This is a genomic window from Frankia sp. Cppng1_Ct_nod (assembly GCF_920656135.1).
Lineage (GTDB): Bacteria > Actinomycetota > Actinomycetes > Frankiales > Frankiaceae > Protofrankia > Protofrankia meridionalis.
On the sequence record NZ_CAKKTK010000005.1, the window covers coordinates 57,672 to 108,734 of the forward strand.

46 protein-coding genes (1 of these 46 cut by a window edge) are annotated in these 51,063 nt (G+C 67.8%); 24 read left to right on the plus strand and 22 right to left on the minus strand.

Annotation, left to right across the window (positions count from 1 at the left end):
- From NBW77_RS03030 to NBW77_RS03045, 4 genes are all read left to right on the plus strand, one after another.
- Nucleotides 1-184, plus strand: partial view of a Glu/Leu/Phe/Val family dehydrogenase gene (locus NBW77_RS03030; protein WP_242605474.1) — the 3' end only. It extends 887 nt beyond the left edge of the window; the window shows 184 of its 1,071 coding nt (coding positions 888-1,071); its start codon lies beyond the left edge, outside the window; the stop codon is at nucleotides 182-184.
- Nucleotides 185-372: 188 nt separating this feature from the next.
- On the plus strand, nucleotides 373-573 hold the full coding sequence (locus NBW77_RS03035) for a DUF3073 domain-containing protein (protein WP_131744707.1): 201 nt from the start codon (nucleotides 373-375) through the stop codon (nucleotides 571-573).
- Between the two features lie 716 nt (nucleotides 574-1,289).
- A complete protein-coding gene (locus tag NBW77_RS03040) occupies nucleotides 1,290-3,821 on the plus strand; it encodes a putative bifunctional diguanylate cyclase/phosphodiesterase (protein WP_165485725.1) in 2,532 nt (843 codons plus the stop codon).
- A gap of 144 nt (nucleotides 3,822-3,965) precedes the next feature.
- Nucleotides 3,966-4,745 carry a VOC family protein gene (locus NBW77_RS03045; RefSeq protein ID WP_131744705.1) on the plus strand — a complete coding sequence of 260 codons (780 nt, stop codon included), beginning with the start codon at nucleotides 3,966-3,968 and terminating at the stop codon, nucleotides 4,743-4,745.
- 106 nt (nucleotides 4,746-4,851) lie between these two features.
- Here the strand turns inward: NBW77_RS03045 and purM are convergent, their stop codons facing one another.
- The 3 genes from purM to NBW77_RS03060 all read right to left on the minus strand — a co-directional run bounded on the left by purM (nucleotide 4,852) and on the right by NBW77_RS03060 (nucleotide 8,911).
- A complete protein-coding gene (purM, locus tag NBW77_RS03050) occupies nucleotides 4,852-6,057 on the minus strand; it encodes a phosphoribosylformylglycinamidine cyclo-ligase (protein WP_131744704.1) in 1,206 nt (401 codons plus the stop codon).
- Entirely contained in the window at nucleotides 6,054-7,856 is a 1,803-nt protein-coding gene (purF, locus tag NBW77_RS03055; RefSeq protein ID WP_131744703.1) for an amidophosphoribosyltransferase, read from the minus strand. The genes purM and purF overlap by 4 nt, the downstream gene beginning before the upstream one ends.
- A 278-nt stretch (nucleotides 7,857-8,134) precedes the next feature.
- On the minus strand, nucleotides 8,135-8,911 hold the full coding sequence (locus tag NBW77_RS03060) for a sterol carrier family protein (RefSeq protein WP_242605473.1): 777 nt from the start codon (nucleotides 8,909-8,911) through the stop codon (nucleotides 8,135-8,137).
- A 73-nt stretch (nucleotides 8,912-8,984) separates the two neighbouring features.
- Between NBW77_RS03060 and NBW77_RS03065 the strand changes: the two genes are divergently transcribed.
- Both NBW77_RS03065 and NBW77_RS03070 read left to right on the plus strand, forming a co-directional pair.
- Nucleotides 8,985-12,758, plus strand: coding sequence for a sacsin N-terminal ATP-binding-like domain-containing protein (locus NBW77_RS03065; protein WP_131744701.1), 3,774 nt, complete (start codon nucleotides 8,985-8,987; stop codon nucleotides 12,756-12,758).
- 95 nt (nucleotides 12,759-12,853) lie between these two features.
- Nucleotides 12,854-13,141 (plus strand): DUF2530 domain-containing protein, encoded by a 288-nt coding sequence (locus NBW77_RS03070; protein WP_349816948.1) that lies wholly within the window; start codon nucleotides 12,854-12,856, stop codon nucleotides 13,139-13,141.
- Here NBW77_RS03070 and NBW77_RS03075 read toward each other — a convergent pair.
- Both NBW77_RS03075 and NBW77_RS03080 read right to left on the minus strand, forming a co-directional pair.
- Nucleotides 13,136-14,914 carry an ABC transporter substrate-binding protein gene (locus tag NBW77_RS03075; RefSeq protein WP_131744699.1) on the minus strand — a complete coding sequence of 593 codons (1,779 nt, stop codon included), beginning with the start codon at nucleotides 14,912-14,914 and terminating at the stop codon, nucleotides 13,136-13,138. The two genes, NBW77_RS03070 and NBW77_RS03075, sit on opposite strands and share 6 nt — an antisense overlap.
- Before the next feature lie 225 nt (nucleotides 14,915-15,139).
- Nucleotides 15,140-16,090 (minus strand): hypothetical protein, encoded by a 951-nt coding sequence (locus tag NBW77_RS03080; RefSeq protein ID WP_131744698.1) that lies wholly within the window; start codon nucleotides 16,088-16,090, stop codon nucleotides 15,140-15,142.
- Between the two features lie 80 nt (nucleotides 16,091-16,170).
- On the opposite strand from NBW77_RS03080, the gene NBW77_RS03085 reads away from it, so the two are divergent.
- On the plus strand, nucleotides 16,171-16,548 hold the full coding sequence (locus NBW77_RS03085; protein ID WP_131744697.1) for a hypothetical protein: 378 nt from the start codon (nucleotides 16,171-16,173) through the stop codon (nucleotides 16,546-16,548).
- 47 nt (nucleotides 16,549-16,595) lie between these two features.
- On the opposite strand, the gene NBW77_RS03090 is transcribed toward NBW77_RS03085, so the two are convergent.
- The 6 genes from NBW77_RS03090 to NBW77_RS03115 all read right to left on the minus strand — a co-directional run bounded on the left by NBW77_RS03090 (nucleotide 16,596) and on the right by NBW77_RS03115 (nucleotide 22,598).
- Nucleotides 16,596-17,477, minus strand: a complete 882-nt coding sequence (locus NBW77_RS03090) for a class II aldolase/adducin family protein (RefSeq protein ID WP_131744696.1) — start codon at nucleotides 17,475-17,477, stop codon at nucleotides 16,596-16,598.
- A 50-nt stretch (nucleotides 17,478-17,527) separates the two neighbouring features.
- The gene (locus NBW77_RS03095; protein ID WP_131744695.1) at nucleotides 17,528-18,754 is read right to left on the minus strand and encodes an acyl-CoA dehydrogenase family protein; all 1,227 of its coding nucleotides are present in this window, start codon (nucleotides 18,752-18,754) and stop codon (nucleotides 17,528-17,530) included.
- Nucleotides 18,755-18,888: 134 nt separating this feature from the next.
- Complete coding sequence (locus NBW77_RS03100; RefSeq protein ID WP_207386739.1) at nucleotides 18,889-19,875, minus strand: ABC transporter substrate-binding protein; 987 nt, start codon at nucleotides 19,873-19,875, stop codon at nucleotides 18,889-18,891.
- 181 nt (nucleotides 19,876-20,056) lie between these two features.
- Nucleotides 20,057-20,722 (minus strand): flavin reductase family protein, encoded by a 666-nt coding sequence (locus NBW77_RS03105; protein ID WP_131744693.1) that lies wholly within the window; start codon nucleotides 20,720-20,722, stop codon nucleotides 20,057-20,059.
- Nucleotides 20,719-21,306 (minus strand): NADPH-dependent FMN reductase, encoded by a 588-nt coding sequence (locus tag NBW77_RS03110; RefSeq protein WP_131744692.1) that lies wholly within the window; start codon nucleotides 21,304-21,306, stop codon nucleotides 20,719-20,721. Before NBW77_RS03110 ends, NBW77_RS03105 begins: the two co-directional genes overlap by 4 nt.
- Before the next feature lie 281 nt (nucleotides 21,307-21,587).
- Nucleotides 21,588-22,598, minus strand: coding sequence for an ABC transporter substrate-binding protein (locus NBW77_RS03115; protein WP_131744691.1), 1,011 nt, complete (start codon nucleotides 22,596-22,598; stop codon nucleotides 21,588-21,590).
- 636 nt (nucleotides 22,599-23,234) lie between these two features.
- Here NBW77_RS03115 and NBW77_RS03120 point away from each other — a divergent pair.
- The 6 genes from NBW77_RS03120 (at nucleotide 23,235) to NBW77_RS03145 (ending at nucleotide 28,241) form a co-directional block, all read left to right on the plus strand.
- Nucleotides 23,235-24,149, plus strand: coding sequence for an ABC transporter permease subunit (locus tag NBW77_RS03120; protein WP_242605472.1), 915 nt, complete (start codon nucleotides 23,235-23,237; stop codon nucleotides 24,147-24,149).
- Entirely contained in the window at nucleotides 24,122-24,970 is an 849-nt protein-coding gene (locus NBW77_RS03125; RefSeq protein WP_131744689.1) for an ABC transporter ATP-binding protein, read from the plus strand. Before NBW77_RS03120 ends, NBW77_RS03125 begins: the two co-directional genes overlap by 28 nt.
- Nucleotides 24,967-25,482: a cupin domain-containing protein gene (locus NBW77_RS03130; protein WP_131744688.1), complete on the plus strand. Its 516-nt coding sequence runs from the start codon at nucleotides 24,967-24,969 to the stop codon at nucleotides 25,480-25,482. Before NBW77_RS03125 ends, NBW77_RS03130 begins: the two co-directional genes overlap by 4 nt.
- 90 nt (nucleotides 25,483-25,572) lie before the next feature.
- Nucleotides 25,573-26,745, plus strand: coding sequence for an LLM class flavin-dependent oxidoreductase (locus NBW77_RS03135; RefSeq protein WP_131744687.1), 1,173 nt, complete (start codon nucleotides 25,573-25,575; stop codon nucleotides 26,743-26,745).
- 286 nt (nucleotides 26,746-27,031) lie between these two features.
- A complete protein-coding gene (locus NBW77_RS03140; RefSeq protein ID WP_131744686.1) occupies nucleotides 27,032-27,628 on the plus strand; it encodes a winged helix-turn-helix domain-containing protein in 597 nt (198 codons plus the stop codon).
- A 187-nt stretch (nucleotides 27,629-27,815) separates the two neighbouring features.
- Complete coding sequence (locus NBW77_RS03145; protein WP_131744685.1) at nucleotides 27,816-28,241, plus strand: MarR family winged helix-turn-helix transcriptional regulator; 426 nt, start codon at nucleotides 27,816-27,818, stop codon at nucleotides 28,239-28,241.
- 56 nt (nucleotides 28,242-28,297) lie between these two features.
- Here the strand turns inward: NBW77_RS03145 and NBW77_RS03150 are convergent, their stop codons facing one another.
- Complete coding sequence (locus tag NBW77_RS03150; protein WP_131744684.1) at nucleotides 28,298-29,311, minus strand: Gfo/Idh/MocA family oxidoreductase; 1,014 nt, start codon at nucleotides 29,309-29,311, stop codon at nucleotides 28,298-28,300.
- 120 nt (nucleotides 29,312-29,431) lie between these two features.
- On the opposite strand from NBW77_RS03150, the gene thpR reads away from it, so the two are divergent.
- Nucleotides 29,432-30,037, plus strand: coding sequence for an RNA 2',3'-cyclic phosphodiesterase (gene thpR / locus NBW77_RS03155; protein WP_250279246.1), 606 nt, complete (start codon nucleotides 29,432-29,434; stop codon nucleotides 30,035-30,037).
- A 518-nt stretch (nucleotides 30,038-30,555) separates the two neighbouring features.
- The gene (locus NBW77_RS03160) at nucleotides 30,556-31,923 is read left to right on the plus strand and encodes a citrate synthase (RefSeq protein WP_131744683.1); all 1,368 of its coding nucleotides are present in this window, start codon (nucleotides 30,556-30,558) and stop codon (nucleotides 31,921-31,923) included.
- Between the two features lie 121 nt (nucleotides 31,924-32,044).
- Here the strand turns inward: NBW77_RS03160 and serC are convergent, their stop codons facing one another.
- Nucleotides 32,045-33,163, minus strand: coding sequence for a phosphoserine transaminase (serC, locus tag NBW77_RS03165; protein ID WP_131744682.1), 1,119 nt, complete (start codon nucleotides 33,161-33,163; stop codon nucleotides 32,045-32,047).
- The gene (locus NBW77_RS03170; RefSeq protein ID WP_250279247.1) at nucleotides 33,156-34,250 is read right to left on the minus strand and encodes a citrate synthase 2; all 1,095 of its coding nucleotides are present in this window, start codon (nucleotides 34,248-34,250) and stop codon (nucleotides 33,156-33,158) included. The genes serC and NBW77_RS03170 overlap by 8 nt, the downstream gene beginning before the upstream one ends.
- Before the next feature lie 338 nt (nucleotides 34,251-34,588).
- Between NBW77_RS03170 and pdxH the strand changes: the two genes are divergently transcribed.
- The 4 genes from pdxH to NBW77_RS03190 all read left to right on the plus strand — a co-directional run bounded on the left by pdxH (nucleotide 34,589) and on the right by NBW77_RS03190 (nucleotide 38,573).
- On the plus strand, nucleotides 34,589-35,320 hold the full coding sequence (pdxH, locus tag NBW77_RS03175) for a pyridoxamine 5'-phosphate oxidase (protein WP_242605471.1): 732 nt from the start codon (nucleotides 34,589-34,591) through the stop codon (nucleotides 35,318-35,320).
- On the plus strand, nucleotides 35,317-36,660 hold the full coding sequence (locus NBW77_RS03180) for an MFS transporter (RefSeq protein WP_131744680.1): 1,344 nt from the start codon (nucleotides 35,317-35,319) through the stop codon (nucleotides 36,658-36,660). Before pdxH ends, NBW77_RS03180 begins: the two co-directional genes overlap by 4 nt.
- A gap of 246 nt (nucleotides 36,661-36,906) precedes the next feature.
- A complete protein-coding gene (locus tag NBW77_RS03185) occupies nucleotides 36,907-37,677 on the plus strand; it encodes a hypothetical protein (RefSeq protein ID WP_131744679.1) in 771 nt (256 codons plus the stop codon).
- Nucleotides 37,674-38,573, plus strand: coding sequence for a L,D-transpeptidase (locus NBW77_RS03190; RefSeq protein WP_131744678.1), 900 nt, complete (start codon nucleotides 37,674-37,676; stop codon nucleotides 38,571-38,573). Before NBW77_RS03185 ends, NBW77_RS03190 begins: the two co-directional genes overlap by 4 nt.
- 12 nt (nucleotides 38,574-38,585) lie before the next feature.
- Here the strand turns inward: NBW77_RS03190 and NBW77_RS03195 are convergent, their stop codons facing one another.
- Nucleotides 38,586-39,293 (minus strand): UdgX family uracil-DNA binding protein, encoded by a 708-nt coding sequence (locus NBW77_RS03195; RefSeq protein WP_131744677.1) that lies wholly within the window; start codon nucleotides 39,291-39,293, stop codon nucleotides 38,586-38,588.
- 205 nt (nucleotides 39,294-39,498) lie between these two features.
- On the opposite strand from NBW77_RS03195, the gene NBW77_RS03200 reads away from it, so the two are divergent.
- The 4 genes from NBW77_RS03200 (at nucleotide 39,499) to NBW77_RS03215 (ending at nucleotide 43,322) form a co-directional block, all read left to right on the plus strand.
- Nucleotides 39,499-40,212, plus strand: a complete 714-nt coding sequence (locus tag NBW77_RS03200; protein ID WP_131744676.1) for a hypothetical protein — start codon at nucleotides 39,499-39,501, stop codon at nucleotides 40,210-40,212.
- A gap of 98 nt (nucleotides 40,213-40,310) precedes the next feature.
- Nucleotides 40,311-41,258, plus strand: coding sequence for a mechanosensitive ion channel family protein (locus NBW77_RS03205; RefSeq protein ID WP_284346878.1), 948 nt, complete (start codon nucleotides 40,311-40,313; stop codon nucleotides 41,256-41,258).
- A 100-nt stretch (nucleotides 41,259-41,358) separates the two neighbouring features.
- On the plus strand, nucleotides 41,359-42,129 hold the full coding sequence (locus NBW77_RS03210) for a hypothetical protein (RefSeq protein WP_242605470.1): 771 nt from the start codon (nucleotides 41,359-41,361) through the stop codon (nucleotides 42,127-42,129).
- A gap of 32 nt (nucleotides 42,130-42,161) precedes the next feature.
- Nucleotides 42,162-43,322 (plus strand): CE1 family esterase, encoded by a 1,161-nt coding sequence (locus NBW77_RS03215; RefSeq protein WP_131744674.1) that lies wholly within the window; start codon nucleotides 42,162-42,164, stop codon nucleotides 43,320-43,322.
- Between the two features lie 63 nt (nucleotides 43,323-43,385).
- On the opposite strand, the gene NBW77_RS03220 is transcribed toward NBW77_RS03215, so the two are convergent.
- The 6 genes from NBW77_RS03220 to NBW77_RS03245 form a co-directional block, all read right to left on the minus strand.
- A complete protein-coding gene (locus tag NBW77_RS03220) occupies nucleotides 43,386-45,020 on the minus strand; it encodes a hypothetical protein (protein WP_250279248.1) in 1,635 nt (544 codons plus the stop codon).
- 442 nt (nucleotides 45,021-45,462) lie between these two features.
- Nucleotides 45,463-45,900, minus strand: a complete 438-nt coding sequence (locus NBW77_RS03225; protein WP_131744672.1) for a DUF3180 domain-containing protein — start codon at nucleotides 45,898-45,900, stop codon at nucleotides 45,463-45,465.
- Nucleotides 45,897-46,400, minus strand: coding sequence for a 2-amino-4-hydroxy-6-hydroxymethyldihydropteridine diphosphokinase (gene folK, locus NBW77_RS03230; protein ID WP_242605469.1), 504 nt, complete (start codon nucleotides 46,398-46,400; stop codon nucleotides 45,897-45,899). The genes NBW77_RS03225 and folK overlap by 4 nt, the downstream gene beginning before the upstream one ends.
- A 38-nt stretch (nucleotides 46,401-46,438) precedes the next feature.
- Nucleotides 46,439-46,828 (minus strand): dihydroneopterin aldolase, encoded by a 390-nt coding sequence (gene folB / locus NBW77_RS03235; RefSeq protein ID WP_131744671.1) that lies wholly within the window; start codon nucleotides 46,826-46,828, stop codon nucleotides 46,439-46,441.
- On the minus strand, nucleotides 46,825-47,823 hold the full coding sequence (gene folP / locus NBW77_RS03240; RefSeq protein WP_131744670.1) for a dihydropteroate synthase: 999 nt from the start codon (nucleotides 47,821-47,823) through the stop codon (nucleotides 46,825-46,827). Before folP ends, folB begins: the two co-directional genes overlap by 4 nt.
- A 351-nt stretch (nucleotides 47,824-48,174) precedes the next feature.
- Complete coding sequence (locus NBW77_RS03245) at nucleotides 48,175-49,005, minus strand: GNAT family N-acetyltransferase (RefSeq protein ID WP_349816949.1); 831 nt, start codon at nucleotides 49,003-49,005, stop codon at nucleotides 48,175-48,177.
- Nucleotides 49,006-49,715: 710 nt separating this feature from the next.
- Here NBW77_RS03245 and NBW77_RS03250 point away from each other — a divergent pair.
- Nucleotides 49,716-49,883, plus strand: a complete 168-nt coding sequence (locus tag NBW77_RS03250; protein WP_165485722.1) for a hypothetical protein — start codon at nucleotides 49,716-49,718, stop codon at nucleotides 49,881-49,883.
- Nucleotides 49,884-50,006: 123 nt separating this feature from the next.
- Here the strand turns inward: NBW77_RS03250 and NBW77_RS03255 are convergent, their stop codons facing one another.
- Entirely contained in the window at nucleotides 50,007-50,351 is a 345-nt protein-coding gene (locus tag NBW77_RS03255) for a hypothetical protein (protein ID WP_131744725.1), read from the minus strand.
- Nucleotides 50,352-51,063 lie beyond the last annotated feature (712 nt).

Genomic DNA, 51,063 nt, shown 5'->3' on the forward strand with positions numbered 1-51,063 from the left:
TGATGAGATCGAGGGCTACTCGCACGAACGGGCTCAGGCCAAGGCCAGCCGCATCTTTGCCACGACACTGGACGTTCTCGCCCTCGCGGAGCAGACCGGGGTGACCTCCGTCGTCGCCGCGACCCGGCTTGCCGAGCGCCGGATGACCGAGATCGGGCAGCTACGGAAAATCCTCATCCCATGACTATGGGAGACCGATTTCGGATTTCGATCTGTGATTCAGATCACGCATCGCTCACCACGATCGCCCTGCGGCCCGATAACTGTCGGGTTGGCGTGCCGAGGAGCCCGCGATCCCTGTAGTCTCTGGAGGCACGAGATAACGAGAGCACCGGGGCGGGTCCCCGTCGTCATGTTCGAGGGGGTCGAGCCATGGGGCGCGGCCGAGCGAAGGCCAAGCAGACGAAAGTCGCCCGCGAGCTCAAGTACAACTCGCCCAACATGGACCTTGATCGGCTGAAAGCCGATCTGGGTGCCGGTAGTGCGCGAGAAGACACCGCGGACGATTCGTACTCAGATGATCCCTACGAGTACGACTACGCCGACGAGGACGACGACACCGGTCGGCGGTAGCAGTAATGGCAGTGGCAACAAGGGCAGCAAACCCGCCAGAACGCAGACATGGTTGCAGGTCTGCGGGCTCCACACCATCGCCAGGGACTGTCTCCTGGAGGTTGGCGAGCGCTACCGGGGTTCCTACCGCGTCGCGAAGCGACGTGGTAGGCCCTGATCCAGGCGGCGAGCCGGCAAGGTGGAGGAGGTCCGGATAGCAGTGTTCCATCCGGACCGACGACAACACAGCCGGACGTCGTCTGGGCGTGGTAGGTCCCCGTAAAGATCCGGGGGACACGCCGTGGCGTGGCGTGATGTTCGACGTCGTCGACTACTTCCCTCGCGCCGTTGTCGACTGTGGACCCTGATGCCGAACGTGATCCACCGATTGCGCCGACCCTCATGTGGCCTATGGCACGATGCGTGTCGCTCGCGCCAACCCTCCCGGTCGGTACGGACTCGACCGATACACGTGGCAGACTGGCGGAGTCGCATCGCTGTCGGACCTCGTCCGGCCGACACCTGATGCCGACCGTTCTGTCCAAGTAGGTCTCGACCAGAGCGTGTGAGCCTACGAGAAGGCTACTGACGGGCATCGGTGTGTTGCCCGCAAGGTCGAGACGGGGGCCGGCCACATGTCCACGAAGCCGCCGTCCGCCCCCCGGGAACCATTCGACGGTGCTACCCAAGGTAGCGGCAGGTTCCGCTGTTCTCGCACGCCCTCGGCGCTTCGCCGCATGGTTTCCCTCACATCCGTCGCGACCGTGACCATGATTGTGATCGTGACGGCGGGCCTTGCGGCACACAGCGATCGGCCCGTCTTGGAGGCCTTCGCCCTGGCCTTACCGGTGCTGGCACTCGGCCAGCTACCCATGGTGGTCCGCCGTGCCGGCGGAACCAAGGAGTGCCTGGACCTCGGGGAGGCCTCCCTGATCATTGCGCTCGCCCTGGTACCGGGCCCGTGGGTCGTACTGCTCAGCCTTCCTGCAGCCCTCGCCCCGCGCCTCGCCGTTGGACGCAGGCCACGCCGGGCGCTGTTGCGGACAGCTGTGGTCACCACGAGCACGGGGATCGGCGTCCTGGCCGCATCCGCGATCGCGGGGGGCCGTGACCCACTGGTGATGTTCCCGGACGTACGAGCGTTCGCCGCGGCGGCCGTCGCGGCCGCCGCCTACGCGGTGTCGACCCGGATTCCGCCCAGATACTGGTTTTTCCGCGCCGGCGGAGGTCCGGAAGATCTCGAGACTCCGCGGTTCCCGTCAGCGGTCGCCAACACCGCGCTCGGCCTGGCAGTGGTCGTCGTCGGGTACACCAGCCCGCTCGCCCTGCCTGTGCTTCCGCTCGCCGCGGCTGGCCTGGGCATCCTCTACCGGCTCAAACTGCGGTCGTTGGAGGAACACAGCCACTGGAACGAGATCAACGCCATGTCACACGAGCTCATCCACGGGGACGAACTCGCGATCATCGAGATCGCCGGACGCGGCGCGGCAACGCTCTTCGAAACGGACTACCCCACCCTGACCGTGTGGCCTCCCCCGCAGGCATCCATGGATACCCGGCCAGCCATGGACACCCGGCCGCCATTGGATACCTTGACCGCGTTGGACACCGCGACGGCAACCGACATCCCAGCGACAACCGACGCCCCGACGGCGGGCAATCGGCGCCCGAGGCAGGAACCGACAGCACCGGGCCGCCGCCCCCGCCGACTGTCGCGTCGAGTCCGGGAGGTCACCACCCCGCTCCTCGCGGGTGAGCAGCAGATCGGCGTCCTCACGTTGACCTTCGACCGAGCTGTGGTCTGGCATGAGCATGAGGACCAGGTGCTGGCCGCTTTCACCCATGCGGTCTCCCGCGCCCTTGTGCACGCCCGGTTGGATGCTCGCACCCGCAGGCAGGCACAGGAACAGGCCCATGACGCCGGACACGACTGGCTGACCGGACTCGGCAACCGCCGGCTGTTGATGACCAGGGCCGCCGCCGAGCTCGAACGGCAGGCACTCGCAGGTGGATGCACCGGCCTTCTCATGATCGACCTTGACCGCTTCAAGATTATAAATGACACCCTCGGACACAGCGCCGGTGACCGTGTGCTCCAGGCCATCGCCGAACGGCTACGCCGCAGTGTCCGAGACGATGACGTGGTCGCGCGGTTCGGCGGTGACGAGTTCGCCGTTCTCGTCACCGGTATCGACAATCCCGGTCAGGCTGAAACGGTCGCCGCCGAACTGGCCGACGTGCTCTGCCGCGACGTCGTCCTGGACGGTATGCCGCTCGCGGTCGAGGCCTCCGTCGGCCTCGCCTGCTACCCGGACGACGGCATCACCGGCGAAGAACTGCTGCAACACGCCGACATCGCCATGTACCAGGCAAAACATTCCCACCCCCGGTGGCGGCGGTTCGATGGCGACGACGACTCCTCGCTCGAACGTCTCGCACTCATCGCGGAACTACGGTCCGCAATCAACGGGAACGAGCTGGTACTCAACTACCAGCCCCAGGTCGAGCTCCGGACAGGTCGGATCAGCGGCGTCGAGGCGCTCGTCCGTTGGAACCACCCGCGGCGGGGGATGCTCACCCCCGAGACGTTCGTGCCCGCGGTCGAACAGTCCGGGCTGGTGCAGGACTTCACCAGGGTGATCCTGGAGCAGGCGCTGGTAGCCTGTGCCGGCTGGCGGGCCAGCGGTTTCGACCTCACACTGTCGGTGAACCTCTCGGCCCGCAACCTCCTCAACACCGAACTTCCAGGAGAAGTCGCCAAGCTGCTGGTGAAGCACAACGTCCCGGCGTCCGCGCTCACCCTGGAGATCACCGAGACCGCGATGATGGCGGACAAGCGGATGGCCCACGGGCTGCTGGCCCGGCTCCGGGAGATCGGCGTCCGAATCGCGGTCGATGACTTCGGCACCGGATTCTCGTCCCTGACCCTGCTACAGGAGCGTGTGCTCGACGAGGTCAAGGTGGATCAGAGCTTCGTCCGCAAGCTGCTGGTCGAACAGAGCGACGCGGCGATCGTCGCAGCCACGATCCACCTCGCGCACACCCACAACCTGCGGGTGGTGGCCGAGGGTGTGGAGACCGTCGAGCTGATGGAGGCGCTGGCCGCATTGCACTGCGACTTCGCGCAGGGCCTGCACATCGGCGCGGCGATGCCGCTGACGGAGCTGACCAGCCGACTGCGGGACACCGCGTCCGCCCCGCAGCTGGCCGTCGGCACGAACGCTCGAATCCTGCCGCTTCGCCGTCGCCGCCCCACCAGCCCCGCCTGAGCCCGCTCGACGACACACGGGATCGGCACACGGGATCGGCACACGGGATCGGCACGCCCCGACGCACGACGGTGACCGCACAGACGGAAATTGTCGGTCGGTACGCCTACTCTTCCGGTGTCCGTCCGATCGCAGGAGGAAACCATGGTGGAAATAACAAGCTATGCCCCGGGAACACCCAGTTGGGTCGACCTCGGCAGCCCGGATCTTGACGCATCCACCGAGTTCTACGGCGCGCTGTTCGGCTGGGAGGCGCACAAGGCACCACAACCGGAAGCCGGCGGTTACACCATGTTCCAGTTCAACGGCAAGTGGGTTGCCGGGGTCGGGCCACTTTTCAACACCGATCAGCCTCCGGCATGGTCGACCTACATCTCGGTTGCGGACGCCGACGCGACCGTGGCCGCCGCGACAGCGGCCGGCGCGACCGTGCTCATGGCTCCGATGGACGTACTGGACGTCGGCAGGATGGCCGTCCTGCTCGACCCGGTGGGAGCGGCGATCTCGGTATGGCAGCCCAGGGCCCACGCCGGAGCGCAGCTTGTCAACGAGCCCGGGGCCTTCTGCTGGAACGAACTCGCCACCCGCTCGATCGAACCGGCCAAGAACTTCTACAGCAACGTCTTCGGATGGGGTGCCGAAACCAATTCGATCAACGACGTCGAATACACCGAGTGGAAGCTGGACGGCAAGTCCATCGGCGGCATGATCAAAATGAACGAGCAGTGGCCCGCCGGGGTCCCGTCCCACTGGATGGTCTACTTCGCGGTGACCGACACGGATGCGGCCGCGGCCAAGGCCGAGGATCTCGGTGGAAAGATCTCGGTACCGCCGACGACAATCCAGGTGGGCCGATTCGCCGTGCTCAACGACCCTCAGGGCGCAGCATTCTCGGTGATCGCAATGAGCGAACCGTCGACCTGACCGAATGTACCTGACTACACGCGCCCAGTTGGACACGTGAAGTCGAGAACGGATCCTGATGGGTGATCCTCCCGGAACATCCCGGGGAGATCACCCACCGGGAGGGTCACCCGACAGAAGGATGATCACCTGCCAGTCGGGCCCGTACCTCCCCTGCGGCACTGTCCACTGCGCCGTCATCGCGGCCATCGGTGCCATCAGTGCTATCAGTGCCATCAGTGCTGGCAGCATCATCGGTGACGCTGTCACCGACGACATCACCGAGGATCCAGGCGGGTACCCCGCGGACGGCGAGAAGGTCGAGGGCGGCCGATGCGTCACGCTCGGCAAGCACCGCGACCATCCCCACTCCGAGGTTGAACGTCCGTTCCATTTCGACTCTGGGGATACCACCACGCCCGGCTATCAGTCCGAACAGTGGCGGTGGGGTCCAGGTGGAGCGGTCCAGGCGAGCAGTCATGCCGGTGGGAATCACTCGGGCCAGGTTGGCCGCGAGCCCACCGCCGGTAACGTGCGCGAAGGCGTGGACGTCCACAGCGGCGGCGAGCGCCAGGCAGTCGCGGGCGTAGATCCGTGTCGGGACAAGCAGCGCCTCGCCAAGAGTCATCCCCAGACCGTCCTCGTGGCGGGCCAGCGCGGCACACCCCGCCGGCGACACACCACCTGGTCCGTCGGGGTCGACCGGGCCGAACAGCGCATGACGTACCAGGGAGTAGCCGTTGGAGTGCAGGCCGGACGAGGCCATCGCAACCACCACATCACCGCCCCGCACCCGTTGCGGGCCCAGGAGCGCATCCGCCTCCACAACACCGACACCGGTCGCGGCAAGATCGTAGTCGTCCGCGCCCATCAGACCGGGATGCTCGGCGGTCTCACCGCCGACAAGTGCGGCACCAGCCTGCTCACAACCGTCCGCGATTCCGGCGACTATCGCAGCGACACGCTCCGGGATGACCGCGCCACAGGCGATGTAGTCAAGCAGGAACAGCGGCTCCGCACCGCAGACCACCAGGTCGTCCACGACCATCGCGACCAGATCGACGCCGACCGTGTCATGCCGGCCGACAGCCCGCGCAAGAGCAATCTTCGTACCGACGCCGTCGGTCGACGAGGCCAGCAGCGGGCGCCGGTAACGGGTGACGTCGAGGGCGAACAGCCCGGCAAAACCCCCGAGCGTTCCGACCACCTCGGGGCGGGTGGCCCGAGCGACATGCCCACGCATGAGCGCGACCGCCCGCTCCCCGGCATCGATGTCGACGCCCGCGTCCAGGTAGGAGGTCGAACCGTTCGGGCCGGTCGACGAAACGCTCATCGTTGCCGCACCGCCGGGATGACGCTGCCGACCGGCACCGACGAGGAGTCCGCTCCCCCCGGGTCGGACCCGACTTCGGCCCGCGTCGACAGGTCCGAACCGTCACAGTCACCAGAAAGATCGGTACGGTCACCGGAAAGGAAATCGTCCGCGGACGGGGCGGCGCCGTTCAGACCCATCGTGATCTCGTCCGCAAAAGTTTCCTCGGGCAGGACACCCGCGGGAACGACAGCCTGAGCACCAGCGGCCGGTTCGCCGTCCTGAGGATCTTCCAGCAGGTACTTGCCGAGATGATCCACGTGCGGCAACGGAACCGGGTAGACACCGTCGAAACAGGCCCGGCAGAGCTTCCCGGCCGGTTGACGGGAAGCCTCGACCAGTCCGTCCAGTGACACGTAAGCCAGGGAATCAGCCCCCAGCGACTCGCGGATCTCCTCAATGGAGGCACTGTTCGCAATCAGTTCGGCGCGGGTGGCGAAGTCGATGCCGTAGAAGCACGGCCAACGCACCGGCGGCGAGGAGATCCGTACGTGCACCTCGGTAGCGCCGGCCTCACGCAGCATCCGCACCAGTGCCCGTTGGGTGTTGCCGCGCACGATCGAATCGTCCACGACCACAAGCCGGCGACCGTCGATGACGTCACGCAGCGGGTTCAACTTCAGGCGGATGCCGCGCTGGCGGATGGTCTGTGACGGCTGGATGAACGTCCGTCCCACGTAGGAGTTCTTCACCAGCCCCTCGCCATAGGGAATGTGGCTGGCCTCGGCGAATCCGACCGCAGCCGGAACGCCGGACTGCGGCACCCCGATCACGAGATCGGCGTCCGCCGGCGCTTCCCGGGCGAGGGTCCGGCCGACCTCGACGCGGGTCGCGTGCACGGAACGGCCGGCGATCGTGGTGTCCGGACGGGCCAGGTAGACGTACTCGAACAGGCATCCATGCGGTGTCGCCGGCGCATACCGACGTGACCTGGGGCCACCCGCGTCGATGATGACCAGTTCACCGGGTTCGACCTCGCGGACGAAACCGGCGCCGACGATGTCGAGAGCAGCGGTCTCGCTCGCCACGACCCAGCCCGAATCCGGTCCGTCCCCGCCGAGCCGGCCCAGGACCAGCGGATGCACGCCATGCGTGTCACGGGCGGCGTAGAGGATCGAGGTGTCACAGAACACCAGCGAGAACGCGCCGTCCAGCCGAGGCAGCACGTCCATGGCCGCTTCTTCCAGCGTCGGGCCGGAATGCGCGGCCAGCATGGCCGTGATCAGATCCGAGTCGGTTGTCGCCCGGATCCGGCCCTGCCCGGTGTCGACGAGGTCGGCGGCCAGCTTGACGGTGTTCGTGAGGTTCCCGTTGTGGCCGAGCGCCACCGCGCCCCCACCCCGCGACGACCGGTAGGACGGCTGGGCGTTTTCCCAGGTCGACGACCCTGTCGTCGAGTAACGGGTATGCCCGACGGCAACGTGACCGGACAGGCTTGCCAACGTCACCTCGTCGAAGACCTGGGCGACAAGCCCCAGCTCCTTGAAGACGAGGACGGTCCGGCCGTCGGCAACCGCGATACCCGCGGCCTCCTGGCCTCGGTGCTGCAACGCATACAGTCCGTAGTAGGTAAGGTTCGCGACATCCTCGTCCGGCGCCCACACGCCGAACACCCCGCAGGCGTCCCTCGGACCCGGATCATCCTCGTACTCGGACGTCCAGTCCTCGGCGCTCGGGCACCGAACGTCCGTACGCCGCGCGATGACACGGGGGACGTCCGCAGTTTCGGGGGTTGCCGCCGGACGGACAGGGGGGGACATCGAACAGTCGCCGACGTCGGGCAACACAGCTCCTTGGGACGTCGTTTGTACTGGTCCGGCGTCCACGCTAGCAGCGCGAGCCCTCCCGACACCCGTCGATCTCCAACTCATCCGGGACGTCACGGCCATGTCCGATTCGGGTAGTGCCTCGAGCACATGCAGCACACGTACAACATCTTCGAACACGAAGGTCGCCAGCGCCGCCGCGAACCACGGACAGATACCCAAAGATCGGATAAAACGTTCCGAAACCGAACGAAGCGGCCTAGAACGACGGCTTAGAACAGCGGTAGGTAGGGACGCAGATCGGCGCGGGCGCCGCTGGCCCGCACTCGACCGTCCGTCACCGCATCCGCCCAGCCCACCCGGCCAACCGTGACCTCGACAAATGTCACCGGGTCGATTTCGACCACGTTCGGCGGGGTACCACGGGTGTGGCGCGGACCCTCGACGACCTGTACCGCGGTGAACGGCGGTATCCGCACCTCGACCGAACGCCCCGGGGCACGTGCGACGAGCAGACCGGTGAACGTCCTGACGGCCAGTCGCAACGCGTCCCGGACGGGCTCGCCCCCCAGGTCGATGCCGTGGACGACGCCCTCCGCCACCTGAGCGCCCAGGAACTCCCCGAGCCGCATCACACCGGCCGGAGTCACTACCTGGCGCCGCGGGTCGGCGCCGTCGAGTCCAGATGCCGCAGCCACAACACAACCACGTAGCCGCGTCCGGGCCGTCTCCGCGGTCATCTCCGCGGTCATCTCGGCCCCCACGCCCGCACCCACACCCACACCGAGGACCCCGGACAGGTAGTCGGCCAACGTGACGGCGACGGCAGGCGGGGACGGGGGAGGGTCCGGGTGAGCGATCGCATCGGACAACGCCGACACGGATCTGACGATCTGGCCGACCAGGTCCGCGACGGTCCGGCCGGGCAGCCTGCTCGGCTGCGCGAACGCCTCGTCGGTGAGCGCGTCCACCCCGTCCGCGACCCGTTCCCACTGGCCGACCACCGCCGACACCAGCTTCGGATCATCATGACGAGCTGTCGACACCACCGGAATTTATCCGCTTCGGACGGCACGGCATCTGCTCTCCCTTCGAACGGCGCTCGAAGAGGAGGATGGGACGATGGACACGCAGCCGTACGGGAACGTGATTGTGGCCGCCGGGACCGGCGACACGCCGGCTGACCCCGAAGGCCTCCAGCGACGCAATGACGATCATGAGCGCGCCACCTTCGACCAGCTGGACGATCCGTTCGGGACGGCCGCAATCCGACGCCGGGTCCTCGACGCATGGGCCGCATCCCCGGCACGTTTCCGCGAGGACGCGAACGCCGAGGAGGACGCGGCCCGCGGCGCCTACCGTGACCGGCTCGTAGTCGAACTGCTCCAGAACGCGGTGGACGCGGCCCGTGTCGCAGCCGTCCCCTGCCGGGTCCTGATGACCCTGACCAGCGGCTACGACCCTGCTGGTAACTGGCGCGAAGGCATTCTGGAGATCGCCAACACCGGGGCACGGCTGTCCGCGGCCGGAGTCGAGTCGCTGTCCACCCTGCGCGCCTCGGCCAAGCGTGACACCGCTGCTCTCGGTCGCTTCGGGGTCGGTTTCGCCGCGGTCCTGGCTGTCAGCGACACCCCGTCGATCGTGTCACGGGGCAACCCGGACATCCCCGATACTTCGGTTGTTTCAGGCATCCCGGGCGGTCGGGACGCTGGTCACGGAGTCCGCTGGTCGCAGCGGGAAACCATCGACGCGATCAGAGCGCTCGACGTGCCGGCCGTCGACGCCGAACTGGCCCGCCGAGACGACGCCGTCCCCGTGCTGCGCCTGCCGTACTCGTTGGTGGACGCGGCGCCGCCACCTGACGGTTACGACACCGTGGTCCGGCTACCGCTGCGCGACGCGGACGCCGCATCCCTGGCCCGCAACCTCCTCGAGGGTCTCGACCCGACTCTGCCACTCGTCATGCCCGGCCTTGCTGAGATCACCGTTGTGGTCGACGACTCGCGGAACACACTGACCTGTGCATGGACGAGCCCCGGGCCCGATATCGAGATCGCCCTCCTGGACGGCAGACGCTGGCTGGGCCGGGTGCGGCGCGGAGTGATCCCACCGGAGCTGCTTGCCGACCGGCCGGTGGAGGAGCGTGCCCGCACCGGGTACGAGGCACGGGCCATGGTCTGCGAGGGTGGCTGGCCGGACGGCGTCCCCACGCTCGTCCGCGCACCGCAGCCGACCGACGAGGCGCTGTCGTTGCCGGTGCTGGTCAGCGTGGGCCTGCCACTCGAGCCATCCCGCCGACACACCGTCGCGGGTCCGTTGCGCGACTGGCTGGTGGACCGGCTCGCCGACGTGGTTGTCGACCTTGCTGTCGACCTCGGCACGGGCGGGCTGCCTGCGTCGGATGTCCCGCCGGCTCGCCGCGGTGACGCCATGCAGGTCACTGACGGCATTGCGGGGACCGAAGCACCGCAGACGGCCGATCCCGCGCGTCCGGAGACGGCCGTTCCCGATCTGTTCGACCTGATCGCTTCAGGACGGAAACCGGCGGGAATGCAGCGTCCACCTGTGCTTTCCCCACTGGCGGCGCTCGAGCTCGTCCCAACCGGGCTACCGTCCGGCGATGTCGACGCGAGGCTCCGGGACGCTTTGCGCAGGCTTCTTCCGGATGCGCCGATGCTGCCCGGAGGGCACCGAGGGTCCGACTGCGTCGTCTGCGACCTCGGCCCGGCCACCGATCCGGTCACCGTGCTGCTCGCGGCTCCGGCCAACAGCGCCGAACCCGGCGGAGGTGTTCCCGACAACGGCGGGACGGTGCTTGCGGACGGTGACGCCCTGCCCGTTGACGATGACCTTGATGGCCGCGCCGACGAGCAGGGTGGAGCCGTAGACGGTCTGCTGCCCACCGCCTACGCCGCCCGGCGCTGGCGTCCGGCGCTGGACACACTCGGAGTCCGGCGCCTCGACACCGCCGGGGTTGTCGAGATCCTCTCCGAGCTGCGCCGGCCACCGGTCTGGTGGGCACAGGTGTACGCGGCGCTCGCGGGCGCTCCCGACCGGGACGCACTCGGTGCGCTGCCCGTCCCGCTGGCCGCGTCCCCCATGGACTCGGACGCTCACACGAACATAGCCACGCCCACGTCCACGTCCACGTCCACGCCCACGTCCACGTCCACGTCCACGGATACGGACGGCCGGGGCGGGAACCTCGGGGTCCGGGTGGTCACCGGCCCACGCGGGGTGCTACTCCCCACCCCCGATCTGGACGTGGTCGCGCTGGTGACCTCCGGCCTGCCATTGCGGGTCGTGCACCCGGACGCGTGTACGGGTGCGGCCCGCGATACTTTGCGCACCCTCGGCGCGGTCGAAGGAACCCCCGCGGGCGTGCTGCGCGACGGGTCGGTTTCCGATGCCATCAGCGACATCGATCCGGACGTCGGCCCCGACGCCGTGCGCATGCTGGCCACGGCCGTCCTCGCGTTGGTGCGGGACGCCGACTTCGGTGGCGCGAACGCTGTCGGTGAGCTGCCGTGGCTCGCCGACCTGCTGCTTCCCGACACCGACGGTGATTTCAGCCCCGCCGGTGAGCTTCTGATCGCCGACGGCCCGCTTGATCAGGTGCTTGCGGCGGACGCACCGTTTCGGGTTCTCGCGGACGACGTCGCGCAGGCATGGCCGACGCGGGTGCTGGAAGCGGTCGGGGTGCTGCGAACCTTTGCCGTGCTGCGCGCCGCCGACGTCCGGCTCGACCCGGACGAACCCGTACTACTCGACCTGGACGACAGCGACACCTGGGTGGAGGAGCTGACCGCACGCCTCTCGGCCGAACCCAGTGGCGCTCCCGTCGGCGCCGGGCCTGGCGTGCCGCCTGTCGTGGAGACCTTCACCGCCGTCCGCGACCTGGAACTCGTCGATCCGCCACGGTGGCCCGAGGCGCTCGCGGAACTGGCCCGACCGCCGTTGCGGAACATCATCCTGCACTCCGGCCAGGTCAGGCAGGCCGGCCGGTCAGCCGGCTCCGACGACGATGTGGACACGTCATACACACGCTGGTGGCTGTCGCGGCACGCGCTGCTACCAGTCGCGGAATCGGCGACGCTCCTACCGCCGCCGGAGCTGGCCCTGCCCGGCGCGGACCCGCTGCTCGACGGGCTGTTCGCGCCGGCGGCCCCGCTGTCCGGGGTGGACGTCGACCTGCTGCGCCGGCTCGGTTGCAGGCTCACGCTCTCCGACGTCCTGGGCGACCCGGACGCGGTGCTCGACCTGCTCGACCGGCTCGGCGACACCGACCGTGAGGTGCCATGGCCGGCTGCGCGTGTCCTCTACATGGCCGCGGTGGATGCCGTCGCCGCGCTCCCTCGCGACCCCGGTGACCCCGGTGACCGGGCGACCAGCATCGACCCGCCGCTGACCGTGCGCACGCCGGACGGGGTGGTGCGGACGGCGGACGCCGTGATCCTGGATGCGCCGGACCTGTCGCCGCTGCTCGGTAAGGGCCGAAGCGCGCTGCGCATGCCGCTGGACCGGGCCGCCGAGGCCTCCCTCGTGCTAGGGGTGCCGTTCGCGTCGTCCCTGGGCGACTGCGATGTCATTCCAGCGGCGGCGGAAGATGGTGATATGCCCGAGGAACGCACCGCGCCGGACGGTACGCCGTACCTGTCCCATGCACGCCTGCTCGTGGCGGATGTCGACGGCGAGCCCACGCCCGTCCCGTGGCGGGTGGTCGGTGGCATCGGCGGGGAGATCCACGTCGACGCGGGCGCCGGGACGAACGCGCTGGCCCGGGCCCTGGCCTGGCACGCCGGCACCTGGGACCGCAGGCACGCCATCGCCGAGGCCCTACGCGACCCTGCCGGTGAAGATCAGCGTCAGGCCGAATCCGACCTCGACGACTCCTGAACCGACAGACAGAAACCGACAGGCGGGAACCGACAGGCGGGAACCGACAGGCGGGAACCGACAGGCGGGAACCGATGGGAGAGGAGCGGTCATCAGTGGGCACGACACCGCCGGCCGCACGCCGGGAGCTAGATCCGCTGCCCTATGACGGCGTCATGTCGGTAACCATCGGCACGATCCTGTGGCTGGTCGCCCTGGTCGTCATGCTGCCCTTCTGGGGTGATCTCCGCGATGACGGCCACCTGTGGTGGATCGCGACCGCGGCCGTCGGCGGGGTGCTGGGTCTGATCGGTATCTGGACGACCGCCCGCCGCCGCAACCGGCTGCGGCGGCGGGCGTCCCCCTTACGACAACCGGAGGTTCCGGGTCGGGCAGGGTCATGACCTCGGACAGTTCGACACGTCGGCGGGTCGGCTGAACAAACCGAACCGGTCCACTGAGGTGCGGGCGGTGAAGGTTCCGTTACGGAGATCCAGCTTGCGGATGACGACCGGCCTGTTCTTCGCGTCACCGTACCGGTCGAAATCGAGGTAACCGCTGGCCCCGGGGACGGCGCCGGGTCCGCAAACGCTTCCCAGGGCATCCTTGAGTTCCGCTCTCAGCGTCTGGGCTCCCTGGTCGGCGGACAGGCCTACCGATAACGGGTTGATGAGGGCGTCGTTGAATTTGTAGATGAGAAGCAGTGAGGCGTCGAACGCCAGCATGACATGGCCGGAGATCAGTGAATGCCGAATTCGGTCAAGCTGTTGTTTCCACATATCCGGGATCGGCGTCTTCGCATACTCCGCTGGATATACCGCCGGAATCTCGTCGGGTCGGAAGGGGCCGAAATCGGCGAAGTAGAACGGATGATCACCGGTGCCGCTCGAGTCGATCTCCTCGGTTTCGGTCTCAAGCTCCACCGCATCGTCCCCGGCGATGATCGGCATTGCGGGATTCCCCCTTCCGCAACTCGATCCGTCGAGTGCTCGAAGCAGAATGTTGACACTGGTGGTTCGACCCGTGTAGAAAAGAAGGTTTGGGAGTTCTCGCGGATCTTTGCACTGGTCGTCCAGGGCCTGCACCAGGAGTTCCCTTTCGGTGGTGCCGCTGGAGTCCGTCGGTCTCGTAGTAGCGTCTCCGGACCCGGGAAAAGGGACGATGACCGGTGGCTTCACAACATCCGGCAGACCCTGCAGCGATTCCTTTATATCCTGGGCCAGGTTGTCACTATATTTGTCCTGCCGATCTTTCGCGGGTGCGGATTTCACGATCAACGGACGCAGCGGTACATCGCCGGAAACCTCCGGGATTCTTTTGTTTTTCAGGGCGTCGACAATCGCCTGCGCCTCCGCCCGGTTCGTCGGTCCGATCCGGAAATACCAGGGGTAGGTGCGCCCCCCCGACCCGTCCGGCGCGGTCAAGGCGTCGTCGGAGGCGGTCGAGGAGACGATCGGGATCCGGGTATTCTGGTTCAGGAAGTCCACCGCGCGCTCCGCCGGAGCCACGCTCTGGAAGAAACCGAGCACCCCCACCAGTCGATGATCCTGCTGAGCCGCGAGATCGACGTGCCGGGCGACCGTGTATGCCTCGTTCGACTGCCAACCGACGTTCGCGACCAACAGCCGGATACCCGTCCGTACTTTGACCTCTGTCTTACCGTTCGTCGCCGCGGCGTTCCACGCCTCCTGCGCGAGCGTCGCGCCGCGCAGTTCGTTCACCCCGCCCTGTCCCAGGGTCTGCGGCGCAATATCCAGACCGGTGGAACCGATACCGGTCAGCGGCGTGGCGACAATGACCGTGAACACGGGAAGCCCCGACGCGACGACCGCCGCATTCTGTGTGGCGATGTCATCGAAGAGGCTGTTCAGGCCTGCGTCGGCGGTGCCGAACCGGTACCCGCCATCGCTGAATCCGATGCACTGGGTCCCGACCTGCCCGACCCAGGTCTCGGCCGGCAGCAACTTCGTGACCGGCTTTACCCGCACGCATCCCGGCGCGGAGACCGGACTCCTGACCAGCCATCCCAGAGCGATACAACCAACAATCGAGATCGCTATTATGATCGTGGCCCACGATCGATGATCATCGACAAAGGACGCCAGAAGGCTCCGGCCGTTCCCACCACCGCCCGGCGCGTCCGTCCCCGCCGGCAGGCTGTCCACGTCCGCTGCCATTCCTCTGCGCTCCCTACTCCGCCGCCCGCGTTCCCGGCCAGGGCACCCGCACCCCTACGGCCCGCGCATCCTCGGGGATTATCACGTGTCGCCCAGGCGGCCGATGCGCCGGTGACGTTTTCCCGACCACCGGGCAGGCGAAAACGGCGGAATACTCCCACTCGTTCGCAACCCCGAGTCGGCAGTATCACTACAGACCAACTGGTGACTGCGGACCGACAAACGTCACGGCCGCTCAGGTCGCGGGCTTTCCCCCGGAAACGAGGTACTCACGCCCACGTACTGCCCGAGCATTGCCGGAGAGAGGCCCGCCTTGTGCAGCACCCCGACGCCGATGACACCGGCAAGGGTACTCAGCACGGGAGCCGCCGGGCCGATCGTCGTGGAGAACGCCGTCAGGACAACCACTCCCGCCACGGCCACCATCGCCATCGCGATGATCGCCAACCATCGTAGCCGCGATCGCGCCGTCACCAATGCGATCTCGGCCTCCGGTAATTCGTACCATCGTCCGTCGACAAGCAGCTCCAAGGCCAGGTTCAACTGGGCTGCCAGGTCCGTGAAGGTGGAATCCAACGGTCTGACCGTCCAGCGCTGAAGTTCCCGCAGGCCGTCGGCCTTCGCCCGGCTCAACCGGAAAACCTCCGCGCGTATGACCGGGGCAAGTCTGCGTGATGCGAGAGGGATGCGCTCCACGACCACTGCCGCACGCTCCAGGTCCACCGCGATCTCCCAGCGGAAGTCCGTGTCGTTCCGGAACCGTTCGACTGGTAGGCGTCCCCGCTCGGCGTCGTTGGCGGGCCGTGGGTCCGGCATCTTCAGCTTCTCGAGGATCTCGAAGATCTGGATCGCCACGCGGGATTCGTACATGCCACGCGCCGGCCAGCGCCCGGTCATCGAAAGCAGCAGATAGGCAACGACGATCCCAGCCTGGACGACCGCGAGCATCCGGGGGCGCGCCGCGAACGGCAATGCCGGGTCCGCACTCAACAACGCCACGCCCACGAGCAAGGCGACGCTGACCAGCCCGAGAACAATATCGCGTTGGCTACCCGGACGGAACCGGCGGCTGTCGAGATCAACCATGTCTCTGGCAAGTTCGGATGCCTTGTCGGCATCCAGCGTCGTATACCTTTCGATCCGCGCCTGGTACCGCCCCGCCCCGTCCAACGGCATCCGCCGCCCCTTCCAACGACCCCTGGGCACTGCCGGGTGTGTCGACCTTGCCACAGAATGCCGTCGGAACGTCCGGGAGAATGCCTGGGGAACGGCCGAGCCGGGCCGGTGGGTTGGGCGCGCGCGTCGGCACCTCGCCACACCGTTGGTCGCCGACCGGCTTCGAACCGGCGTCACGTCGCACCGTCGCGCCCTGCGACACCCACACCGCGGTCAAGGACCCGGTGCTGGCCTGGGCGGACGACCGCTGGCATCTGTGGGCGTCCTGCCACTTCCTGGACGACCGGTTCCACCCGGTTGGCGACGCCCCCGCCGCGATGTCCCCCTTCCCGCCGGGTGGCCTGCGCTACCTGAGCGTCGTCGAACTCGCCGACAGTGGATGGCGGCTGTTCTACGAGGCGACCCGTCCCGACGGCGCGCACGAGCTGCGCACCGAACTCCACCATCCGACAGACTGACCAGGACGGCCTGCGCACAAAACGGGGAAAGCAAGGCGAAAAAGGCGTCAGTCGAGCAGGTCGGGCTGCTCCTCGACGATGATCTGATAGAGCGCCTCGAAGGACCAGCGGGCGCCCAGCTCGCTGGAGACCTGGCCGGCGGTGAGACGGGCCGTCTCGTCGTCGAGAACCCGTAGCTTCCCGGCGGCGGAGGCGATGAGCTGGGCCTTGGCCGCGCGTTCCGCGGCGATGAACCAGTAGGCGGCCGACTCCACCGAAGTACCGACCGACAGCAACCCGTGGTTGGCGAGGATCGCGAGCTTGCGCTCACCGAGTGCTTCGGCGATGCGGCGCCCCTCGTCCGTGCCGAGTACCACGCCGTTGTAGTCCTCGAAGATCACGTGATCCTCGAAGAAGGCGCACGCGTCCTGGCTGATCGGGTACAGCGGCTCGCCGATCGCCGACAGCGCCTTGCCGTACAGGGCGTGCGTGTGCGCGGCGGCGACGACGTCCGGACGGGCCGCGTGAATCTGGGAGTGGATGGCGAACGCGGCCGTGTTCAGCGGCCCGGTCCCCTCGACGATCTCTCCGGCATCGTTGACGAGCAGCAGGTTGGATACGGTGATCCGCCGGAAGTCGATGCCGAAGCGGTTCACCCAGAAGTGTCCGGGCAGCTCCGGGTCACGCGCGGTGATGTGACCGGGAAGCCCCTCACCCAGACCCAGCTGGCCGAAGATGCGGTACGCGCCGGCCAGGTGCTGCTTGCGGTACAGCCGCTCCTCGGCAGTCGTCCGCAACGGTTCGGGCCGCGGCCAGGCCCCGCCCACCGACGGCGCGACGATGTTCTTCGACGAGTCCCACGAATCCGGCTGTGGGCCGCCCTCCCCGGCGGTGACGCTCTTCTCCGTACTGATGTTGCCGGTACTGATGTTGGCGGTACTGATACTCATCGTTCGGTCCTTTCCCCCTGAGGAGGCGATAACCAGCGGACCAGCAGGAACTAACGGACCAGCAGGGCTCGGCCGGCCGCTGCATGGACGGCGTCGTCCTGCGGGGTGTGCACACGCGCGCACAGCACATTCCGATAATGGCGCTCCAACGGGTTCGTGCGGGTCAGTCCGGGGTTCCCGATCAGCGCGACCGCCGCACCAACCGCGTTGATCGCGGCGTTCGTGACCGTCGACTTCACCGCGTTGCCACGGGCGGCCGCGGCCACATCTCCGGTATCGACGTCACGGGCAGTTGTCTCGACCAGCATCCGAGCTGTCGTCAGCGTCACGTCGATCTCCCCTACCGCGGTCTGGAAACGCGGCAGGCTCGCCAACGGCTTGCCGAGGTTGGACGGCACCCGCTCGTGCAGAAAACCGATCAGCCAGTCGCGGGCGGCCTCGGCGACCCCCAGATAGATCGCTGAGATGGCGAGACCACCCCACGCGGCGATCATCGATCCCGCCGCGGCCAGATCCTGCAGCCCTGACACGGGAGTGAGCCCGACCGCCGCGTCGGCGTCCAGGTAGACCCGGTCGAAGACCACGTCATGGCTTTCGGTCGCCCGCATCCCGAGGTGGTCCCAGGTGCGGACGATCTCGATACCCGGGGCGTCCGCCGGCACCAGGAAGGTGCCGACCCGCGGCTCGGCGGACACCGGCCCGTCCGGGGCGGCGGGGTTCCCGCTCCTGTCGGCACCCGGGTCCGACGCCGGGTCGGTCGCCCCCCACACCAGCATCCAGCGCAGCACCGGCGCACCGGTCGAGTAGATCTTGTGACCGGTGAGTTCCCAGCCGTCCCCCGTCCAGCGGGCCGTCGTCGCCGGCAGCCCGCCACGTGCGGGGGTACCGAGATCCGGCTCCACCCGCAGGTGGTTCACCATCGCACCCTCGTCGACGGTGGAACGCGCGATCCGCGCGTATGCCGGCTCGGGCCATCCCGCGCCGCGGCTCGGACGCGCGTGGGCCAGATAGGTCATCGCGAGAACGAGCGCGGTCGCCGGGTCGCCCCGGGCGATCGCGGCGAGCACGTCGACCACGGTCGAAAGATCCGCGTCCCCGCCGCCGTAGGCGACCGGAACGGTGAGCCCGACCAGCCCCGCCTCATGCAGCCGCACAAGGTTCGCGGCCGGAAAGGTCCCTGTCCGGTCGTGTTCGGCCGCGGTCGTGGCGAACTCCGCGGCCAGATCGGCCAGCAGCTCCTGGCGGGGCGGCCCAACAGATGCCGGCGCGCTCGACATGGGTGACCCTCCGGTGGAAGAACATGGTTCGCCGGGCGGGCATCACAGCAGTTACCGTTACACCCGTCCGGCAGACCAGGAATCCTGCAATTTGATTTGAACAACCATATTCAGAAACTGTAAACGATGGAGCGTCAGGTACCGAATTTCTCGATCTCGGTGTTGAACGCCGTACTGAAGTAGTCGGCCACATTCACCTTGGACTTCAGTAGTTCCGCCTTGACGAAAACGTCCGCGACATCCTGTGCGGAACTGATAGCCGCCGGCGAGGTGGGGATCAGCTTCGTGGGACGCTGCGCCTCACCGGTGTTGAAGGTGTCCAGCGCCTGCGCCACGGGCTGTTTCGTCTGGTCGGCAATGATTTTCGCCCAGTCGTCGGGATGCGCCCGCGCCCATGCGTATGCCTTCTGCTGACGCGAGAGGAAGTCGGCGATGGCCGCGTGCGTCGCCGGGTCCGCGATCGCCTTCGGGGTGGCCTCGTAGGCGAAGTTACCCGACAGGATCTTCTCACCGCTGCCCAGCGTTGTCGCGCCGCGCTGCTTGGTGGTGATGACGGCATTGCCATAAGTAGCGAGAGCGTCGACGCTGCCCGACAACAGTGCCGTCACACCGTCGGGGACGGTGAGTTTCACCGGCTGGATGTCGTTCCAGCCGAGGCCCGCCTGCTCCAGCAGCTTGTAGAGGAAGTAATGGGCCGTCGTGCTGGCGACGTACCCGACCTTCTTCCCCTTCAGGTCTGCGATGCTCTTGAGAGGGGAACCCTTGGGAATGACGACTTCCTGAAGCAGCGTCGTCGCCTGCTCCACCGCGATGACCTTGAAATTGCCGCCGCCCGCCGACTGGCTGGCGAAGATGGGCGGGATCTCGCTCGATTGCGCCACATCCAGGTTTCCGGCAGCCATCGCCTGAAGCTGGAGACTGCCACTGTCAAACGTCACATATTGGACTTTGTACGGCGTGTTCGCCAGGCCGGCGGATTCCAGGTAGAGCCGCTGCCGCTGATATCCGGTCTCCCCTATCCGTAGCGTGACACCACTGAGGTCCGGCGTTCCCGTTGCATTCGCGGCGGCGGTGGCGGGCTTACCCGAACTCCCTCCGCAGGCAGCCAGGACGGCTGTCATGGCGAACACCGCGGCCAGTGTGCAGGCCGCACGGAACCGGGAACCGAGCCGCCCGGACGGCATTCGTCCGGTATTTCCAATATTCATTTTCTTTAGCCCCCACTATTTAACGGTTGGGCGGATAGTTCGCCCGAAAAAAGGTCGACAGCCCAGGACCGGGTCGACGATTCCGCGTAGCCGCTCATTGCGAGCCGCTCACGGTAATGGTCCCGTAGCGGCCGTCGTGGTAGATCAACGGTGCCGCGTCATCCCCGGAGTACGCCTGCAGGACCCGGGCCACCAGGAGCCGGTGGTCGCCGGTGGCGATCCGGTGCTCAAGGCGTGCCCGGACCCAGGCCGCCGTCTCGGCCAGCAGCGGCTCACCGGTTGGCAGCCGCGTCCAGCGGGTGGGTGGTGCGAACCGGTCGATCCCCTTCGACGCGAAACGGCGGGCCGTGTCGTCCTGACCGTCGCAGAGCAGGTGCACGACGACCGTGTCCGCGACGAGCAGCGCCGGCCAGCTTGAGGAGCTCGATGCCACCGACAGTGAGATCAGGGGCGGGTCGAGCGAGAGCGAGGCAACAGACGTGGCGGTGAAGCCGATCGGCCCGGACGGGCCGTCCAGAGTCACGACCGTGACCCCGGCCGCGTGCCGGCGGAAGACCTGGCGGTAGCTGGCCGGGTCAACGCCCCGGCCGGTGCGGCCATGACCGGTCGTGTCATCGCCGGCCATTTCATGATCAATACCGGCGGAATCGACGTCACTCGCGCGAGATCCACTCACGAGTCGGACAACCCGGCCGTTCGCGGCACGGTGGTCGTCGGATCCGTGCTCGGTGCCGGCGCGCGGCTGGACGGAATGACTCATCGTGCGAACTCCGCCTCGGTGGCCGACCCCCCGGTCGTCAGGACCGCGGCGGATGCCCGGATCAGGCCACCGTTCGCCGCGGTCCAGCCCTCGACCTGGGCGTCGAGGTCCGGCAGCTGGGCTTCGAGGATCGAGAATGCCGGGGTGGGAACGGTTGCGCCCAGTTCCGCCAGAAGCGGGCGCAGATGCACCTCGGCGACGGCCTGGTGATTCGGCGCACCCGAAACGATCACTGGTACGGCGACCACGCCGGCCAGGCCGCCCGACGGCAGCAGATCGAGGAACGCCTTGAGCAGGCCGGTGTAACTGCCCTTGTAGACAGGCGTGGCCACGATGAGCACATCAGCGTCCCGCACGGATTCCAGCGCGGTGGCGACAAGATGGCTGGTGTCTGCGAACAGATCCCGGGCTAGCAGGGCGAGGTCGATGTCAAGGGGACCCGTGGTCTGGGCCGCATCGACCGCCAGGTCTGCGACGATGGCTTTCGAGATTCTCTCGGCGACGGCACGGGCGACCGTGCGCGTCCGGGAAGCTGGGCGAGGGTTTCCGGTCAGAACGACGATACGCGGGACGGACCGCGACATGACCAACCTCCTCTGGGCTCCGCGAGGCTCCCGGAGACACAAAAAATCATGATTGTGCCCCTTTGGCCGCGCAGGTGGGCGTGAAGTTGACGAGCATCGCCGACAGGGGCGGAGTCGGTCGGTCCGATCGGAATCGCTTCGTGGCGGTACCCGCCAGGGCAGGCCCATGATTCCGGGAATCAGGGCCTGCCCTGGTCGGGTCCGCCGGTCTGGCGGGGTCCGGGTCGGCTCAGCCGGACCAGGCGGTGGCGGTCCGCGCCGGTGACGATGTGGTCAGGTCGTCAACCACTGAGCGAGCGGACGAAGAACGGCGCGACATCCAGCTTGTGGTCGATCACACCGGCCTCGGTGTACACGTCCGCGGTTGCCTGCAGGGTTTTGATAATCGTGTCGTCGATCGGGGGAGATTCCACCGTCCGGCGGTTGGCCACCGCCGTGGCCACCGGTTCCGGCAGCTTCGTCAGCGAGGCGAACAACTTGGCGAAGTCCGCTCTGTTGGTGTTCGACCAGTCGAAAGCCTTGGTCTGACGGGCCAGGAAGTCGGCGATGGCCGCCCGCTTGGTCGCATCCCCGGCCGCCTGCGCTGACGCGACGGTGAACCCGAGCCCGGAACTGATCCCAACCCCGTCCCGGATGATGCGCGCGCCTTTCTGCTCCGCGAGCGCGATGTAGGGGTCCCAGGTCGCCCATGCGTCGATCTGCTTGGAGTCGAACGCGGCCGACGCGGCCGACGGGTCCAGGAACGAGATCGTGGCGTCGCCGGGGGTCAGCCCCGCCTCCTTGAGCGCGCCGAGCAGCAGGTAGTGCCCGACGCTGCCCTTCGTCGTCGGCGAGACGGTCTTGCCCTTGAGATCTGCGACAGTGTGGATCGGTGAGTCCTTGGGAACAAGCACCGCGACAGCCTTGGCGGAGGTGCGGGTCACGCCGACGATCTTCAGTGGCGCACCGGCGCCGATCGCGTTGAGAGTGGGCGCGTCACCCGCGGGGCCGATGTCGGCGGCATTCGCGCGCAGCGCCTGTAGCAGCGGGGCGGCAGCGGCGAAGTTCGACCATTCGATCTTGTATGGAGCGTCCTTGAGGGCGCCGGCCGCCTCAAGAATCGCCTTGGTCTGACCGACCTGGTCGGCGACGCGAAGAGTCACACCGGAAAGATCGATCTTGGCGCTTGTCGCGGCCGCCTTCGGGCTCGACGAGCCGGACCCCCCGCCGCAGGCTGCGATGACGAACACCGTCGCGAGTGCGGCAGCACCCACGAGCAGTCGAGGTCTAGAACGAGCGAACAGGCGTGGCATCAGGCAACTCCGAGGCACGGGTGTCTCCCGTCCGGATCCGGTACGGGCTATGACAGACGGAGAATCAGTGATCAGTGGAAGGACCGCATCCGCCGCTCCTGGCTACCGAGAGTTCCAGTTACAGAGGGTTAAGCGATCGAAAGGCAACCAGTGGGACGTCGATGGGATTCGGAGCGAGGCGCCCGAGGGCCATCATCGACAGCGGCTGCTCCAGGCCCGGGCGTAATCCACGCAGCGGCGCCGCGTCAGGATCGTCTCTGCAGGCATAAAACAGCACTCTGCGTATGAACACCTTGTTCAGTCAAGTAGTGGAAAAGTAATCCAGGTCACATTACATGTTCCATTGACGCAGGTAGTAGCAGTGTGATTCCGTTGATCTCGTGTTGAAGTCGGCGCATCTGGTTACCCGGGGTCACATCGACCTTCTTCGGGTGAAGTCCGCCGCATGTCCGGCCTACTGACCGACATGTGACGCGGAGCGCCGCACCAGTCCTTACGGCTCCTCCCAATCACGCAGCGTGATCTGGCCTCGTTCGGGTCGGCCCCGACAGAGCTCGGGTCCCAGCAGATCGCCCACGGCACATGCCGTCATCCGACCGGATGTCCACCGCTAGTGACGATTACCGCGGAGAAGCTGTGACAACCCAGATACTTTCTGTCGAGGAGAGCGCGACAGTACACGCGCCCGACCCGGTGGTGAGCGCCGAGCCGTACGCCTCGGCGGAGGCAATACCTGCCCGGCACACCCCGACGTTGGTGACGGTCATCCCCTCGACCTCCAGGCGACGCGGCGTACCCCGATGGATCCGCCGGCCCGTTGGTCCGCTGCTCCTGCTGCTCCTGTGGCAGATCGCGAGCTGGAGCGGGAGCACGTCCACCGAGCTACTCGCGTCGCCGTGGACCGTTGTCACAACCTTCGGTGACCTCGTCAGCAGTGGCGATCTACCCAAGGCGATCGCGGTGTCGTTGCGCCGCGCTGGCACCGGTCTGCTGCTCGGCGGGTCCATCGGTATATTCCTGGCGCTGGTCGCGGGGTTGTTCCGGCTTGGTGAGGATCTCATCGACGCATCGGTACAGATGATCCGGACAGTACCGTTCGTGGGCCTCATCCCACTGTTCATCATCTGGTTCGGTATCGGCGAAACCCCGAAGATCGGGCTGGTTGCCTTCGGTGTCGCCTTCCCGCTCTACCTCAACACCTATGCCGGTATCCGCAACGTCGATTCCAGTCTCGTCGAAGCCGCCCGTACGGTCGGGCTGAGCCGCCTGGGGTTGATCCGACACGTCATCCTGCCGGGCGCACTGCCGAACGTGCTGGTCGGATTCCGCTACGCACTCGGCATCGCTTGGCTGGCACTCATCTTCGCCGAACAGGTCAACGCAAACCGGGGTATCGGCCAGCTTCTGAACGACGCCCAGGAGTTCCAGCGGACCGACATCATCGTGGTCTGCCTGGTGGTCTACGCCTTCCTCGGACTCACCGTCGACGCCTTCGTCCGACTTCTCGAAAGGGTGCTGCTGTCGTGGCGACCAGCCTTCAGCGGAGCGTGACCACCCTCGACGGCCAGGACGGCACCCCGCTCGCCGTCGGGGTCCGCAATCTGCGGCGCGCCTTCGGCGACCACACCGTCATCGAAAATCTCGACCTTGACGTGCCGACCGGCCAGTTCGTCGCGCTGCTCGGCGCGAGTGGCTGCGGAAAGAGCACGCTGCTGCGCATCCTCGCCGATCTCGACACCGAGTTCAGCGGAGACGTCCGGGTCGCGTCCCGGCGGGCCGTGGCCTTCCAGGCACCGCGGTTGCTGCCCTGGAAGCGCGTCTGGCGCAATGTCGTCCTCGGCCTGCCCGGCCGGCCGGACAAGACCCACGCGGTCGCCGCGCTGGAAGAGGTGGGCCTGGCCCACCGGGCCAATGCCTGGCCCAAAACCCTGTCCGGTGGTGAGGCGCAGCGGGCGTCGCTCGCCCGGGCACTGGTGCGCGACCCGGAACTGATGTTGCTGGATGAGCCGTTCGGCGCGCTCGACGCCCTCACCCGGATCAAGGCGCAGAGCCTGGTCGAGCAGTTGTGGCAGCGGCACAACCCGGCGATCCTGCTGGTCACACACGACGTCGAGGAATCACTGCTGCTGGCCGACCGCGTATTGATCATGAAGGACGGGGTGATCGCCCACAGTGTGGACGTCACCCTGCCCAGACCCCGAAACGTCAGCGACCCGCAGTTCGTCGCGCTGCGCGCCGAACTCCTGACCTGGCTCGGGGTCGGGGACGGGGACGGAGTCGGGGACGACCCGCACCAGGCGACACCGGCGGCCGGCCGGATTCCACCCCAGGACGCGCAGGAGTCGTTGCCCAAACGGACGATCCATTCATGAGCTCTCACCAGGTACCCCAGTTCGACGATGTGGACCCCTTCCACCGCCGGTTGCACCAGATCACCCAGGCCAACCTGAACCCGGACACCGCGCAGACCGGCGGAATGCGCCGGTTCTCGGCAGTCAGCGGCAAGACCGTCGGCTCGTCCAAGCTGTGGATGGGCCAGGTGCACGTCGCCCCGGCGACCGCGTCGGGCAACCATCACCACGGCAGGTCCGAGACCGCGATCTACGTGGTGAGTGGCCACCCGCAGTTCGTCTTCCTGGACCAGGACGTCGACGCGGATGAGGGGCCGGGCGCCGGGCGTGAGGTCCGGGTGCGGACCTCACCCGGCGATTTCATCTTCGTGCCGCCGTGGATCCCGCACCGCGAGGAGAACCCCGACCCCGGCATCGAGGCCATCGTCGTGATCGCCCGGAGCACCCAGGAGGCGATCGTGGTCAACCTCGAAGGCCTGGAGTGGGCCGGGCCGGTCCTGACCGACGCCTCGGACGTCGACGCCTGTTCCTGACGCCCGCGCCGCCCCAGTGCCCGTGGGCACCGCTCCGCACGCACCGCTCCGCATCGTGCCGATTTCCCCCCGCAGCCAAGGAGTACCACCATGCCCGTCGAGTTCATCGGCCTGATCTCCACCCGAGAAGGCTCCGAGACGCATCAGCCGTCCGGCCCGGTCATCGACCGCGACTATGTGCGCCGGTCCGCGCGCGTTCACGAGGACGCCGGCTTCGACAAAGTGCTGATCGGCTATAGCGCCGGCTCACCTGACAACATCCAGGTCGCGGCCTACGCGGCCGCCCACACCGAGCGGCTGGGTTATCTGATCGCGCACCGGCCGGGCGTGGTCTTCCCGACGGTGGCGGCCCGCTACTTCGCCACCCTCGACCACTTCGCCGCGGGACGGATCGCCGTCCACATCATCACCGGCGGCAACGACGCCGAGCAGCGGCGTGACGGTGACTACCTGACGAAGGACGAACGCTACGACCGCACCGACGAGTACCTCGACATCGTCAGGAAGACCTGGACGTCGACCGAGCCGTTCAGCCATGAGGGTCGGTACTACAAGCTGGAGGACCACCTGGCCACCGTGCGCCCGGTACAGCAGCCGCACATCCCCCTCTACTTCGGCGGGTCGTCGCAGGCGGCCTACCGGGTCGGTGGCAAGCAGGCGAACGTGTTCGCGCTGTGGGGTGAGCCGCTGGCGCAGACGGCCGAGCAGATCTCCGCGGTGAACCATGCCGCGGTCGACGCCGGTCGCCCGAAGCCGGGGATCAGCGTGTCGTTCCGGCCGATCCTCGGCCCAACCGAAGATCTGGCCTGGGAACGTGCCCACCGCATCCTCAAGACCACGCAGGAGAAACTGGACGCCCCGAACAGCATCTTCCGGGAGTTCCGCAGCCGCCGGAACCCCGAGACCGGACCGCGAAACGTCGGGTCGCAGCGGCTGCTGGCCGCGGCTGCCGCCGGCGAGCTGCACGACCGGGCACTGTGGACGCCGCTTGCGGCCGCGACCGGCGCCGCCGGCAACTCGACCGCGCTGGTCGGCACCCCCGAAACAGTTGCCCAGGCACTGCTCGACTACGTCGACATCGGCGTGACAACGCTGCTGATCCGGGGCTATGACCCGTACGACGACGCCATCGACTACGGCCGCCACCTGATCCCCCTGGTCCATGAGGAGATCGCCCGGCGCGATCGGGGCGAGACCGCGAACCGCACCGCGGTCGAGCCCGTCCCCGCGGCACTGGCTGCCAATGGCGCGAGCGCGAACTGACCGGCCCGTCCGGATTCACCAGCCCGTCCGACCCCGTCCGACGTTGATGCCGGTAGTGGACGCGTTCTGGCCTCCTCGCCGCGAGCACGACTTCGACCAGCGCTGTCCGGGTCCCGCCGCACGGTAGAGGCAAGATCAACGGGCGTGAAGGCGCCACCACCGGAATTCTTGGTGTCGCCCGCGCCGCTCGTCGGATTCAGGACCTGGAGCACCCGACCAAAGGCGGTTTGATCATGGCCTTTCCCCTGCCGCCGGAGGCCCAAGGAGTCGAGAAGGAGCCATTCGCATGACAGCGCCGCAACCTCGTTCACCTCGACAACCTTCCCATCTCGAACAGGCCCGGCTCGCCGCGGCACCCGGTGGTCAAAGGCTGCTCGATCACGGTTCTTCTCGTACTGCCGGAAACCCCAAGGAACCGAGACGCCGTCCGGACGGTCTGTTCGCCACCCGGTCGGCACTCGCGAACCCCGCGATCGAGCAGTCAGGCCACGACGTGGTGCGGCTCGCGCGCGGCGGGTCGTGGCAGTTGTCATCCGGCCCCACCACGGTTGCCCCGCCGGAATACCCCGAGCGCGGCGTATGGGTCGACCGTCCCACGTGGAGCGCCTCGGTCGACGGACAGGCACTCGACCTGACCTACCTGGAGTTCAAGCTGCTGGACTTCCTCGTACACCACCCGGCACTGGTGCATTCCCGCTCGGCGCTCCTTCGCGCGGTGTGGGGCTACGACATCGGCGAGGACTCCCGGGCCGCCGGGCGGACGGTGGATGTTCACATCACGCGGCTGCGGCGCAAGCTCGGCCCCGAACACCGGGACCGCATCGAGACCATTCGCCGTGTCGGCTACCGCTACCGCCCGACATCGGTAGCCCGCTATCCGTGACCTACCTGATGCTCCGAGAAAACGCGGCGGTAAACCAGGCGGTCACGAACCCGGCGGTCACGCCACCGCCAACCGGCGCCACAGCGGATGAGGACGCCGTGGCGCCAGACACCCGGGACGGACAAGGCCACGCACAAGACGCTTGTGACTGTGGAATTTAGCCGAGCTAAGAAGGTACGTTGGCCCGATGGACAGCACGACCGAGGCCCAGCTCGCATCGGTCCTCCGCCTGTCCGTCATGCGCCTGTCCAGACGATTGCGCCAGGAGCGGTCGAACACGCTGACGCCCACACAGATCGCCGCCCTCGCCACACTGAAACGCCATGGGTCGATGACTCTTGGCGAACTCGCGGCGCACGAGCGGGTACAGCCGCCGTCCATGACCCGGGTCGTCGCACACCTCGCCGAAGCCGGACTGGTTGCCCGGACCGCGCATCCCACCGACGGGCGACAGGTCATCGCCGGGATCACCGAGGCGGGCCTCGATCTGCTGGAGGCCGACCGTCGCCGCCGCGACGAATGGCTCGCCGAACGCCTGGCGTCGCTCAGCCCGGACGAGATGGCGGCGCTGGAGCGAGCCGCCCCCATCCTCGACGTCCTTGCCGGCTCCTGAGATACCCGGTAACTACGATACGTAACTACTAAACATCCGATAGTTGCCAGGACGGGTCAAAGTTCCACCCAGCCACCGCGTTCACGGGATGCGTCCGCGGCAGTGAGCAGCCTCGTCGCGGTGAGAAGATCGTAGAAGGTGGCGCCGCGTACCAGGGCGGCATCGTTGAGCTCCGTGACCCGGACGACGTCATAGGTGGCCTCGACCAGACCGGGACGCGTGCCCGGGACATCCCGCATCAGCAGGTCCCGGGTGCCGTTGGCATCCTGGCGCAGAACTCGGCGGCCCTGCACGACGATCCGTCCCTCGGTTCCACAAATCGTGATCGTGGCGGTGTCGAGCCGGCCGTCCGGACGTTCGTTGACCAGAACCGTGGCGCCGCTGGACGACAGCAGCGCAAGTGTCACGGGTGCGTCGACGGTCAGCCTGGCGGCGGGCATGGCATCGGGATGGGCGCAGACGGCGAGTACCTCCCCGCACCAGCGGCCGACGAGATCGAAAATCTCAGCTCGACCGGACGCCCCAGCCGGGGCGGCGAGCATGGTCACCTGATCGAGACGACCGAGCGACGCGATCGATGCCTGTACATGCCAGGCTGCCGGCCAGGCGCGCCCGTTCATCGCGACAACATGTGCGAGGTCGGATTCCTCGGCGAGGTCCGCGACGACCCGTAGGCCGTCCGGGTCAGCGGTCATCGGGCGGGATAGCAGCACGTGCAGGCCCGATTCGACAGACCTGCGCGCGATCACGTCGGACCCCGGCGGCGCCATCTCGATGCACACGGCCTCGATCTCGTCCGACAGCATCGCGACCAGATCCGCATAGGCGCGGGGCGCTCCTGCTTCCGCGGCCCAGGCGAGCGATTCAAGTGGTTCGGGCGCGAGCAGGCCGACCACGTCCACACCGGCATCACGCAGGACCGGCGCGGTCGTACGGTCGCTGCCGTCAGTGACCAGAGCCATCGCGCCGGGCAGGTCGGGCTGGAGCAGCCGGGAGTCACGGCGGCGCTCCCGCCATACACGCGCGCCTGCCGGGTCTCGTGGGGCCACCAACTCGGGAACCGTTGTCACACACCGATAGTGCCCGCCACCGCGGCTGCCCGGAGCGTTATCCCGGACTGACTCGGTCTCAAACTCGCCGCTACCCTCGGCGATTGACGATCACCGAGGGCGTACGCGATCCTGCCCGGTATGGTTCGGCTGTTCGTGGCGCTCATACCACCGGTGGAGGTGGTCGAGCCGCTGCGTGGCGCCGTCGAGCGGCTGCGAGCCGAGCATCCACGGCCGGCGGCGGCCCTGCGTTGGACTCCACCGGAGAGCTGGCACATCACGCTTGCCTTCCTCGGCGAGGTTGCGGACACGGTAGGACCCGAGCTGATCCGGAGACTGGCGGAGGTCGCCCGCCGGCATCCACCGGTTGCGGTGACCATCGCCGGTGGGGGATGTTTCAGCACACGGGTCCTGTTCGCGGGCATCGGAGAGGCACCCCTGGCGCCGCTCGCCGCGACGGTGGCGCGGGAAGCCCGGCGGGCCGGGGCGGACCGCATCGACGACACCCGCCCCTGGCGTGGGCACCTCACCCTTGCGACCCGTGGGTTGTCCAGGGCGGGAGGCCGCCACGCCCCGTCGCCGTCCCCGGACGCGACAGAAACTCTGACCCCGATGGTGGACGCCCTCGCCACAATGTCCTGCAGGCCGTGGACAGCGACGGAGTTCACCCTGATGCGTAGCGGGTCGACTCCGCAACGCCAGTACGAACGGGTTGCCACTTGGACGCTTTCCGGTATCCCCGATTGAAGCCGGTCTGACGCGGCGCAGATCCGCGGGCAGATGACAGGGCTGTCACAGCCTCGTCGACGACGGCGATATCCCGACCGGCGAAGTCGGACAGACCAACACGGATAATCTTGCCCTGGGTGACCAGAACGTTCATGGCTGCCGGATCTGGTCCCACGGGGTGTTGCGGTCGACATGGTCCACCGAAGAATCTCCCGTCGATCATCCGTATCCGGTGTACCCACCCATGGCCCGGGATGCGCCGCTGAAGATCCGGCGCCGGGTCTGGCATCCCTATCCAAAACCTCCTGCTTACAGTGCCCGGGTAAAGATCCGACACGGCGCACCGAACGGAATCTAAGGGGTGTTGCAGGACACGCCGGGCGGACCGCACCGATCACGGGCATGTGGTGGCGCGAACCGCGAGACTTGGGGGCAACCGTTGCCTACCGCCGAAGCGGCCCAAGCAGTCCACACCCGGACGCCCCGGCCACGGCGCGCGCACACCGATGTGATCGCTACAGCGAGAGGAGACCGGCGTGTCCGAGCAGGTCAGCACCCTGACCGTCACCGATAACCGCACTGGGCGGACTTATGAGATCCCGATCGAGGAAGGCGCGATCCGGGCCAACGCGCTGCGCTCGATAAAGGTCGACGAGGGCGACTTCGGTCTGATGACCTACGATCCGGCTTTCACGAACACGGCGAGCTGCCGAAGTGCCGTCACTTTCATCGATGGTGATGCCGGCATCCTGCGCTATCGTGGCTTCCCGATCACGGAGCTGGCCGAGAAGAGCAGCTTCCTGGAAGTCGCCTACCTACTGCTCGCGGGCGAACTGCCGACGTCATCAGAACTCGCGGTGTGGGAGAGCGAAATCACCCACCACACCCTCGTACACGAATCGATCAAGAAGTTCATCGACGGCTTCCACCACGATGCCCATCCGATGGGGATGCTGTTGTCCACCGTTGGCGCGCTGTCGACCTTCTACCCGGACGCAAAGGAAATAACGGATCCGGGGCTGCGGCGACTACAGATCGTCCGCCTTATCGCAAAGATCACAACTTTGGCGGCGTTCTCCTACCGGCACTCGATCGGGCTGCCCTATGTGTATCCGGACAACGACCTGTCCTACGCCGGCAACTTCCTGAACATGATGTGGAAGGCCACCGAGCTCAAGTACGAGCCCGATCCGAACCTCGCCCACGCCCTCGACGTCCTGTTCATCCTGCACGCCGACCACGAGCAGAATTGCTCGGCCAACGCGATGCGCGCGGTTGGCAGCTCTCAGGCGGACCCGTTCTCCGCGGCGGCCGCGGCGATCTCCGCGCTGTACGGCCCGCTGCACGGCGGCGCCAACGAGCAGGTACTGCGGATGCTCACCGACATCGGGTCGGTCGAGAACATTCCCGCCTTCATCGAAAAGGTGAAGGACGGCAAGAAGAAACTCATGGGCTTCGGCCACCGGGTCTACAAGAACTACGACCCGCGCGCCCGGGTGATCCGCCAGGTGGCGGACGAGGTTTTCAAGGTCACCGGGACGAACCCGATGCTCGACCTCGCCATGGAGCTGGAGCGGATCGCCCTCGAGGACGAGTACTTCATCAAGCGCCGGCTCTACCCGAACGTCGACTTCTACACCGGAATCATCTACCAGGCGATGGGCCTCCCCGTGGAGATGTTCCCGGTGCTGTTCGCGATCGGACGGATGCCCGGCTGGCTCGCCCAGTGGGAGGAGGGCCTGCTCGACCCCGAGCAGAAGATCGCCCGACCGCGCCAGCTCTACATCGGCTACGACGAGCGTCCGTACACCCTGATCGAGGACCGGTCGCCCGATCTCGGCGGTGACTCCGACTCGATCGCCGCCCTGGCCGCCCAGGCCGCTCCGACACGTCCGCGTCGCTAGCCGACACGATGACCACCGGGACTGCCGGACTGACCCACACCGGTAGAAGGAGCAGTCCTGGAGTGTTCCGCGGAACACTCCAGGACCGCACGTCCGCTCCCGGGTCAGGAACCGCCCCGACCTACAGCCGTTCGACGACGTAGTCGATGGCGCCGGTCAGTGCCTGCACGTCGGACGGCTCCACAGCCGGGAAGCAGGCGACCCGCAGCTGGTTGCGGCCGAGTTTCCGGTACGGCTCCACGTCGACGATGCCGTTCGCGCGCAGCGTCCTCGCCACCGCCGCCGCGTCCACACCCTCGAAGTCGAGGGTGACGACCACCTGCGAACGCTGCGCCGGGTCGGTGACGAACGGCGTCGCGTACGTCGCCTTCTCCGCCCAGGTGTAGAGGATCGACGAGGACTCGGCCGTGCGCCGAACGCACCACTCCAGGCCACCGCGGGCCAGCATCCACTCGACCTGGTCGGCGAACAGGAACAGGGTGGCCACCGCGGGGGTGTTGTATGTCTGGTCCTTGGAGCTGTTGTCCCGGGCGGTCGTGAGATCCAGGAACGGCGGGATCCAGCGGTCGGACGCAGCGATCTCGGCCAGCCGATCGAGCGCCGACGGCGAGAGCAGAGCCACCCAGAGCCCGCCGTCCGAGGCGAAGCTCTTCTGCGGCGCGAAATAGTAGGCGTCGGCCTGCGACACATCGACCGGCAGGCCACCCGCGCCGGACGTCGCGTCGACGAGGTGCAGCGCATCCGCGTCCGCCCCGACGGGCCTGCGGACCGGCTTCGCCGCGCCCGTGGACGTCTCGTTGTGCGGCGTCGCATACACGTCGATGCCGGGCTCGGGTACCCAGTCGGGGTGACTGCCCGGCTCCGAGGAGATCACCGATGGCTCGGCCAGGAAGGGCGCGCCCTTCGTCGTGTCGGCGAACTTGCCACCGAACTCGCCGAACACCAGATGCTGGGAACGCTGCCGTACCAGATTGAAGGCGGCCGCGTCCCAGAAGGCCGTGGACCCACCGACGCCGAGCACCACCTCGTAGCCTTCGGGTAGCGAGAAGAGTTCCGCGAGACCCGCCCGGACACGTCCGACCAGGTTGCGCACTGGCTTCTGCCGGTGCGACGTACCCAGCAGTGACGTCCCGGTCGCGGCGAGCTTCGCCACCGCGTCGGGACGTACCTTGGACGGTCCGCAGCCGAAACGGCCGTCCGCGGGACGCAGGTGGCCCGGGATGACGATCTGGTCAGGCATGGATGTCCCCCAGCGGCCGGGGCGCGGGACCGATGTAACGCGCGGACGGACGGATGAGACGCCCGGTGCGCTTCTGCTCAAGAATATGGGCGCTCCAACCAGCGGTACGGGCGCAGGTGAACATCGACGTGAACATGTGAGGTGGCACCTCCGCGTAGTCCAGCACCACCGCGGACCAGAACTCGACGTTCGTCCGCAGCGGTCGGTCGGGATACCGGTTCGCGAGCTCCTCGATGGCGGCGGCCTCCAGCGCCACGGCCACCTCGTAGCGGTGCGAACCGAGATCACGGGCGGTACGGCGCAGCACGCGGGCACGCGGGTCCTCCGCGCGGTAGACGCGGTGCCCGAAGCCCATCAGGCGCTCCTTGCGGTCCAGCGCGCGGCGGACGTAGCCCACGGGGTCGCCGGTGCGCTCCACGTCGTCGAGCATCGCGAGCACCCGGGACGGCGCGCCACCGTGCAACGGGCCGGACAGCGCACCGACCGCCGAGGACAGGGCTGCCGCGGCATCCGCGCCGGTGGACGCCACAACCCGGGCGGTGAACGTCGAGGCGTTCATTCCGTGCTCGGCCGCGGACACCCAGTAGGCGTCCACCGCCTGGACATGCTTGGGGTCCGGCTCCCCCCGCCACCGGATCATGAAACGCTCGGTGATCGTACGAGCCTTGTCGATCTGCTTCTGCGGGACGGCGGGCTGACCGAGACCGCGTGCGGCCTGCGCGACGAAGGACAGCGCCACCACGGACGCCCGGGCCAGGTTGTCGCGGGCCTCGGCATCGGAGATGTCGATGAGCTGTCCGAAACCCCAGTAGGGGGCAAGGGTCGCCAGTGCGCTCTGCACGTCCACCCGGATGTCACCGGAGTGGACCGGCAACGGGAACGGCTCAGCCGGGGGCAGACCAGGTTCGAAGGAGGAGTCGACGAGCAGCCCCCACACGTGGCCGTAGTCGACCTTCCCCACGAGATCCTCGATGTCGACACCGCGGTACCGCAGCGCGCTGCCTTCCCTGTCGGGCTCCGCGATCTCGGTCTCGAAGGCGATCACGCCTTCCAGACCGGGCTTGAAGTCACTTGTCTTCTCGGCCATCGAGGTCCCGGCTCCGCTTCCTGTCTTCGCCGGCCGGTTCCGCTGAGGCGTTCCGGGATGTCCCGGCACGTCGAACTCCGAACACCGACCGTTACCGATGTGGATAGTTACATCATCATGCGCAAGAACCTGTTTGCATCCTGCCCTGTCCTCGGGACCAGTGCCAGAATCCTGCGGGACGACTCCCGTAGCCTTCCCGGCGCCGTTGAACCTACCCGGCCGATGACCGGCCCCCGCCACGTCACGCCTTCCGAAACGGGGCGGGTCACAGCGTGGTCCCCGGACCACCCGCAACGTAGCGGACGCAGCTCCGGCGGCCGAATGCCAGGATCGGTCAGGTGTCGGCCTACCCTAACCACGCTCGGCCGTTGATCATCCCGGACCCGGCGGTCCAGCGGCGCGACTACACCGCCGGCGGGCTGACCGAGTCCGATCTTGCCGTGAACTGGGTGGCGCAGTTCGCCCGTTGGTTCGCCGAGGCGTCCGAGGCATTCGAGGCGTCCGGTGAGCCCCGATCGGGGCTCACCGAGCCGAACGCGATGGTGTTCGCGACCGCGGACACCCATGGACGGCCCAGCGCGCGGACGGTCCTGCTCAAGGGGTTCGACGAACGCGGCTTCACACTGTTCACCAACTACACGTCCCGCAAGGGGCGGGAAGCCGCCGCGAACCCGTACGGCTCGCTGGTGTTCCTCTGGTACGTCCTCGAGCGACAGGTCGTCGCCACCGGCAGCCTTGAACGGGTGTCGGCCGCGGAAACGGCAGCGTACTTCCGCTCCCGGCCCCGCGGGTCGCAGCTCGGGGCATGGGCGAGCCGACAGTCCGAAGTGATCAGTTCCCGGGACGTCCTTGAGAGGCTCCGTGCCGAGCTGGACGCCCGGTGGCCCGAGCCCGAACAGATCCCCGTGCCCCCGTTCTGGGGTGGGATACGGCTCGTCCCGGAAACCGTCGAGTTCTGGCAGGGGCGCCCGGACCGCCTCCACGACCGGCTCCGCTACCGCCGGACCGGCAAGGACGAGGGCGGCCCAGACGCCCGCGAACGCTGGGTGATCGAGCGTCTGTCGCCATGACCTCGGAGAACACGGCCGAAGGACTCCCCGACCCGGCGGCGGGCGTGGGCTCGGGGCTGGGCCGGCGGATCGCCCGCACCGTCCTCACCGACATCGGTCCACTGCGGGCCTATCCCGCCTATCGGCGGATGTGGTCAGGAGAGACGATCTCCGCGATCGGCTCCATGATTACCACGACCGCGGTACCGTTGCAGGTCTACGCCATCACCTCGTCGTCGTTCGCGGTCGGGCTGACCGGCCTGGTCGCCCTCGTCCCGCTGGTCGCCTTCGGGATGTTCGGCGGGGCGATCTCGGACGCCGTCGACCGTCGCCGGCTCGCCCTCGTCACCTCGTCCGGGCTCGCCGCGGTGTCGATCGGGCTGCTCGTCCTCGCGCTGGCCGACGTGCACGCGGTGTGGCCGCTGTTCGCGCTGGTCGCCGTCCAGTCGGCGCTGATGTCCGTCGACCAGCCGGCCCGGCGCTCGATGATGCCGAGCCTGGTCCCGCTGCGGGAGCTTCCCGCCGCCACCACTCTTCAACAGATCGGCTGGAACACCGCGCTGACCGCCGGGCCGCTACTCGCCGGCGTCACCGTGGCCGCGTCCGGTTTCACCCTTGCCTACGGCGTGGACGTCGTCACGTTCGCAGCCGCGCTCTACGCCCTCGCCCGGCTGCCTGCGATGCCCCCGCAGGGCGGCGGCACCCGGGCCGACGTCGCAAGCGTCGTCGAGGGGCTGCGGTTCCTGCGCGGCCAGCCGGTGGTGCTCATGACGTTCGTCATCGACATCATCGCGATGATCTTCGGGATGCCCAGAGCGCTCTTCCCCGAACTTGCCGGGTCCCAGTTCGGTGGTGGCACGCAGACCGCCGGGCTGCTCTATTCGGCTGTCGCCGCCGGAGCGCTCACCGGAGCTGTCGTCGGAGGCTGGTTCGGCCGGGTCCGGCGACAGGGGCTCGCGGTCGTCATCTCGGTACTCGCCTGGGGGACGGCGATTGCCGGCTTCGGGCTTGTCCACAACCTGTTCGTCGGCGTGCTGCTGCTCGCCGCCGCCGGAGCCGCGGACATGGTAAGCGCGGTGTTCCGCAATTCAATGCTCAACGTGGCCACACCGGACGCGATGCGCGGACGCCTCCAGGGTGTCTTCATCGTGGTCGTCGCCGGTGGCCCACGACTCGGCGATCTGGAGGCGGGAACAGCCGCCGCCGTGGTCTCGCCGACGTTCTCCGTGGTCAGCGGCGGGTTGGCCTGCATTGTCGGGGTGGGCCTGCTCGCGGCGGCCGTCCCGTCGTTCATCCGGTACGACTCCGCCGCCGCCGTCGCCGCAGCCGAGAGAAACGAAGAAGCAGAACCGCTCCAGTAGCTCCGACCTCTTAAGCGTTACTCGCGGTTACGCAACCTTCCGAGACCAGGCACGTGACCAGCAAGGTAACGCGCCCCGAGAGCCTATGGACACCAAACGTGCTCACACTTTCGTGCATCCCTTTCACCCCATGTCACCCCAAGTGAAAGTTCACGAACCACCATTGGTACGGTCCCTCCAGCAAGCGGCTGTGACAGCGGCCATAGGGCCACTTCCGGCCTGCAGAACGTCTGAGGGGACGAACACATGCGTTTGGGCAGGACGCGGCTGGCTCTGGCCTGCGTACTCGGTTCGGCAATGGTCGGGCTGAGCACGCCGGCAGCCTGGGCGACAAACGACTCGGTCGCACCGGCCGGCACGCCTTCGGCAACGCCATCCATCAAGGGATCCGCGACACCGGCGGGGATCGAGACACCGGCGGTGCCGCCGACTCCCACGGTCAGCGCCTCCGTATCACCGCCCCCTGCCGCGCCGTCACCGACGGCTACGTCATCGCTGCCGGTGCCACCGATTCCCACCGGCCTTCCATCGGGTATCCCGGACATCCCGCCGGACATGCTCAAGGACCTGCTCGACCTGGTCCCGTGGCTGCCTACCGACCTTCCCGACGACCTGTCCGGTCTCAAGCCCCAGCCATTGGTCATCACCTACACCTGCGGCCCGAAGGGCCCGAACTGGAAAATCAGGAACACCTCGGCCAAGGCGTTCGGATTCGGCTGGTTCGACACTGATCTGAACGGTGAGATCGGCGAGATCAAGGCCAACCAGACGATCTCCCTGAGGTCCTCCGCCATCGCGGTGCTCGCCACCCCGTTCGACCCCGAGACAGGCCAGCTACTGCTGGCGATTCCCGCTATCGGTGTCGCCCTGTGCCCCGGCGCCGAACCGCACGTCACGCCGACCCCGACGGCCAGTTCGGGTTCCACCGGGGCTACCACGACCGCGGTCTCGAAGACCGTGCCGGTCGCAACCGCGGCAAAGCCCATCGTCACGGACAGCGTGCACTTCACAGGATGATCACTTCTGCCCTGATCGGACGCCGTCGCCCCGCAACCGGGTCGGCGGCGTTCGGCGCGTCGACCGCTTCTACCGCCACCGCTTCTACCGCCACGGCCCGTAGTCCGAAGGTCAGTACTTCAAGAGCCGGGCGTGCGAAGCTTGCACTGGTCATCCTCGCCGGGCTGGTTGCCTTCACCGGCTGCGGCGGATCGGGAAAGAACTCCGGGAGCACGCCGAAGGAGCCTGTTTCCGCGACAACGATCCCGGCACCGGTCCGCAGTCAGCTCGCGGCCGCCACCGCCATCAGCGCGGATGGGACGAGCACCATCGTGTCGGCCAAAGGCGCGGTCGTGGACATCTACAAGTCGCCGACCGCCACCACCGCGTCCAGCCAGCTGCACAACCCCAACGAGGCCGGCGCCCCGCGGGTCTTCCTGGTGGTCGCGAAGCTCCCGGACTGGTGGCAGGTCCTCCTGCCCGTGCAGCCCAACGGAAGCACCGGCTGGGTGAAGGCGTCCCAGGTGAACGCCACCCGCACGGGCTACCACCTGGTGGTGGCCCGTAAGGACCACCGGCTGCGGGTCTACGACAAGAAGACGGTCATCGTCGACGAGCCGATCGCCGTCGGCACCGACGACACACCGACCCCGGGCGGCCGGTTCTTCCTGGCCGAACTGTTGGCGCCGCGCAACCCGGCGGGACCATACGGTCCGTACGCGTTCGGGCTCAGTGGTTTCTCGACCACCCTCGCATCGTTCGAGGGACAAGCCCCGGTGATCGGCATCCACGGAACGAACCAGCCCAACCTGCTCGGTCAGGACGTCAGCCACGGGTGCATCCGGGTACGCAACGACGTCATCACCCGGCTTGCTGGCTTCCTGCCGCTGGGCACACCGGTGGAGATCGCAGCCTGACAGCTCCGAGGTTCAGCCGGCCGGCTCGGTCCCGGATCCACTGGATCCGGGACCGATGGATCCGGACACCTCGGCAAGGGCCCGTGCGGCAAGTCTCAGGTCGGCGACAAAGCCCGCGTAGATCTCGTCCCGCCTGTCGGGCTCGGCCCGCAGCACCGCGCTGGGATGCAGCGTCCCCACGAGCCGGGCCCCCGAACCCGGTGGTCCCGCCAGCAGCCGGCCGCGCATCCTCGTCACCCGGAATGTGGGTCCGAGCAACGCCTGGCCTGCGGTTGCGCCGAGCAGGACGACGAGCACCGGCCTGATCCGGTTCAACTCGGCCGTGAGCCACGGCCGGCAGGCGGTGACCTGGCGGGCATCCGGTGTCTGGTGGATGCGCCGCGGACCGCCGCCCGTCCGGTATCTGAAATGCTTGACCGCGTTCGTCACGTACAACTCGTCCCGGTCAAGACCGGCGTCCGCGAGCGCTCTGTCGAGCAACCTGCCGGCCGGTCCGACGAACGGGCGGCCACGTCGGTCCTCGACATCACCGGGCTGTTCCCCGACAAGCACCATGCGTGCCTCCGCCCTCCCCTCCCCGAAGACTGTCCGGGTGTCGGGCAGTTCCGCAAGGTCACAGCCATGGCAGGAGGCAGCGGCCGCGGCAAGCCCGACAAGGTCGGCGTCTGGAGGGACGAACGCGGCCGCACCGGCGTCTGCGGCGCAGGAACGGGTCGTCACGGTCCGATCCTCACATCCGCCGCACCCTGCGCGCGACACCGGCCCGGCTGTCGATCACCGCAACAGGTACCGAAACATACGTTACTTTACGTAATCGGTGCATACTGGTGCCGAGTCGGGGGACCGAACGCACCACGGCTTTCAGGGGGTAGTCGTCATGGGAACATCCCGGCCAACACATCACATTCGGATCCGAACACTCGGCGTGGGACTGCTCTGCGTCCTGCTGGGGTCCGCCGCCACCTCCTGCGGGGGCACGAAGCCCACCTCGACCGCCGGTGCCGCAGGGCAGCAGCCACCTCCGACGCAGCTCGCCGCCGCACGGACAAGTCTTCACGCCGAGGACTACGTACTCACCGAGGGTCCGGAAACCACCGGCTTCGGCGCCAGCGCGTCACTGGACAACCGCGGCGCCCTGTCCGTCGACGCACTGACCGGGTTCGCCTCGTGCATGGGTCAGGCCACGACCGATGCGAAGGTCCAGCCGCTGGACTCGGCGAAGGGACCATACTTCGCCACGAGCGACAACCTGATCTTCATGGGCTCGGTGGCGGCGATCTACCCGGCCGATGTGATCACGAGCGCGGTCCGGGTCGCAGCCGAGCCGGCCTTCCCCACCTGCGTGGGCAAGTTGCTCAAGCGTGGCTACACCGAGGCTGCCAACCTGCCCGCCGGTAGCACGTTCACGGTCCTGTCGACCTCCGCCCGCAAACCACCGCCCGGCGTGACCGCCCTGACCAGGGTGAAGACGACCATGACTCTGGACGGGCCACCGGTGCCGATGACGTTCGACCTGATGTTCGTACTCTCCGGCCAGGTCGAGAGTTCATTCGTGGTCGGCAGGGTCTTCGACGCGCCCGACCAGGCTGTCGTGGATCGGGTCGCCCGGCAGGTCGTCCGGAAGGTCTCGACCCAGTAGCCGCATCACCTGGTTCCAGGCCACGGCGGGCATTCACTGATGGACTACACGAAAGCTACTTTCAGCCACAGTGTGGCAACATGACGTCATCGCTACCCATGAGGTGTTCTTGTCTGCGTGCCCGAACCGCACGACCGACCAGCGCGAGACCGCCACGATGGGAGTGGGGACGATTGACACCGCAGGCTGCCGGATGGGATCGGGGTGTCCCAGACGCATGGGCCCACGTCGTCCAGACCGTGCCGAAGATCGGCGCATTCGCGTTCATCATGATCTGCGGTGGTCTGGCCGCCCGTGCGCTCACCAGGATCGTCAACCGCCTCCTCGACCACGCCGGCGCTGACAACCTGCTCGACCGGGGCGGGCTCCCCCGCGCGCTCCACCGCCCCGCGCGCGACCTGCGCCTCGCGATGATGCGGCTCGTACTCACCGTCGCGCTGTTGACACTCCTCCAACTGGCCGTCGGCATCCTCGGCGTCAACCCGGTCAGCGACCTCGTCCACGGCCTGGTGCTGGTGCTCGCCCACGCGTTCCTCGCCTGCGCCATCCTCGCGTTCGGAGCCACCATCGCTTCCAGCGGCCGTACGTTCGTCTCCAGGACGCTGACCGGCCTGCCCTACGCCGGTATGGCAACGACCATCGCCGCGGGCGTCATCATGATCTGTTTTGGCAAAGCCGCCCTGGACGAAATCGGCCTTGCCACCTCCGTGACAACTCCGATGCTCTACGCCCTGCTCGCGACCGCAGCCGGAGTGACGATTGTCGGGGTGGGCGGTGGCCTCATCCGTCCCATGCAACGCCGCTGGGAGGAGATCCTGCGCCGTGCCGGGCCGGAACTGATCGCCGCACAGTCCACCTGGCGGGACAATCGAGCCCGTGCCGCCGCCGAGGAACCGATTGTCGTGCCCGTGAATGACCTTGCCGGCGTCAGCAGTATGGTCACCATCAGTAACGTCGGCGGGCGAGTACCAGAAATACACAATCGGGATGTAGCTGAGCCCGGGTACGATCCTGGGCCTGCCCTCGCCCCCGATCAACAGCCATAACCAACCAGGAAGCGATCCGATCGCACGACACACCCGCACATTGCACGATCAAACCCAATGAAGAAACAAAAGATCTGGGTCCAGCGCGACGCACCGGTGCTTGTTCGGCGAACTGACGCACGCGACGGGTGCAGGTAAGGCACTCTGGGTACGACGGAGTGTCGCGGCCAACGGCGGCGCCGGTCAGTCGCTCCGCCAGGCGGATGCGCTGGCCATGGCCCGCCGTCACGACCTGAAGATCTACGTCGTCCGCGGCCCGAGGGCCGCCCTGGTGGGACGCGGGAAGCGGGGAGACATCTCGGTGGACACGCCATCAGACCTGGAGCGTTCCCGGCTGCTCCTCGTCTGGCTGCAGGCCCGTCGCGCCGTCGACCACTGCCTGTCGGACCTACTCGCAGCCGGACCGGCTGGCGAACGCCGCGTCCGTGAGCAGCTCGAACTTGTCGACGAACTCGAAAACCGCGCTCAGGAGGCGTTTGCGCGCTACCGCACCGTGGCCACGCACGCACAGCGACCGGACCTTCCCTGTGATGCGGATATTCCGGACTGGACCGTCCCCGCCGACCGCCCTCGCCTCGGCGTGGTGCGCACCGGCGAGCGCCACCCCAATCCCGGTTCCAACCCGCGACCAGAACCACAACGACCGCTGGCGGCGCCGGGCACCCAGCCGCCGACCGGTTCCGTCCCGGGCATGAGCGGGAACACGGTCCCGGACATCGTCACCGGATCCGCCGCGCACCCCTCGCCCCCTTCCTCCCAGGCGGCAGCCTTCCCTCCGCCGGGCGTCACACCTCTCGCCGGCCGGGAGACCAGAACAGACCTCACCCACGGTGGCCGCGCCACTCGAGGAGTTCAGCGCCGGCACCGGTGACAGGCCCGTAGCTCCAGCAGGACAGAATACGTATGGTGTCGTTCCTGCGTCCCCGTCGTTCCGTTCTGGCCTTTTGTGCCGCTTTTGTCCTTGCCCTGACCCTGTGCGCAGCCGGATGCGGGAACATGGGCAGGTCCCGCACGGCGTCCACCGCCTCACGGACGACGGGACCGGACGCCTACGAACGATCAGGACGCACACCGCAACTACACATCACGCTGCCGCCCGCGGGATCCGCCCGGCCCTTCCCGCTCATCGTCGCGCTGCACAGCCTCTACAACGACAGCCACGAACCGCAGTCGGAGTGGGGATTCGACAAGCTCGCGGCCGAGGATGGCTTCGCCGTCGTCTACCCCGACGGGCTGGACGCCTCGTGGAACGCCGGCACCTGCTGCGGGCAGGCCGCCGCCCAGCATGTCGATGACATCGGATGGCTGCGGGCGCTGATCTCGCATCTGGAGCAGCACTATCCGATCGACCGGCACCGGGTGATCCTGGTCGGCTTCTCCAACGGCGGAATGCTCGCCTACCGTTACGCATGCGAACACGCCCCTGAGATCGCCGGCATTGCGGTGGTCGCGGCGAGCCTGCAGGCCACGGGCTGTACGCCGGCGGGGCCGGTAGCCGTGGTGGCCGTACACGGCGATCTCGACGAGCGCGTTCCATACGCCGGCGTCGCGTGGTCCGACGTGTTGGGAACAGCGATCACGTCGGTCGAGCAGAGTCTGGCGCCCTTCCGAACAACTGACCGCTGCCCCTACCCATCACCGTCCAACGACAACATCCTTACCAACGGCGATGGCCTACCGGTCCCGGACAGCACTGGTGGTTCGTCGAACGGTGTTGTCGGCGACAAGGCCGCGGCAGGTGCGAGCGGCGCCGCTTCGGGCAGCGCAGGAGCGGCAAGCCGCGACAACAGTGAGCAACGGCGGGTGCCTGTCGGCGGCGCAGCCGGCGCGAAAACGTCCACGGCCCCGTCCACGGCCCCGTCCACAGCGGCGGACGTCAGCCCGCAGGCCGCGAGCAAACGGGAAACGGTATGCGCATCCGGCAAAAGGGTCACGGAGTTCCTGCTGCCGTTCGTCGCTCATGGTTGGCCACCCGTCACCGGCCCTGCCGGTTTCAACACCGCAGAAGTGATCTGGCGGCTACTGGCACCAATGCGCTCGTACACACCGGGACCCAACCTCTGAGGACGAATCAAAGATCTTCGGCAGTGTCGATGGCGACCCCGCCACCGTGTCAGGGATCAGGGATCAGGTGGGGCTGAAGGACGCCCGCAAGCTCTCGACCAGGGTCGTCGCCATGGCCGCCGACGCCGATGGCGATCGAGCAATCAGGACGTAGACGGCGTTGCCTACCGACACGGTACGCATCACATAGGTGACCCGCTGGCCTTCACGCAGATACGAACCGACCAGTTCCTGAACAGCAGCCCCTGTCGAATCCGTGACCTGGCCGGACCTGTCCTTGGTGAGGCCCGGTTGCGTCGCGAACTCCGAGTCCTGGACGGCCTTGAGTGCCGCCAGCGGGTCGGAACCCGCGACCCGTGCGACACCGACCATCAGCGTGCCGGTCGTCGTCGTCGTCGCCGCCGTCGTCGTCGCCGCCGACGGCTCGACGAAGAAGACCGCGGTGTTGTCCCGACGCTGTTTCCATACCGACGGATGGGAGAACTTCGCCCGCTGCTGCGTGTCGGTGTAGGCGACCCAGTCGGCCGGCACCGTTGCCGTCGCACCTCCCGTCCCCGCACCCGGACTGGCGGACGCCGACGGCGTCGTCCCGCCCGAGGGGGCGGCGGTGCCCCTCGGCGTGGTGGGCTGCTGGGCGGTGGTGCTCGCTCCGCTCGGACTGACCTTCTGCCAGACAAAGGCCGCACCGATTCCGACGACAAAGGCGACACCGAGAAGCACAACGGTGTAAAGCAGCCGCCGCAGCAGTGGAGCGACTCCGCCGGCATCACGGCCGGCATCACGGAGTTGGTTGCGGTGCGATCCGGTGTCCTCGTCCTCGAACGGCGGGTCGGCCCCGTCGTCCCGGCGCCGGCCACGCGCACGGTCACGTTCGGAACGACCAGTGTCAATCTTGTCAGCGGCGGCCGAGCTCGCTGCCCGGTCGGGCCGGTCAGCGCCGGGCCGGCGGGCGGTGGATCCGGATGCATCCGCACGTACCCGGGTGGTACGGGGTGGGGCGATGCCGCCCCGCCGGTCCGCGGCATCCCGCGGGCGTCGCGCGCCCGGGACCATTGTCACGCCGTCGGGTGACGATTCGTCGACCAGCAGAGGTTCCTCGCGACGCGACGATGTCTGAGGTGACCGCTTTGCGGTCGCAGGACCCTGCTGCCTCGGCTTGGCCGGAGCAAGGCCGTCCCCGAGGGAACCTACGCCCTCCGGCGGGTACGTCCCGCCGGACCGGCGCAGGCTTCCTTGCTGCGGGTAGGATGCCGCGGGCCGGTAGGCACCGGGACTGTCCGGCTTCGGCGTGACGGAGCGGTAGGCCTCCTCGCCATGGCGCGGACCCGGATCTACGGCCGGCGCCGATGGCACGGACCCGCCGGAAGCGAAGCGGGTTACCTCGTCGTGAAAGTCCGCGGCGGCACCGCCGAGCGTGGTGCCGGCACCCGGTGGGTATTCGGCGACCGGTGGATATTCGGCGGCCGGCCCGTACCCACCGCCGCCGCCCGGCACCGGCTCGGGGTGGTAGCCGGCGCCGTTCCCGTAACCGGCAGCCCGATCACCCCGGCCGTATCCGGTTTGCGGCGCTCCGCCGGTCCCCGGGTAGGAACCGGCCGGCCACTGCCCGGGTTCCGGGTACGCCCGCGGTACCTGGCGCTCGGCCTGATACCCGTCAGTGTGCGGATATCCCCCGGCTTGCGGGTAAGGAGCCGCCACCGCACCGCCCGCGTAGCTCCCCGACCCCTGATAGGGGTCAGGGTCCTGGTAGGAGCCAGAGTCCTGATAGGGGCTCGCGGACTGGTAATGACCTTGATCCTGGCCGCGGCCCTGATCCTGGTAGGAACTCGGAGGATAACCGTCCCGAGGCTCAGAGGCCGGCCTTCCACCGTCGCCGGGGTATGCCGGCGACTCCGGCGTACCGTCCGCGACCCCGGGTCGACGCGGATTCGCCGCGTCAGACCGTCGCACGCCGTCCGCCACCGACTGGCCTCCCATCGCGGTCCGCGCCCAACCAGATGTCCCTCATGGGTGTATCACGGCGTTGCGCTGGCGTTGCGCGCGCCCAGTTGACAAAAATTCAATCAAGGGGATCAGATATTCATACAATCGTCCAGTCCGATGATGTTCTGCCGCGCCGCCGGAGGCCTTCAGGGATGGCCTATACCTTCGGAACCCGGCATACCCGCTCAAGTAGTAGCCCACCGGTGACGAGCACCACCGCAGCGCCTATCCCCAGACCAGCGGTGATCGCGTCAGCGCCGGCCGTGCCGAACTCGTCCGACCGTGGCAGCACGTACCCGAGCACCGCCGCCCATGCTCCCGCCAACGCCGCCCCGGCCAGACTGCTTGCCTTCGCCAGGGCCGCCAACCGGGCCACAGTCAGCGGCAGGATGGGTTTCGTCCCCGGGCGCCCCTGCAACCGACGCCGAGTGATCGACGCGGTCTGCGCCTCCGCCAATCCGACAATCGCCAGGGACAGCGGTGCTGTCCGCGGGAACCGCGGCAGATCCTGATAGCCGAAGATCATAAACACGTACGCCAGCACGCCGACCACCGCGGCCGCCGCCGCCAGATCCCGCACCCGCGTCGGTTTCATCGGTTCAGGTTCCAGGGCGTGCGGCGGACCCCGGAAACGTCCATACCGGCGACCAGATCGGCGACCCGGCCGTGCCCGGGCAGGATCGCGTCCGGTTCGACGTCCAGCCACGGAACGCAGACGAACGCACGCGTATGGGCACGTGGATGCGGGATCAGAATCTCCGGGTCGTCACTGACCAGGTCACCGCAGGCGATGACGTCCACGTCCAGGGTGCGGGGACCCCAGTGGACCGTCCGCACCCGCAACGCCGCCTGTTCGGCTGACCGCACCGCCGCGAGCAGGGCGTGCGGTGGCGCCGCCGGGACCAGCACCACCGCGTTGAGGTAGTCGTCCTGGTCGGGTCCGCCGACAGACGCGGTCTCGTAGACTCCGGAGACGGCCACCACACCGAGCATTCGCGTGGCGGCGTACAACCGCTCGAGGCGGTCACCGAGGTTCGAGCCCAGCGCGAGCACCGCCGTACGCCCCGCCGGCCCCTGGACCGTCGATTGCGGCACCGCCGACCGCCGAGACCGTTCTGGATGCGCGGCTGCGCTCACGCCGGCCGGTTCCGGCGAACGGTGACCGCGACGTCGGTGAACGGCAGAGGAATCGGTGCCGCCGGTTTGTGTACGGTCACCTCGGTCCGGGCCACCCGGCCGTCGGACAGACAGGCGTCAGCCAACCGGTGCGCAAGCGTCTCGATCAGGTCGACGGGCTCACCGGCAACGATCCGGGCAAGTGCCTGCGCCAGCGTCCCGTAGTCGACCGTCGCGGCGACGTCGTCGCTCACCGCCGCCGGCCGGGTGTCGATCCACAGCACGGCGTCCACCACGAACTCCTGGCCCAGCTCACGTTCGGCAGGCAGCACACCATGCCGCCCGCGGACCCGCAGACCGGTCAAGATGATGCGGTCGGATTCGGCGGCCGACGAAACCGCGGTCATACGGCCCCCGCGGGCGGACGTCGCGATTCGGCGGAGCCCGGCGAAGTGGACCTCATGCGGGTCTTCGCATCCCATCTACTCGCTGTCCGCATCTCCACCGCCTCCGCTCGCGCCGCCTCCGCTCGCGCCGATTCCGTCCGCGCCGCCCGGGCACCCCGCCAGGCCTGCGCGACCCGGACGGCGTCAGCGGCCGCACGCACCCCGTGCACTCGGACCGCCCACACCCCCGTTGCCGCCAGCAACGCCGTCGTCGCCTGGGTCGCGTCGTCCCGGTCGTCCGCCGGCCGCGACCGCCCGTCGGCATCCGCGAGCAGACTTCCCAGGAAGGACTTGCGCGACGTACCGACCAGAAGGGGATGGTTCAGTGCAGCGAAGGCGTCGGTGTGGGCGAGAAGCGCCCAGTTGTGCCTGGCCTTCTTCGCGAACCCGATCCCGGGATCTATGATCACCCGTTCGGGTGCGATCCCGGCTGCCAGCACGAGACCGAGACGTTCACGGAGTTCGGCGACGACCTCGGACACGACATCACCGTAAACCGCGCGGGTGGACATGTTCGCGCTTGCGCCCCTGGCATGCATGAGAACGTAGGGAACACCGCGCTCCGCGGTGAGAGCCAGCAGGTCACGGTCGGCCGCGCCCGACACGTCGTTGACGATGACAGCACCCGCGTCCAGTGCGGCTTCGGCGACCGCCGGGCGAGTGGTGTCCACGCTGACGGCCACGCCTGCCGCGGCCAGCTCCGTGACCACCGGCAGCACCCGACGCAGCTCCTCGGCGGCGTCAACCCGGCCCGCGCCCGGTCGGGTCGACTCACCTCCGACATCCACGATGTCGGCGCCGTCGGCGGCCATCGCCAGGCCGGCACGGATCGCCTCGTTAGCGGTCGCGTAGGTACCGCCGTCGGAGAACGAGTCCGGAGTCGCATTGATCACGCCCATCACCCGGGTACGACCCACCGGTTCGACAAGACTGCCGCTGACCTGCTCGGACGCCATACGTCCTCACGCTAGCCCCGGATAGCGGCTTCGCCGCGATCCGGGGACCCCGAGCCCCTGGGCAGGCCACCGTCCGGGGCTGTCCAATCGCCTTCGGCGATCGAACAAAGAACAAGATCCAAACACGGCATCCGGCTTCGCCGCGATCCGGGGACCCCGAGCCCCTGGGCAGGCCACCGTCCGGGGCTGTCCAATCGCCTTCGGCGATCGAACAAAGAAAAAGATCCAAACACGGCATCCGGCTTCGCCGCGATCCGGGGACCCCGAGCCCCTGGGCGGGCCACCGTCCGGGGCTGTCCAATCGCCTTCGGCGATCGAACAAAGAAAAAGATCCAAACACGGCATCCGGCCTCAGCACGTCGAGCGGCGGTAGGAGTAACGGTAGACCGGACGGAATCCGAGCGCGGCGTAGAGCCTGCGAGCCGCCGTACTCGTCTGTTCGACCTGCAGGTACGCGCGGGATGCGCCCGCGTCCGCGGCCCAGGCCGCGAGCCTGGCGAGGACGGCGCGTGCCGCTCCCCGACCACGGGCGGCCGGCAGGGTCGCCATGCTGTAGACACCGAGCCAGTCACCGTCCACAACCCCACGGCCGACGGCGACCGGCACGCCATCCAGCGCGCACAACGCGTATGCAGCGGGCACCGTGAGGTTCTCCAGCACGCGCAGGGTGCCGTTACGCTGCCCGGCGAAGGTCTCCAGCACCTGCGCGGCGACATCCAGCCAGATGCCGTCCATGGCGTCGAGGAGTACGGCATCGAGGAGATTCGTCCCCCTGCTGCCGTTATCCGCACCGATGCGGGCGTCGCCGGGGGCGCCGGCGGCCAGTCGTCCGATCAGGTCCGTGAGATCGGCGGCGCATACATCGGTCGGTCCGGTGTCGTCGAAGCCGGCCGTGTCCAGTGCCTGGTGGATGCCTGACGGCCGGGAGACCGGGGTGATCTGGACCGTCGCCGGCAGACCAACGGGGGCGTAGAACTCCCTGACCACGGCGAGCGCGGCGGCAACGTCGTCGACGTTCCCACGCGCCCAGACGGAGTTGCCACGCCGGGAGGATCCGGCCGACTCGCGCAGCATCCAGCCGCCGAATCGCAGCTCGCGCAGCGGCGGCCAGGCACGGTGGGCCAACTCCTCCAGCTGGCGGCTGAGGACGGCATCGACCGGTTCGCCGACAGTCGGTGCCACAAGCGCATCCTGGACGGACCGGCTTCCGACAGGCTCAGTGTTCATGCCGCGCCCACCGCCTGTCGCCCGGGGGCGGACCCGCACTGCCCACGCGCCTGAGGCTACCTGTCCGGTATTCCCTGGGTCGTCCCGAGGTACGAAGCGGCCTCGGTACGCGCGGTGCTCCGCGGTCGACGCTTCGCTGTCCGCCGCGGTCATGAGCGCTATGCGTGGTCGGCCAGGGGACAGGAGCGGGCACCTTTGCCCACAACGCGTGGATATCGGCCCATCGGACGTGCAGCCAAATTGATGCGGAGGCGATTTGATGCAGAGCCGAGCAAAACCGGTCAGGTACACAGCGACGAAGGTTTGATACGATCCGGAAGCCGTGACGGAACGGACGGATGCACACAGGGAACGTGATAGATCTGAATGTGCGCACCTCGCATGGTCGGGCGCAACCACAAGACGCAGACTTTGTTACCCTACCGTAACGAAAGCTCAACCCGGAGGGAACACCCGGGCCCTACCGTTTCTTACGGTAACGTCATCTGTAACCACCGCCCGACAAAGGAGCCGGGCTCCTTCTCGAGGGGCATGGAGTCAGAAGTGTTGGTGAACCCACCAGGCGATGCCGTATCGGCAGGTAGATCGGGTGAGGCGACCCCGCCACACGGGGTGCCGGCCGACTGGGAGTCGCTTCACGACTGGGAGTCGTTGGAAGGCAGCCCATGAGCAAACTGGTTACACTCGTTGCAGCTGTCGATGTCCAGCCGACACTGGAACAGACGGATTCAATGCTGACCGAACTGGGTCAGATGCCGCGCAATCCCACCGTCGTGGGGCTGATCGACGCCCTACTCGACTACCGAACACTCCTGGTGAGTCTGAGCGGTTGATTTCCGGCTCACCCGGGCACGCGAACCAGTCAGGTGGTCTCTTGATTCTTGGCGATGAGACCACCTGACTGGTCCGACATTCATGACACGAGAATCCCCAGGATACGCACTACCAGTGCGTTACTAGCGGGATGCTCCGAACGGCTGGCCCTGCTGCTGGCCCTGCTGCTGGCCCTGCTGGCCGAACTGCTGGCCCTGCTGCTGGCCGATCCCCTGGCCGAAGCCCTGCTGCTGGCCGCCGCGCTGCCCAACGCCCGCACCGACGAGCTCCTGGAGTCGAGTCTCCACATAGCGCTCGCTGTGGTGGGTCTTGTCCGCGATCCGCTGCACGAGGTCGTTGACGTCACGAGCCGCGTCGAGGTCCGAGGTGCCGACCTGCCCGAATTCGTCGAGCAGCCGGTACCGAATCTGCTGCCAGTTCTGCCGCAGCTGCTGTTCGACCTGCTCCTGCTGCTGCTGCTGTGCCATCACGTTAATTCCTCTCGTCGTGTACTGACCGAACAAGAAGTGACCCTACTCCACCGGCCGCTCGCCCAGTCAACCCCAACAGCTAACTTCGTTGTTGTAATTCGGAAAGTTTCTCATGCCCCGAAATGCCGGGATGCCGCGAAAAGGAGAAGAATAACGACGGAACCGGCACGGTATCACCCGGTCCGCATACCTGGGATGCCGTCGGTGAGGAAGTTGTCGATATATCCGGCAACAGAAGCCCGTGCAGCCACACAGCGATACCATCCGGCCACGTAAAGCATTTACGGCGAGGTCGACGTCATTCGGTCCACAGCTACCCACCATGTGGCGCCCGTTGCATCGACTCTTATTCGACCAACATTTGACTCCCGACCTTCCAGTCAATTTTGAAAATAACTCCGGGTGGGCGACAGGATCTCGAACAAGGAGTTAGGAATGGTTGCCCTCCGCCCGGCGACAGCTATCTGTGCTCACAACGGAGCACCCGTCCGGCACCCTGGGCGAACATCCGACCAGTAATCCCGGCCCGGCAGACAAGCGAAGCTCACGCCGCTTCGTGCGGCCGACCGGGTGCCAACCGGATGGATGCCCCAGCTCCGGAGGCAGCGGCGGATCCGGCGGCGCCGCCGGATCCGGCTCGGTACGGTGACCCAAGGGAGAAGTCACACCCCACGGCCATGAACAGGTGGAGGAGGGCCCGGCGTGCTGT

Bases quoted from the DNA above. Each gene is read 5' to 3' on its own strand.
- NBW77_RS03035 (WP_131744707.1), top strand. From the start codon at position 373: ATGGGGCGCGGCCGAGCGAAGGCCAAGCAGACGAAAGTCGCCCGCGAG.
- NBW77_RS03040 (WP_165485725.1), top strand. From the start codon at position 1,290: ATGGTTTCCCTCACATCCGTCGCGACCGTGACCATGATTGTGATCGTG.
- NBW77_RS03045 (WP_131744705.1), top strand. From the start codon at position 3,966: ATGGTGGAAATAACAAGCTATGCCCCGGGAACACCCAGTTGGGTCGAC.
- purM (WP_131744704.1), bottom strand. From the start codon at position 6,057: ATGAGCGTTTCGTCGACCGGCCCGAACGGTTCGACCTCCTACCTGGAC.
- purF (WP_131744703.1), bottom strand. From the start codon at position 7,856: ATGTCCCCCCCTGTCCGTCCGGCGGCAACCCCCGAAACTGCGGACGTC.
- NBW77_RS03065 (WP_131744701.1), top strand. From the start codon at position 8,985: ATGGACACGCAGCCGTACGGGAACGTGATTGTGGCCGCCGGGACCGGC.
- NBW77_RS03075 (WP_131744699.1), bottom strand. From the start codon at position 14,914: ATGGCAGCGGACGTGGACAGCCTGCCGGCGGGGACGGACGCGCCGGGC.
- NBW77_RS03080 (WP_131744698.1), bottom strand. From the start codon at position 16,090: ATGCCGTTGGACGGGGCGGGGCGGTACCAGGCGCGGATCGAAAGGTAT.
- NBW77_RS03085 (WP_131744697.1), top strand. From the start codon at position 16,171: ATGCCTGGGGAACGGCCGAGCCGGGCCGGTGGGTTGGGCGCGCGCGTC.
- NBW77_RS03090 (WP_131744696.1), bottom strand. From the start codon at position 17,477: ATGAGTATCAGTACCGCCAACATCAGTACCGGCAACATCAGTACGGAG.
- NBW77_RS03095 (WP_131744695.1), bottom strand. From the start codon at position 18,754: ATGTCGAGCGCGCCGGCATCTGTTGGGCCGCCCCGCCAGGAGCTGCTG.
- NBW77_RS03100 (WP_207386739.1), bottom strand. From the start codon at position 19,875: ATGACAGCCGTCCTGGCTGCCTGCGGAGGGAGTTCGGGTAAGCCCGCC.
- NBW77_RS03105 (WP_131744693.1), bottom strand. From the start codon at position 20,722: ATGAGTCATTCCGTCCAGCCGCGCGCCGGCACCGAGCACGGATCCGAC.
- NBW77_RS03110 (WP_131744692.1), bottom strand. From the start codon at position 21,306: ATGTCGCGGTCCGTCCCGCGTATCGTCGTTCTGACCGGAAACCCTCGC.
- NBW77_RS03115 (WP_131744691.1), bottom strand. From the start codon at position 22,598: ATGCCACGCCTGTTCGCTCGTTCTAGACCTCGACTGCTCGTGGGTGCT.
- NBW77_RS03130 (WP_131744688.1), top strand. From the start codon at position 24,967: ATGAGCTCTCACCAGGTACCCCAGTTCGACGATGTGGACCCCTTCCAC.
- NBW77_RS03135 (WP_131744687.1), top strand. From the start codon at position 25,573: ATGCCCGTCGAGTTCATCGGCCTGATCTCCACCCGAGAAGGCTCCGAG.
- NBW77_RS03140 (WP_131744686.1), top strand. From the start codon at position 27,032: ATGACAGCGCCGCAACCTCGTTCACCTCGACAACCTTCCCATCTCGAA.
- NBW77_RS03145 (WP_131744685.1), top strand. From the start codon at position 27,816: ATGGACAGCACGACCGAGGCCCAGCTCGCATCGGTCCTCCGCCTGTCC.
- thpR (WP_250279246.1), top strand. From the start codon at position 29,432: ATGGTTCGGCTGTTCGTGGCGCTCATACCACCGGTGGAGGTGGTCGAG.
- serC (WP_131744682.1), bottom strand. From the start codon at position 33,163: ATGCCTGACCAGATCGTCATCCCGGGCCACCTGCGTCCCGCGGACGGC.
- NBW77_RS03170 (WP_250279247.1), bottom strand. From the start codon at position 34,250: ATGGCCGAGAAGACAAGTGACTTCAAGCCCGGTCTGGAAGGCGTGATC.
- NBW77_RS03180 (WP_131744680.1), top strand. From the start codon at position 35,317: ATGACCTCGGAGAACACGGCCGAAGGACTCCCCGACCCGGCGGCGGGC.
- NBW77_RS03185 (WP_131744679.1), top strand. From the start codon at position 36,907: ATGCGTTTGGGCAGGACGCGGCTGGCTCTGGCCTGCGTACTCGGTTCG.
- NBW77_RS03190 (WP_131744678.1), top strand. From the start codon at position 37,674: ATGATCACTTCTGCCCTGATCGGACGCCGTCGCCCCGCAACCGGGTCG.
- NBW77_RS03205 (WP_284346878.1), top strand. From the start codon at position 40,311: ATGAGGTGTTCTTGTCTGCGTGCCCGAACCGCACGACCGACCAGCGCG.
- NBW77_RS03215 (WP_131744674.1), top strand. From the start codon at position 42,162: ATGGTGTCGTTCCTGCGTCCCCGTCGTTCCGTTCTGGCCTTTTGTGCC.
- NBW77_RS03225 (WP_131744672.1), bottom strand. From the start codon at position 45,900: ATGAAACCGACGCGGGTGCGGGATCTGGCGGCGGCGGCCGCGGTGGTC.
- folB (WP_131744671.1), bottom strand. From the start codon at position 46,828: ATGACCGCGGTTTCGTCGGCCGCCGAATCCGACCGCATCATCTTGACC.
- folP (WP_131744670.1), bottom strand. From the start codon at position 47,823: ATGGCGTCCGAGCAGGTCAGCGGCAGTCTTGTCGAACCGGTGGGTCGT.
- NBW77_RS03250 (WP_165485722.1), top strand. From the start codon at position 49,716: ATGAGCAAACTGGTTACACTCGTTGCAGCTGTCGATGTCCAGCCGACA.
- NBW77_RS03255 (WP_131744725.1), bottom strand. From the start codon at position 50,351: ATGGCACAGCAGCAGCAGCAGGAGCAGGTCGAACAGCAGCTGCGGCAG.